The organism is Rhizobium sp. CSW-27, from assembly GCF_018760785.1.
Lineage (GTDB): Bacteria > Pseudomonadota > Alphaproteobacteria > Rhizobiales > Rhizobiaceae > Neorhizobium.
The window spans coordinates 509,917-565,362 of record NZ_JAHHZO010000002.1 but is presented as its reverse complement, the minus strand read 5'-3'; the positions used below and the strand labels follow the sequence as shown (position 1 = coordinate 565,362).

The window sequence follows — 55,446 nt, the reverse complement described above, 5'->3', positions numbered from 1 at the left end:
GACCTGCTCTTGATGGACGAACCCTTCGGCGCACTGGACGAAATCGTCCGCGACCACCTGAACGAACAGCTTCTGAAGCTGTGGGACAAGACCAACAAGACGATCTGCTTCGTCACCCACTCGATCCCCGAGGCGGTCTACCTATCCACCCGCATCGTGGTGATGAGCCCGCGGCCCGGCCGGGTGACCGACGTGATCGAATCCACCCTTCCCCGCGAACGGCCGCTGGAGATCCGCGACACGCCGGAATTCCTGGAAATCGCCCACCGCGTCCGCGAGGGCCTGAAGGCGGGGCATAGTTATGAGGAGTAGGCTTCAGCAAAAGACCCCTCCCCAAGCCCTCCCCACAAGGGGGAGGGGCTTCAATGCCACAAGCACCCGCCTCACCAGGACGAGATCTCGTTCGCGTTCAGCTCGAACGTTTGAAGTTGAGATTGAGGCACTGAGCCCGCCCCGCGCGGTCTCCCCCCTTGTGGGGGAGATGGCCGGCAGGCCAGAGGGGGTTTTGGCAGCGATGACGACCTTGAGAAAGGAGTGCCCGATGCCGCATTCCAATATCGATGCCAAGACGCGCCGCCGCGCCAAGACCCTGCGTCGCGAACTGACGAAGGCCGAGCGGGAAATGTGGGATCTGCTGCGAGACCTTCGCTCCCGCGGCGCTTGCTTCCATCGGGAAACGCCGATCGGGCCTTACATCGCCGACTTTGCGTGGCTTTCGGCGCGCATCATCGTGGAGGTCGATGGCGATAGCCACGAGACGGACCATGGACGACGACATGACCATCGACGCGATGCGTTTCTGACGGCGGAAGGCTTTAAGGTCCTGCGCTTCGACAATGCGGACGTGATCGGCTGCCCGGACGCGATCTTCACGATGCTGGAGACGGAAGTGGCGCCCTTTCTACGGGAGACGGACACCCCATGACCGCCTCCCTCCTCCGCGACCGCATCCTCCCGGTCCTCACCGTCATCGCGGCGATCCTCGTCATCTGGCATGTCTTCGTCATCTATCTCAACGCCCCCTTCGTGCGCGATCAGGCGGCACGGGCAGGCACCACCGTCACCCTCGGAGAGCTTATTCCGCAGACCTTCAGCCAGGAACGACCGATCCTGCCGGCGCCGCATCAGATCATTGCCGAACTCTGGGATACGACGGTCGCAAAGCCCGTCACCTCCAAGCGCAGCCTCGTCTACCATGCCTGGATCACGCTTTCGGCGACGCTGATGGGGTTTGGCATGGGCACCGTGCTCGGCATCGCGCTCGCCGTCGGCATCGTGCACAACCGGGCGATGGACAAGTCGCTGATGCCCTGGGTGATCGCCAGCCAGACGATCCCGATCCTGGCGGTTGCGCCGATGATCATCGTCGTGCTGAACTCGATCGGCATCTCAGGTCTTTTGCCGAAGGCGCTGATCTCAACCTATCTGTCCTTCTTCCCGGTCGTCGTCGGCATGGTCAAGGGCCTGCGCAGCCCGGATACCCTGCTGATCGACCTGATGCACACCTATAATGCCAGTTCCACCCAGACCTTCTGGAAACTGCGCTGGCCCGCGGCCATGCCCTATCTCTTCACCTCGCTGAAGGTGGCGATCGCGATTTCGCTGGTCGGGGCGATCGTCGGCGAGCTGCCGACGGGCGCTGTGGCGGGGCTCGGCGCGCGGCTTCTCTCGGGTTCCTATTACGGTCAGACGATCCAGATCTGGGCGGCGCTGTTCATGGCGGCCGCGCTGGCCGCCGTTCTGGTCTCCATCGTCGGGGCAGCCCACGGCCTCGTCCTGAAGCGCATGGGGGTGAAGCCATGAACGCCTATCTGTTTGCCGCGCTCCTCGTCTGGCTCTGCGCCTGGGCGCTCAACGAATGGCTGGTACGGCTGAAGCCCGCCGCACCAGCCGCCCAGCGTGCCATCGGCATCGCCGTGCCGCTGATCTTCGGCATCACTCTCATCGTCATCTGGGAATGCGTGGTGCTGGGCTTTTCCATTCCCCCGATCCTGCTTCCCGCACCGACGGCAATCTGGGCAAAGCTCGCCGGATCGGTTCCGGTTCTGTGGGCCGATTTCCAGCAGACCTTCCTCAAATCGGTGATCACCGGTTATGTCGCCGGCTGCGGGCTTGGTTTTCTCGTCGCAATCCTCATCGACCGTTCGCCCTTCCTGCAGAAGGGCCTGCTGCCGATCGGCAATTTCGTCTCGGCGCTGCCGGTCGTCGGCGTGGCACCGATCATGGTCATGTGGTTCGGCTTCGACTGGCCCTCGAAGGTCGCCGTCGTCGTCATCATGACCTTTTTCCCGATGCTGGTGAACACGGTGCAGGGACTTGCTGCCGCCAGCCACATGGAACGCGACCTGATGTGCACCTATGCCGCCTCCTGGTGGCAGACACTGGTGAAGCTTCGCCTGCCAGCGGCCTGGCCCTTCATCTTCAACGCGCTGAAAATCAACTCCACGTTGGCCCTGATCGGCGCTATCGTGGCGGAATTCTTCGGCACGCCCATCGTCGGCATGGGCTTTCGCATCTCCACCGAGGTGGGGCGTGCGAACATCGACATGGTCTGGGCCGAAATCGCGGTCGCCGCGGTGGCGGGCTCGGTCTTCTACGGTCTGGTGGCGCTCAGCGAAAGGGCCGTCACCTTCTGGCATCCATCCGTCCGCGGTGGGCGGAGGTAACAATGAAAAAGAGGGAACTGAAACAATGAAAGCCAAGATTGCATCGCTGATGCTGGCCGCTGCCGTCTCCCTGACGGCCATGTCGGCTGCCGCCGCCGACAAGGTGACGCTGCAGCTGAAATGGGTGACCCAGGCCCAGTTCGCCGGCTATTACGTTGCCAAGGACAAGGGCTTCTACAAGGAGGAAGGCCTCGACGTCGATATCAAGCCGGGCGGCCCGGATATCGCGCCCCCACAGGTGCTCGCCGGCGGCGGTGCCGACGTGATCGTCGACTGGATGCCCTCGGCACTCGCCACCCGCGAAAAGGGTGTGCCGCTCGTCAACATCGCCCAGCCGTTCAAGAAGTCGGGAATGATGCTGACCTGCCTCAAGGAAACCGGCATTACCAAGCCCGCCGATTTCAAGGGCAAGACGCTCGGCGTCTGGTTCTTCGGCAACGAATACCCGTTCCTGTCCTGGATGGCGACGCTCGGCATCAAGACGGACGGTTCGGCCGATGGCGTGAAGGTGCTGAAGCAGGGCTTCAACGTCGATCCGCTCCTGCAGAAGCAGGCCGCCTGCATCTCCACCATGACCTATAACGAATACTGGCAGGTGATCGATGCCGGCATCAAGCCGGACCAGCTCGTCACCTTCAAGTACGAGGACGAGGGCGTCGCCACGCTCGAAGACGGTCTCTACGTGCTGGAAGACAAGCTGAAGGACCCGGCCTTCAAGGAAAAGATGGTCAAGTTCGTCCGCGCCTCGATGAAGGGCTGGAAATATGCCGAGAAGAACCCGGATGAAGCAGCCGGCATCGTGCTCGACAACGATGCCTCCGGCGCCCAGACCGAAAAGCATCAGAAGCGTATGATGGGCGAAATCGCCAAGCTGACCGCCGGCTCGAACGGCGCGCTCGATGTGGCCGACTACGAGCGCACCGTCAAGACGCTGCTCGGCGGCGGCTCGGACCCGGTCATCACCAAGGCCCCCACAGGCGCCTATACGCTTGACGTCACCAATGCAGCGCTGAAGTAAAACGCTGCGGCATCGCCGAAAGTCTGCAGCGCGCAGCCGCCGAAGCTTGTCCCGGGAAGGTGAAACCTGTCTTTTCGACAGGAACAACCTGGAAAGACAGGCGCCGGGCTGCGCGTTTTGCGTTACACCTTCCGAAGGAAAGCATAGGCTTCGCTCTCTGCGGTTGATCCATCCGCCGGCCACCGCTAGTCTTGATCACGTTTTCTTGTCCGGTGACCTTGTGCAGGCTGACCTGCGTAACCACCTGACAGCAGGTTGAACGGAGGAGCGGGAGCCCGGTCCGCCGAGCGCATGGCAAACATGCAGCATCGGTCGCCGGATGGTGGAGGATTTCCGACCCCGCCTCTTCAACGTCAATGAGCATGAATGAAGCAATCGGGTCGGACGCAATGATGATGTCGCGCATAACAATGACTGCCGTTTTCGCCGCGGGGCTAGCCGGCAGCCTGCTTGCCGGACCGCTCGCGGCACAGGAGCCCGCAGCACAGCCGCAAGCCGCGGAGATCCGCCTTCCCGCCATTGTCGTCACCAAGGCTGCCGAGCGTCCGATGGTCGACAGCGTTGTGGCCAGCGGCACGATCCGCCCGGTACAGGAAGTCTATGTGCAGCCGCTGGTCGATGGGCTGTCGATCAGGACTCTGAGCGCCGATGTCGGCGACCGGGTGAAGGCGGGCGCCGTCATGGCGACGCTGAACAGCGACACGCTGATCCTGCAGAAGAGCCAGCTCGAAGCCAGCAGGGCCAAGGCGGCCGCCGCGCTTGCCCAGTATCGCGCCCAGGTCATCGAGGCCGACGCCAATGCCAAGGACGCCATCCGCCAGCGCGACCGCGCCATTACGCTGAGCCGCAACGGCACGGTGTCCACCTCGCAGGTCGAGCAGCTGACCGCCAGCGCCGATGCGGCCGAGGCACGGCTGAATGCCGCCCGACAGGCCGTGAGCGTCGGTGAGGCCGACATCCGGGTGGTCGACACGCAGATCGACGACATCGACCTGAAGCTGGCGCGCACCGATGTGAAAGCCCCTGTTGACGGGGTGGTTTCGGCACGCGATGCGAAGGTCGGCGCCATCGCCACCGGCGCCGGCACGCCTCTCTTCACCATGATCCGCAGCGGCGAGATCGAGCTGGTGGCCGATGTTCCCGAAAGCGAGATCGGCCGGATCAAGCCGGGCCAGACGGCACGGGTGACCGTGGCCGGCACACGCAATGTGCTGGAGGGCAAGGTGCGCCTCGTCTCGCCGGTGGTCGACCAGACGACGCGGCTCGGTGCCGTGCATGTCATCGTGGATGGCAATGCCGGCGCCAAGGCCGGCATGTATGCAAGCGCCGAGATCATCATCAGCGAGGTAAGCGCGCTGGCGCTGCCGCAATCGGCGGTGACCACGGAACGCAGCGGCTCGATCGCCCGCATGGTTGAGGACAATGTGGTAAAGCAGGTCTCGATCGAGACCGGCATCCAGGACAAGGGCTATGTCCAGATCCTCAGCGGTCTGCAGCCCGGCGATGTGGTGGTGGCCAAGGCCGGCGCCTTCGTGCGTGACGGGGACCGGATCGCCCCGGTCTTCGCGGATTCTGTCGCAGCGAACTGACGGGGACACGAGACCATGAACTTTTCCGCCTGGTCGATCCGAAATCCGATCGCACCGCTGCTGGCCTTTGCGCTGCTGGTGTTTCTCGGCATTGGCGCCTTCAACAAACTGCCGATCACCCGCTTTCCCAATATCGACGTGCCGGTGGTCTCCATCAGCGTCACGCAGAGCGGCGCCTCGCCCTCCGAACTGGAGATGCAGGTGACGAAGGAGGTGGAGGATGCCGTCGCCTCCATCAGCGGCGTCGACGAAATCACCTCCACCGTCACCGACGGACAGTCCAGCACGGCGGTTCTCTTCCGCATTGAAAAGCCGACCGAAGAGGCCGTGCAGGACGTCAAGGACGCCATCGACCGCATTCGCGGCGATCTTCCCGCCTCGGTGGACGAGCCGATCGTCTCCAAGGTGGATGTCGAGGGCCAGGCGATCCAGACCTTCGCCGTCTCCTCCCCCAACATGACGCTGGAGGAGCTTTCCTGGTTCGTTGACGATACCATCAAGCGCGCCCTGCAGGGACAGCCCGGCATCGGCCGCATCGACCGTTACGGCGGCGCCGACCGGGAAATCCGCGTCGCGCTCGATCCGGACAAGCTGAATTCCTATGGCATCACCGCGCCGGACGTGAACGCGCAGCTGCGCGCCGTCAATGTCGATCTCGGCTCCGGTCGCGGTCAGGTGGGCGGCAACGAACAGAGCATCCGCACGCTGGGCGATGCCCGCAACGTCGCCGATCTCGCCAATACCACGATTGCCCTGTCCAGCGACCGCTTCGTGAAGCTGTCCGACCTCGGCACGGTGACGGATACCTATGAGGAACCGAAGAGCTTCTCCCGCTTCAACGGCGAGCCGACGGTGACCTTCGCCGTGTTCCGCGCCAAGGGCGCGAGCGAGGTCTCGGTGGCTGAAACGGTCGCCACCCAGCTCGATCAGATTCGCAGCGCGCATCCGAATGTCAGCATCCAGATGGTCGACGATTCGGTCTACTTCACCTACGGCAATTACGAGGCGGCGATCCACACGCTGATCGAGGGCGCCATCCTGGCCGTGGTCGTCGTGCTGCTCTTCCTGCGCAACTGGCGCGCCACGCTGATTTCCGCCGTGGCGCTGCCGTTGTCGGCCATTCCCACCTTCTGGGTGATGGACCTGCTCGGCTTTTCGCTGAACCTCGTCAGCTTCCTGGCGCTGACACTCGCCACCGGCATTCTCGTCGACGATGCCATCGTGGAAGTGGAAAACATCGCCCGTCATATCAAGATGGGCAAGACGCCCTACCGCGCCGCCCTCGATGCTGCCGACGAAATCGGCCTGGCGGTGATTGCGACGAGCTTCACCATCATCGCGGTCTTCGTGCCGGTCTCGTTCATGCCGGGCATTCCGGGCCAGTACTTCATCCAGTTCGGCCTGACGGTGGCAATCTCCGTCTTCTTCTCGCTTCTCGTGGCGCGTCTCATCACACCCCTGATGGCCGCTTATCTGATGCGCGCCGAAGACGCGATGGACGACCATCACGACAATGACGGTCGCCTGATGAAGGCCTATACCCGCCTCGTCACCGGCACGACGAAACGCTGGTACATGCGCTATGCGACGCTGGCCGGCGCGATCGCCTTCCTGATCGGCTCGATGATGCTGCTGGCACAGGTGCCGGGCAGCTTCCTGCCGCCCGAAGACCGATCGCGCATCACGCTTTCGGTGGAACTGCCGCCGAACGCGACGCTGGAGGAGACATCGGCCACCACCGACGCGCTCTATGACATCATCCGGCCGATGGAGGGAGTCGACAGCGTCTTCATTCTCGGCGGCGCCTCGCCGAAGGGCGATCTGGAACTGCGCCGGGCGACGATCAACGTCATCCTCGGCAATATCGAGCATTCACTGCTGAAGACGCTGGTCAACAAGGGACTGGGCGGGTTGCCGATCGTCGGCCAGTATGTGCCGAAGATGAAGGTTGAAGGTCGCACACGGCCGCAGTGGGAGATCGAGGAGGAAATCTTCTCCAAGGTTCGCGCCGTTGCGGATGTGCGCATCACCAAGCTGAACGATCGCGGCGAGCGCGAACTGTCCTTCAACTTCCTCGCCAGCAGCAGCGAGGAACTGGACGAGGCCGTGGCCCGGCTTGAAAGCCGGCTGCGCGCCTCGCCGATTCTCGCCAACGTCTCCTCAGAAGGCGCGCTGCCGCGTCCGGAGCTGCAGATCCGTCCGCGCAAGGACGAGGCCGCCCGCCTCGGGATCACGCCGCAGCAGATCTCAGAGACCGTGCGCGTGGCGACCATCGGCGACGTGGACGCGGCGCTGCCGAAGATCTCGCTCGATGACCGCCTGATCCCGATCCGGTCGCAGGCCTCGCTCGACGTGCGCCGCGACCTGCAGGCGATCCGCAACCTCAAGATCAAGACGGCGAGCGGCGCCACCGTTCCGCTGTCGAGCGTGGCCGACATCGACTATTCGGAAGGCCCGAGCTCGATCAAGCGCAACAACCGCAACCGCGTCGTCTCGATCGGCTCGGACATCCCGCAGGGCACCGCGCTCGATACGGCAACCGCCGAATTCAAGCGGATCGTGGAGGAGACCGAGCTGCCGCCGAGCGTGCGGCTGGCGGAAAGCGGCGATGCCAAGATCCAGGCGGAAATGGTGCAGGGCTTCGGCAATGCCATGCTGCTCGGCCTGCTTCTGGTTCTGGTGGTGCTGATCCTGCTGTTCAAGGACGTGATCCAGCCCTTCACCATCCTGTTCTCGCTGCCGCTCGCCATCGGCGGCGTGGCGGTAGGCCTGATCGTCACCAACAATGCGCTCTCGATGCCGGTGCTGATCGGCATCCTGATGCTGATGGGCATCGTGACGAAGAACGCCATCCTGCTCGTCGACTTCGCGATCGAAATGCGTCGTCACGGCATGGAACGGGTGGCGGCCATGGTGGAAGCGGGCCGCAAGCGCGCCCGCCCGATCATCATGACCTCGATTGCCATGTCGGCCGGCATGCTGCCATCAGCGCTCGGCGTCGGCGAAGGCGGTTCCTTCCGCGCGCCGATGGCTATCGCCGTCATCGGCGGCATCATCGTCTCCACGGTGCTGAGCCTTGTGGTGGTGCCCGCCTTCTTCCTGATCATGGACGATCTGTCGCGACTGCTCGGCCGCATCTTCAGCCGCTTCATCGGCAAGAAGGAGGAGGAAGAGCCGGTACTGAGCGAGGAGGAACTGAGCCGGACGGCGCGCGACAACGAACGCCGCATCGCCGAACTGCAGCAGCGGCTCGATGCCCTGCAGGGCAAGACCGGCGAGACCGGGCGCCCCACAACCTCCGCAGGCAACAATGTTCTGCGTCTGCCGCCGCTGGCCGCGGAATAGGCGCTGAAAACAAGCAGACAGTCCACAGTCTCTGCAAGGCCCGGTTTGATCGACGTCAAATCGGGCCTTGTTCATGAGTGCTAATCTTCTCCCCGGTTCGCAGTCCGAAGGGCGATGCAGTGCAAGGGGAGCGACGCAAGATGCTGGACAGAAATCACAGGGCCAATCAACGGGAACGCGGCCAGCTGGCCAAGACGGCGTTCATGCGGGCGCTTTCACCCAATGCGCTTGCCCGCCTGCTGGATGGAGCGCACATTACGTCGCTTCCCGCGCGCGCGACGATCTTCCGCGAAGGAGAGCCGGCGCTGGCCTTCTACGCGCTGCTCAGCGGCTATGTGCGCCTCTACCGCGTCAGCCGCGACGGGCGGCAGGCCGATATCCGCATCTGCGGGCCGGGCGACATCTTCGCCGAATGCCTGATCTATGGCGGCGATACCTATCGCTTCCATGCCCAGGCGGCGGAAAATGTCAGCCTGGCGCGCTTCGACATGCAGGATGTGCGCGAACTCGCCGAACAGGACCCGACGGTCTCCAAGGCCATCATGGCGACGCTTTCGGACCACCTGCTCTCCACCATGGACTGCGTGGTCAACGACCGGCTGCACACCGCCCCGCAGCGGGTGGCCGATTACCTGCTGACCCGTTGCCCGAGCGACAACGGCCCGGCCTCGATCCGCCTGCCCTATCAGAAAAGCCTGCTGGCCGGCATGCTGGGGCTTGCCCCGGAAGCGCTGTCACGCGCATTCTCGTCGCTGCGCCGCACCGGCGTGACCGTGCGCGGCCGGGTGATCCAGATCGGCGACGTGGAGGCCCTGAAGGAAATCTGAGTTCTACCGGGCGCGGCCCGACTTGCCCGATCAAAATCAGGCCGGGGCGAGACGCCAGACTTCACCGGCAGGTTCGACACGCACAAAGCCGGAAACGTGGCCGCCGGAGGCCGTCCAGCCTTCCCGGCTTGCCCGTGCGAAGATCGACCGGCGGCTGCGGGCGCCCTGAGCGGCATCGGCATCATAGATGAAGCAGAAATCCGGATCATCGAGTTGAAGTGCCGGCGCGTGCACCAGATCACCCCACAGGACGAGCCGATCCGTCGCCTCACCGATCAGATAACCGAAATGGCCGGGTGTGTGGCCCGGCATGGCGATCGCCTCGATCTCCGGCAAGACGGGGCCTTCTTCCACCGGTCTCACCCGCTTGCCGTAGGTTGCCAGCAACCGTGCGGCAATATCAAAGCCACCGCGCCGGTAAGTCGGCACCGTCTCCTTCAGGGCAGAATTGCCGAAGAAGTCCAGGTCGGCTTTCGGCGCAATGATCTCCGCCTTCGGAAAATAGACGCCGTCATCGGCAAACAGCCCAAGCGCATGATCGCCGTGCAGATGGGTGACAAGCACGCGCACCACATCCTCCGGCTGAACGCCCGCTTCGGCGAGTGCCGCGCGGCCAAGACCGAGCTGCGGCCCCCAGAACGGCCCCGTTCCCGCATCGACCAGCGTCACGCCGTCAGGTCCCTTAAGAAGGAACAGGTTGACATCCATGTCCACCGTCGGCGCGCCCCAGGCGGTAACCGCCGCATCGCGGACCGCTTCGCTGCTGGCATGGGCAAGATGCTCGATCGGTGCCTTGTAAACGCCGTCGATCAACACACTCACATCATAGGAACCGAACCGCTTCGTCTCAGGCATGCTGCAGCCCGCCATGCGTTTCGAGGAAACGCACGATATGATCGACCCCCTCGCCGCGCTTCAGATCGGTAAAAACAAAGGGCATGCCGCCGCGCTGCTTGCTGGCATCCCGGTCCATCACGTCGAGATCGGCCCCGACATAAGGCGCGAGATCCTTCTTGTTGATGACGAGCAGGTCCGAACGGGTGATGCCCGGCCCGCCCTTGCGCGGGATTTCCTCGCCCTGGCAGGTGGAAATCACATAGATGGTGATATCGGCGAGATCCGGCGAAAAGGTCGCCGCGAGATTATCCCCGCCGGATTCGATGAAGACCACGTCGAGATCGGGAAACCGTTCATTGAGTTCGGCGATCGCCTGCAGATTGATCGTCGCATCCTCGCGAATGGCGGTGTGCGGGCAGCCGCCGGTTTCCACGCCGACGATCCGGTCCGAGGAGAGCGCCTGCATCCGCACCAGCGCCTCGGCATCCTCCTTGGTGTAGATGTCATTGGTGACGACCGCGACCGAATAGGTCTCGCGCATCGCCTTGCAGAGCTTTTCGGTCAGCGCCGTCTTGCCGGAGCCGACCGGGCCGCCGATGCCGACGCGAAGAGGTCCGTTTGCCGATGTCATGTCCATGCCTTTCCAGAAAATCATGGCGGCAGCATAACGCCGCCGCTGCGCCGCACAAGGCGACAAAACGTTGAACGGTCGTCAGGACCGGAACAGGCGCGAAACCTGCGTCTCGTGCCGGAGCGAGGCGATATCCGCCTGGACGGTCGCCGTGCCGAGGTCATCGAGGCTGGCGCGGGCTGCCCGCTCGGCGGTCTCTGCCATCAGCGGTTCCAGCCGGGCGAGGATCTCCACCCCCTGCTGCTGACCACAGACACCGAGCCGGATGCCGGCAGACACACCTTGAGACAGGCCGGCATGCAGGAAGGCGGCGAGCGCCTGCACCGCGTCGATGCCATGCGCGGCGGCGACCGCACCGACAGCGACCGGATAGGGACAATCCTTCGGCAGCGCCGCAAACACCGAATGCGGCCAGGCGGTTGCGGCGGAAAGAAAGGCCTTGCCCAAGGACAGCGTTTCCAGATGCCGCTCGGCGGAACCCGCCAGGGCCAGACCCAGTTCGGCGACTTCCGCAAGCACCTCGCTCTCCCCCTTTGCCGCCGCGGAGGCGGAGAGGAGAACCGCATCGTTCCACAGCGTGCCATGGCGCAGCAGCGTCGAAAACCAGGCCTCCAACCCGACGGCATCCGTCACCAGACGATCGTGTACCGCCCGCTCCAGCCCGCCGGAATAGGCAAAACCGCCGACCGGAAAGGCCGGCGACAGCCAGGCCATAAGCCGCAGCAGGGCCTGCATCTCAGAGGAACCGCTCATCGGGTCTCAATCGTGGTGATGATGATCGTGCCCGTGTGCATGGGAATGATCGTGGCCATGGTCGTGCTTGTGCCCGTGATCATGGGCATGACCATGCGAACCATGGCTGTGATAGGCGCCGCGGGCGGGCTGGAAGGCTTCCTCGACCTCCGCGACGCTCGCACCCAGACCTTCCAGCATCGAGCGGATCACGTGATCGCGCAGGATCAGGATACGTCCCTCCTCGATCTGTGCCGAGAGATGCCGGTTGCCGAGATGCCAGGCGAGTTCGATGAGATGCAGCGTGTTGCGCGCCTTCACCTCGAACAGTTTTTCCGCCGCCGCCTTCACTTCCACCGTATCGCCATTGTCGAGCACCAGCCGGTCACCGTCATGGAACAGCACGGCCTCTTTCAGGTCCAGCATCACCATGTCGCCATTGGAAAGATGCAGGAGTTTGCGGCGCAGGTGGCGAAGGTCATGCGGGAGCGTGACGGTATCGACGGGCGGATCGCTGATCTCGCCAGCCGGGCGGTAGGAATGGACATGCTGCATGGGATTTCTGTTCCTGTGACTTCGCCGCCATCATTGCGAAGCCCGTCCCGCATGACAAGCAGGATTTTGCGATGCACGAGATGAGGGGCCGGCGCAGGAAAAGAGCCCGCCCCTCCCAAAACTCAGGCAGCTTCCTTGCGGCGCAGGGTTTCCAGGATGTTCTGCGGCGAGGAAACCCCATAAGGGTCGGTTTCGCAGTTGTCGGAAAAGCCCTCTTCCTCGAACCACTGCTCGACGATGCCGTTGTTGATGACGGCGGCATAACGCCAGGAGCGCAGGCCGAAGCCGAGATTGTCCTTGGCGACCAGCATGCCCATCTTGCGGGTGAACTCGCCGGAACCATCCGGAATAAGCTTGACGTTTTCGAGCCCCTGCGACTTGCCCCAGGCATTCATCACGAAGGCATCGTTGACGGAGATGCAGTAGATCTCATCAATGCCTTCCGCCTGGAACTCCGGATAGAGCTTTTCAAAATCCGGCAGCTGATAGGTGGAGCAGGTGGGCGTGAAGGCGCCCGGCAGCGAGAACAGCACGACGCGCTTGCCGCCAAAATAGTCGGCGGAGGTGACATCCTGCCAGCGGAAGGGATTGGGGCCGCCGATCGATTCATCACGAACGCGCGTGCGGAAGGTCACATCAGGCACTTTGCGGCCAATCAACATGGATCGTCTCCTGTAAAAACACATAGGCGCCCCGACGCCTCACGGACGCCAGTCGGCGAAAACACAGGAGGGATTTTACCCGGTCTTTGCGTGCAGTGCAGCATGGAAGGGTGATTTCAAGAGCAATGCATAGCGGTTATGCGCCAGGGTAATAGCAAAGGTGCCACACGATCGTTTGTCAATCAGTGATGTCGAGCCGCCGCCCGATCCGGTGGATCTTGTCGGTGAGACGATCCAGCCGCAGCCCCATTTCCGCAACGCCTTCTGCATCAGTTCCCTGATCTCGGCGAAGAACGGCGAGCCCCAATTCGATCCGGGTCAGGCGACTGCCCTGCTCACGCAGGATCTCCCGCATGTCGCGGATGTCCCCGCGGACAGCGCGCAGGTGTTCAAGCACAAGATTGTTGATGTCTTCAGCCATGGCCCACCCTGACGTGACGGGACCCAAATCTACCACCAAACGCCGGCACTTGCCATCACAGCGGCTTGCGGAAATAGACGACCCGCTGGGTCTCTCCAAAACCCCAGGCCGCATGCGCCTCGTGCGATGCATGGTTTTCAAGTCCTGCATCCGAACACAGTTCGACATGTCCTTCGGCCCTCAGATCGGAGGTGATGCGGGAGAGAAGAGACGCACCCACACCCGACCGTCGCGCCTCCGGGTCCACCCAGATCCCCTCCAGAAATGGCACCGGGGTCTGTGTGCAGCCATTGGCGTAATCGCGGATCGACACCTCGGCAAAGCCACAGGCTTCTCCTTTCAGCCCAACAGCAAGATAGGCGCGATGGCGACCATTGCCGACCATCGTGGTGATCTCCGCACGATGGCCGTCGAGATCGAGGCTGTCCCACAGGCAGGCGCGCATGCGGGACCAAACGTCAAGATCCGCCGCAGTCATTCTTCGGACTTCAATGGTCATCGTCGTACCGGTCAACAAAAGGAACAAAGGTGAGCGACGAATGGAAGAAGCATGCGGTCCGGCGCCTTAGTCTCTGCTTTCCCGCCCGTGCCAGACCCGGACCACGATCAGAGTGTCCCGTGCCTCGTCCAGTCTATAGCGAAGGACGTATGCACTATTGCCGAAGGGGATGAAGAGCTGCCGGTCTCCGGCGCTTTCTCGCATCACTGCGCCGATGTGGGGATTTTCCTGAAGGCGGTCGATAGCATTGTCGATCGCCAACATAGCCTTCCGCGCTGCTGATGAATTCCGTCCCGCCAGAAAGCTGTAGAGCCGGTCAATATCCTGATCGGCTTCGGGCAGGAAACGTACCTTCACGCTGATATTGCCTTGCGCCCCGCTTCATCGGCAAGCGCTTGCAATTTTGCCTTCATATCCTCACCAGAAATAGACTCGCCCGTCTCAAGATATCGCGCCCATCGGCGATCATCCTCGGCAAACTCGGCCTCCTGGCGTTCAACATCCTCCGCATGAAGCCGCAAAACGCCTTCTGCCAGTTCGGACACGGTCGAGCCTTCGCGTTCCGCGATGACAGCGAGACGCTTTTTCAAATCACCGTCGATGCTGACAGTCTCCTTGGTGCTCATGGCAACATCCTATCACAGAGCATCAGCCTGCCAAAGGGCTCATCAGAACAGGAAATACCGCTGCGCCATCGGCAGCACGGTTGCCGGTTCGCAGGTCAGGAGTTCGCCGTCGGCGCGCACCTCGTAGGTTTCCGGGTCCACCTCGATATGCGGGGTCAGGTCGTTGAGGATCATCGACTTCTTGGAAATGCCGCCGCGGGTGTTCTTTACCGCCACCAGTTGCTTGGCAACGCCGAGCCTGCCGGCCAACCCGGCATCGAGCGAGGCCTGAGAGACAAAGGTGACGGAGGAGTTCGTGCGTGCCTTGCCATAGGCGCCGAACATCGGGCGGTAATGCACCGGCTGTGGCGTCGGGATGGAGGCGTTCGGATCGCCCATCGGGGCAGCAGCAATCACGCCGCCCATCAGCACCATGTCGGGCTTCACGCCAAAGAAGGCCGGGTTCCAGATCACGAGGTCGGCGCGTTTGCCGATCTCGACGGAGCCGATCTCGTGGCTGACGCCATGCGCGATCGCCGGGTTGATCGTGTATTTCGCCACGTAACGGCGCACACGCAGATTGTCGTTGTCGCCAGTCTCGCCGGGCAGGCTGCCGCGCTGGCGCTTCATCTTGTCAGCCGTCTGCCAGGTGCGGATGATCACTTCGCCGACGCGGCCCATGGCCTGGCTGTCCGACGAGATGATCGAAAAGGCGCCGATATCGTGGAGAATATCTTCCGCCGCAATCGTTTCCTTGCGGATACGGCTTTCGGCGAAGGCGATGTCTTCCGGGATCGATGGCGACAGGTGATGGCAGACCATCAGCATGTCGAGATGTTCGGCGAGCGTATTGACCGTGTAGGGCCGCGTCGGATTGGTCGACGACGGAATGACATTCGGCTGGCCGCAGATCTTGATGATGTCCGGCGCATGGCCGCCGCCAGCGCCTTCCGTGTGGAAGGCATGGATGGTGCGGCCCCTGATGGCGCCGACCGTATCCTCAACAAAACCACTTTCGTTCAGCGTATCGGTGTGGATCATCACCTGCACGTCATACTCGTCGGCAACCGACAGGCAGCAGTCGATGGCGCCGGGTGTCGTACCCCAGTCCTCGTGCAGTTTCAGCGAGGTGGCACCGCCGAGCACCATTTCTTCGAGCGCGCCGGGCAGCGAGGCATTGCCCTTGCCGGCAAAGGCAAGGTTCATCGGGAAGGCATCCGCCGCCTCGATCATGCGGGCGATGTGCCAGGGGCCGGGCGTGCAGGTGGTGGCAAGCGTGCCATGCGCGGGGCCGGTGCCGCCGCCCAGCATGCAGGTAAGGCCGCTCATCAGCGCCTCTTCGATCTGCTGCGGGCAGATGAAATGGATATGGGCGTCCATGCCACCGGCGGTGACAATCTTGCCCTCGCCGGCAATCGCTTCCGTGCCCGGCCCGACGATGATGTTGACGCCCGGCTGCGTATCCGGATTGCCAGCCTTGCCGATCGCGACGATGCGCCCGTCCTTCAACCCGATATCCGCCTTCACGATGCCGGTGTGATCGACGATCACCGCATTGGTGATGACGGTATCGACCGCACCATTGGCGCGCGTCACCTGGCTCTGGCCCATGCCATCGCGGATCACCTTGCCGCCGCCGAACTTCACCTCTTCGCCATAGGTGGTGAAATCCTTTTCCACCTCGATGAAGAGCTCGGTATCGGCCAGTCGCACCTTGTCGCCGATGGTCGGGCCGAACATGCTGGCATAGGCCGCGCGGGAAATCTTGTAGGGCATGGGCTTGCTCGCTCCAGTCTCGCAGTCGGGCTGCCGGCGCCCCTCGCGCCGGGCAAGCCCCGGTCATTGTTGGCCGATCGTCTCGGCAAGTTGTTTCAGTTCGTCGGTTCGCACTTCGCTGAGTTCCGCCTTGCAGGCGACCACCAGCATGGGCTCCATCGTGCCGCCACGGGCGGCAAAGCCTTCCGCCGTGCACTGGCCGTCGCGATAGGCGATCCAGGCCCGCTGCGCCGCAAGAAGCGCCTGCTCGCCGCCGCGCTGGTCGGCAGCGAGACCCGCATCACGGTCTGCCATCGCCTTGCGGGTCAGCAGCCACTGGGCGTTGAGGCCCGCGTCGGCCTTCTCGAAATCCTTCCGCGCACAGGCGGTCATGTCCGCCTGGGTCACGGCCTTGTCGCAGGCAACTGTCGGCTCCTCGGCGGAACTCGGTCCGTCCACCAGCAGCACACAGCCGCACAGCATGGAGAGAAGGGCCAGTTTCATGCGCAGCGCACCCTTTCGAAGTCTCTAGAGCTTGCCCATCACCTGCTGGCGGAAGCCATAGACCTCGCGCTTGCCGGATAGCGGAATGAGGGTCACCTCCCGCGTCTGCCCCGGCTCGAAACGCACGGCGGTACCGGCCGGAATATCGAGCCGCATGCCCCGCGCCCTGTCGCGCTCGAAGGAGAGACCGGCATTGGTCTCGAAGAAATGATAGTGGCTGCCCACCTGCACAGGACGGTCGCCGGTGTTCGACACGGCCAGCGTCACCGTCGGCTGGCCGGCATTCAGTTCGATCTCGCCCTTGGCGGATATGATTTCACCGGGGATCATCGGCGTTTTCCTCAAGCCTGTCAGCGGATCGGTTCGTGAACGGTCACCAGCTTGGTGCCATCCGGAAAGGTTGCTTCCACCTGCACGTCGTGGATCATCTCGGCGACGCCTTCCATCACTTGGTCGCGGGTGATGACATGGGCGCCGGCTTCCATCAGGTCGGAGACGGCGCGGCCATCGCGTGCGCCTTCCACGACGAAATCGGTGATCAGCGCAATGGCTTCCGGATAGTTCAGCTTCACGCCGCGCTCCAGCCGCCGGCGGGCAACGATCGCCGCCATCGAAATCAGAAGCTTGTCTTTTTCTCTCGGGCTGAGGTTCATGGGTTCCCCAAAATTTTCTGCTTTACGTGTTCCAGACTTTCGGCACTGGCGCGCCGTTTCGCAAGAGCGAAATGACGGGCACAAGAATTTTTCTCAAGGAGAATCCGTCGGCGGCGGCAAGCCGCACGATCAGCTTGTCCTGCCAATGGCTTGCACCGGCATAGCCGGCTTCGAGCAGCGGCCTCAGGCGCGGCAGGAAGGCCTCGCAGGCAGGGCCGGAATAGAACACCGTGGCAAAGGCCACCTTGCCGGAAAGCGCGGCCGGCTGAAGGCCGAGCGTGGCAATCTCCCCCTCAAGCCGCACCTCCTCGGCATGGATCAGGCGCCCTGCCCGGCGGATGCGCCAGCGATCCCGGAACAGGCCGGTTTCGGCGCGCTCCCCCATGGCGGTGCGGCCGAGGATGATGGCTTCGACGGCGAGAAACTCGGCGCTCGGCGCCAGATCGACGGTAAGTTCGCGCGTCAGCGAGGCGCGGTCGAACAGGATGCTTTCCTGCGGCAGCCAAGCCACCTTCGCCCCCTCGCCCACATCGACACGGCTGGAGAGAAGCGCCGTATCGGCAGCCGCCTTGTAGATCTTCTCGTTCGCCTGGGTGGTGACGGTAACATCGGTGCCCGGCCCCGCCCGAAGGCTCCATTCCAGCCGATCGCCGCCGGTCAGCCCGCCGGAACTGTTGATGAGGATCGCCTCCAGAGAGGCATCGAATGTGTCGGGCAGGCGGATCTTGCCGCAGCCCTCCTGGAAAAGCTCGGCAAGCCGCGTGCGGCCCGCCAGTTGCTTGGTTACAAGGCGTCCTTTGCCCCGAGCCCGCTGCGGCGCGGCTCCGCCGGCTTGCTGTTGCTGCACGTCATCCCCTCGGCACTCTGGCCCTCGGCATTCTGGTCTATGGTTGCCGCCTCGCCGCAACCCGCCACCACCTTCAGAGCCGGCTGGGGCGAATTGGCGGTGGCGACCACATTCGGCTGGTCGGCCCGGCGGAAGAAGTCCCACATCCGCGCGGCCGGATCAATGTTTGGATCGAAGCCCGGCTTGCGCGTGGCCGAGACCTGCACGACGCCGGCCGTGTCGGTCCTGCTGGCAGCCGCCATCACGCCGGCATTCGGCTGGGGGCGCGGCCAGTCATGCGTGCCTTCGGCAAATTCGAAGGCGGCGATGCGCGCACCCTTGCCACAGGCATCGTAGAGGCTGAAGGTGACGCCGCCGGCCGTTTCGGCAACCGCCTTGCCCTTGCAGCCATCCAGTTCCGTCCAGCGCTGCAGCGCGGCACGAAAGCCATATTGCCAGTAGGCCTTGCCGCCACCGGCATAAGGATTGGCTTCGTCCTTGACGCCGTGAAAGGCCATGATGGACACCGGACGTGCCGGTTTGCAACTGGTGGCATCGGGCATCCAGCGTCCGTCACGCCGCTCGGCCGGAAGGCCGGCACGCAGCGAATTGACGAAACCCGCCCCGGCGAAATCCTCCGTGCCGGCACAGAGATAGGCCGAGAGCATGCGCCCGCCGCCGGAATAGCCCGAGGCATAGATACGCTCCGGATCGACGCAATAGTCCTCCTTCACCCGCTCGACGGCCGCCTTGATGAAGGCCACCTCATCCAGCCCGCCCTCGCGAAAGGTCACGCCCGGCACATTCCAGGCAAAGGTGCCGGCAGCCGAACCGGAGAGGCTGCCCTGCGGAGCAAACACGATGAAGCCCTCGCGCTCGGCCACCTTGTCCCAGGAACTGCGCTGCATCTGGGCGCGCGGGAAGCTGTTGCTGCCGTGGAAATCGAAGACCACCGCCATCTTCTTCTGGCCGGTATAGCCGGAGGGAAGATAGGCAACACCCTGGCGCATGGCACCGTCGACCTGCAGCGTGACATCGCGGTAGCCGGTCTGCTGCGGCACGCCGCAACCGGCCGATGCCGCAACTGCGCCGCCGAAGAGAAGGCTCCCGGTAACAACCAGCCGGGCGAAAGCCCGCCGCGGGAACTGTCCCAAGCGAAATCCATATGCCATCAAGCGCCTCGTGACGGGAAAGGGCGTAAAAGCCGACTGCCTGTTGGATTAAACCGCGCTCGGGTTACCATATTAGAAACTTCTATTGAACAGCCCTCGGAAAGAAGGCTGCCATGCGATAAAATTGCATCACACCGTCAGGTGCCGCCTTGCCTCCGCCGTATCCAGCGTCTCGGCCGGTCCCTCATGCACGATTTCCCCACGATCCATGATGTAGACGTGATCCGCAAGCTCCCGGCAGAAATCAAGGTACTGTTCCACAAGCAGGATGGCCATGCCGGTGGAATCGCGCAGATATTTGATCGCCCGGCCGATATCCTTGATGATCGAGGGCTGGATGCCCTCCGTCGGTTCGTCCAGCACCAGGATCTTCGGGCGCGTGACCATGGCACGGCCGATCGCCAGCTGCTGCTGCTGACCGCCGGACAGATCGCCGCCGCGGCGCGACAGCATGGAATTCAGCACCGGAAACAGCGCGAAGATGTCGTCGGGAATGAAGCGCTCCTTGCGTGGCAGCGGCGCGAAGCCGGTTTCAAGGTTTTCCCTGACGGTGAGCAGCGGAAAGATCTCGCGGCCCTGCGGCACATAGCCGATGCCGTGTTTGGCGCGCGCATAGGGTGCCAGCCCGTTCAGCGTCTCGCCGTTGAAGCTGATCGTGCCGGCGCTCACCCCATGCTGGCCGGTGATGGCGCGCAAAAGCGACGACTTGCCGACCCCGTTGCGACCGAGCACGCAGGTGATCTTGCCCATGGGCGCTGTGATCGACACGCCGCGCAGCGCCTGTGCCGCGCCATAGTGAAGATTGATGTTGTTGACTGTCAGCATGGAGTGCCTCCTGTAATCCGCCGGGTTCCGGGGGCACCCCCCTCTGCCCTGCCGGGCACCTCTGCAACGATGTGAGGCACGGGATTGGGTAAAAAGCCCCCTCCCCAATCCCTCCCCACAAGGGGAAGGGGCTCACCCTGCCTCATCGCCTGCGCCCCGATTGGGCCAAGGCGGTACCGCGAAAGGTCTCCCCCTTTGTGGGGAAGATGGCGGCAGCCAGAGGGGGTTAAAGGCAACAAATTCCGCATCGCCCTCACCGCCCCAGATAGTTTTCGATGACCTTCGGATCGTTCGACACGAAATCGATCGAGCCTTCCGCCAGCACCGAACCTTCGGCGAGACACGTCACCTTCACGCCGAGATCGCGGATGAAGCCCATGTCGTGCTCGACCACCACCACCGAGCGGCTCTTGGCGATTTCCTTGAGCAGAATGGCGGTTTCGGCGGTTTCGGCATCGGTCATGCCGGCCACGGGTTCATCGACCAAGAGCAGTTTCGGCTCCTGCGCCAGAAGCATGCCGATCTCCAGCCACTGCTTCTGGCCATGGCTGAGGCTTGCCGCCAGGTCGTCGCGGCGATGGGTCAGGCGGATGGTGGCGAGGATCTCCTCGATACGGTCGCGATCCTCCCCGGAAAGCCGGTAGAACAGCGTGGCAAACACGCCGCGCTTGCGGTTCAGCGCCAGTTCCAGATTGTCCCAGACCGTATGGCTTTCGAACACCGTCGGCTTCTGGAACTTCCGGCCGATGCCGAGCTGGGCGATATCGGCCTCGTCCTTCCTGGTCAGGTCGATCATGTCCTCGAACACCACCTGGCCGCTGTCGGGCCGGGTCTTGCCGGTGATGATGTCCATCATCGTCGTCTTGCCGGCGCCGTTCGGGCCGATGATCGCCCGCAACTCGCCGGGCTCCACAACGAAGGAGAGCGAGTTCAACGCCTTGAAGCCATCGAAGGAGACGGAGACGCCATCGAGATAGAGAAGCGATTTCGGTCGGGTTTCGCTTTTGACGAGGTTCATCGCGTCTACTCCGCAGCCTGGACCTGGGACGGCGCCCGGTCGTCGTTTCCACTCGCCTCGGCCCGCGCCGCCGCCTTCATCGCACGGCGTGCGGCAAGGCCGGACTGCACCGTGCCGACAATGCCCTTCGGCAGGAACAGCGTCACGCCGATGAAGAGCGCACCCAGCGCATAGAGCCAGAGTTCCGGAAAGGCGCCGGTGAAGAAGCTCTTGCCGCCATTGACCAGCACCGCGCCGATGATCGGGCCGATCAGCGTGCCGCGCCCGCCGACCGCCGTCCACACCACCACCTCGATGGAATTGGCCGGCGCGAATTCACCGGGATTGATGATGCCAACCTGCGGCACGAACAGTGCACCGGCAATGCCCGCCATCATGGCCGAGACGACGAAGGTGAAGAGCTTTATGTTTTCCACCCGGAAGCCCAGGAAGCGGACCCGGCTTTCGGCATCGCGCACGCCGACCAGAACCTTGCCGAATTTGGAGCGGGTAATCGCAGAGGCAAGCACCAGGCAGAGCGCCAGCATCAGCGCGGACAGCGCAAACAGCACGGCGCGCGTGCCATCCGCCTGCACGGAGAAGCCGAGGATATCCTTGTAGTCGGTCAGGCCGTTATTGCCGCCGAAGCCCATATCGTTGCGGAAGAAGGCCAGCATCAGCGCATAGGTCATCGCCTGGGTGATGATCGAGAGATAGACGCCGTTGACGCGGGAGCGAAAGGCGAACCAGCCGAACACGAAGGCAAGCAGGCCCGGCACCAGCAGCACCATCAGCATGGCGAACCAGAACATGTCGAAGCCATGCCAGAACCAGGGCAGTTCCTTCCAGTTGAGGAAGACCATGAAATCGGGCAGAACCGGATTGCCGTAGACACCGCGCGAGCCGATCTGGCGCATCAGATACATGCCCATGGCATAGCCGCCGAGGGCAAAAAAGGCGCCGTGGCCGAGCGAAAGAATGCCGCAATAGCCCCAGACCAGATCAAGCGCCAGCGCCAGCAGCGCATAGCACAGATACTTGCCCATCAGCGACACCGCATAGGTTGGGACATGCAGGGCGCTGTCGGGCGAAAGGAGCAGATTGCTGGCCGGGACGGCCAGGGCCACGGCCGCCAGAACGGCAACCGCCATGACGATGCGACCTTCCAGTGCGCGCAACACGAAGCTGGTGATCATGCTTCCACCGCCCTTCCCTTCAGCGCGAACAGGCCGCGCGGTCTCTTCTGGATGAAGAGGATGATCAGAACGAGCACGAGGATCTTGCCGAGCACGGCGCCGGTCCACGGCTCGAGGAACTTGTTGAGGACGCCGAGCGACAGCGCGCCGACCAGCGTGCCCCACAGATTGCCGACGCCGCCGAACACCACGACCATGAAGCTGTCGATGATGTAGGACTGGCCGAGATTCGGCGAGACGTTGTCGATCTGGGAGAGGGCCACCCCGGCGATGCCGGCAATGCCGGAGCCGAGCGCGAAGGTGAAGGCATCGACCCAGGGCGTGCGGATGCCCATGGAAGAGGCCATGCGGCGGTTCTGGGTGACGGCGCGCATCTGAAGGCCGAAGGCGGAGCGCTTCATCAGCACCAGAAGGCCGATGAAGATCGACAGCGAGAAGGCGACGATCCACAGCCGGTTCCAGGTGATCTGCATCTGGCCGAGCTGGAAGGCGCCGGACATCCAGGACGGATTGCCGACCTCCTGGTTCGTCGGGCCGAAAATGGAGCGGACCAGTTGCTGCAGGATCAGCGACACGCCCCAGGTGGCCAGCAGGGTTTCCAGCGGACGACCATAGAGGAAGCGGATGACGCCGCGCTCGATCACGAGGCCGACCGCAGCCGTCACCAGGAAAGCGACCGGCAGGGCAATCGCCAGCGACCAGTCGAAAAGATTGGGCGCCGAAGTGCGGATCACCTCCTGCACCACATAGGTGGAATAGGCGCCGAGCATGACCATCTCGCCATGCGCCATGTTGATGATGCCCATCACGCCGAAGGTGATCGCAAGGCCGATGGCGGCCAGCAGCAGGACGGAACCGAGCGACAGGCCGTACCAGACATTCTGTCCCATGTCCCAGAAGGCCTGGGTGGTTTCGATCCTGGCAATGGCGGCGTCCACATCCGGCTTCAGCGCTGCATCGAGCGACGGGGCAGCCGACATCAGGATGCTGATCGCGCCGCGTCCGCCGAGACTGGCGACCGTCTCGATGGCCGCCCGCTTCTGATCGACGGGGCGCTCGGAAATCAGGATGGAGACGGCACGCGCCTCCTGCATGCGCGCCCTCACTTCGCCATCGGTTTCCTTTGAAAGAGCGGCCTCGACCAGTTCGAGATTTTCCGCCGAGGGCGAACGCAGAACGGCATCGGCGGCCTGCAGGCGCACCGCGCGGTCAGGGCTCAGCAGCGTCAGGCCGCCCGTCGCCGAACGGATCACGCGGCGCAGATTGTTGTTGATCCTGAGCTTCACCATGGAGCCCTTCGGCGCCTCGCCGGCACTTTCCCCGGAGAGCGGATCGATCAGCGTGAAATCGGCGCCCGCCGCCTTGGTAATGAAAACGGCCCCATCAGACTTGCGGGCATAAAGGTCACCCTCGGCAAAGGCATTCAGCGCCGGCACGACCCGCGGGTCCCCCGTCGCGGCGATCTGGCCGATCAGCTCTTCCGCCTGCTTGAAATCCGCCTTGCCGAGCTGGTCGATCAACGCCTTCGGATCGGACTGGGCAAGCGAGGATGTGGCGATGGAAAGAAGGAACAAAACGAGTGTGATGAAACGGATAAGCATTTTCTTGTCCCCGGTTGGCGGGCGGCTGTGTCTGAGGCCCCCTCAGCCGCCTGCCAGCACCTTTTCCTGACGGAACCGGCGTTACGATGAGGCAGACAAAGCACTACCCCCTCTGGCCTGCCGGCCATCTCCCCCACAAGGGGGGAGACACTTTGCGGCACCCGCCTAGGCTTCAATCGGCTTCGGTGGGTCGGCTGGGTTAAAGCCCTCCCCCTTGTGGGGAGGGTTGGGAGGGGTCTTGGACCCGACCGAGCGATCAGCTGCCCTTGCCGCCGCACTTGCCGGTGGCAACGTTGAAGTTGCCGCAGGACATCGGCTTGCGCCAGTCGGAGATCAGGTCCTTCGAATCAGGCAGGTAGTCGGACCATTCGTCGCCGACAACGGCGGGGGTCTGCTGGACGATTTCGAACTGGCCGTCGGCCTGGATTTCGCCGATCAGCACCGGCTTGGTGATGTGGTGGTTCGGCATGACGGTGGAGTAGCCGCCCGAGAGATTCGGGACCGAGACGCCGATGATCGAATCCAGCACCTTGTCGGTGTCGGTGGTGCCGGCGGCCTCGACGGCCTTTACCCAGGCGTTGAAGCCGATATAGGCAGCTTCCATCGGGTCATTGGTCACGCGCTTGTCGTTCTTGGTGAACGCATGCCATTCCTTGATGAATTCGGCATTGACCGGCGTATCGACGGACTGGAAGTAGTTCCAGGCGGCCAGATGGCCGACAAGCGGGCCGGTATCGAGGCCGGCCAGTTCCTCTTCGCCGACGGAGAAGGCGACGACCGGAATGTCTTCCGCCTTGATGCCCTGGTTGGCCAGTTCCTTGTAGAAGGGAACGTTGGCATCGCCGTTGATGGTGGAGACCACGGCGGTCTTCTTGCCGGCCGAGCCGAAGGCCTTGATCTTGGAGACTTCCGTCTGCCAGTCGGAGAAGCCGAACGGCGTGTAGTTGACCATGATGTCCTCGGCCTTGATGCCCTTCGACATCAGATAGGCCTTGAGAATCTTGTTGGTGGTCTGCGGATAGACGTAGTCGGTGCCTTCCAGAACGAAGCGCTCGACGCCTTCGGTGTTCATCAGGTAGTCGACGGCCGGGATGGCCTGCTGGTTCGGGGCCGCACCGGTGTAGATGATGTTGCGCGAGGATTCTTCGCCTTCATACTGGACGGGATAGAAGAGGATCGAGTTCAGTTCCTCGAAGACCGGCAGGACCGACTTGCGCGACGAGGAGGTCCAGCAACCGAAGACGGCGGCGACCTTGTCCTGGCTGATCAGCTGGCGGGCCTTTTCGGCAAACAGCGGCCAGTCGGAGGCCGGATCGACCACGACGGCCTCGAGCTTCTTGCCGAGAACGCCGCCCTTCTTGTTCTGCTCGTCGATGAGCATCAGCATGGCGTCCTTCAGCGTCGTTTCCGAAATGGCCATGGTGCCGGAAAGCGAGTGCAGGACGCCGATCTTGATCGTGTCGTCGGCGGCAAAGGCGCCGTGGAATGCCGTCGTGGACATGATGGCGGCGAGCATGGCGCCGCCGAGCCTGGCCTTGAAATTCATGGTGCGAACCCCTCTTCTCGTTCGTTCCGCAACGGGCCTGTGTTCGGCCGTTAACCGTTGCTTCACGAACTATCGGCTGCTGCACCGCAAAACGGCATACGTAAAATGACGTACACGAGGGGGCGAAAGGGGAAGCGCACGCAGCCGTCGGTGCCGGGCCTGCGCGGAGCAAGGCGGAACTTGCCGCGACTCGCCGCCGGTGCTCTACCTGTCTGATGACCGATGCACCCGCCACCCGCCACCCTTCCAGCGAGCCCCTCGGCCGCCGATACCTGGCGCTCCTCACCGCCAGCGGCATTTCCAACCTCGGGGATGGCATCGGCACCGTTGCATGGCCCTGGGTCGCCTCGCTTCTGACGCGCGATCCGGTGTCGATCGCGCTGGTGGGCATCGCACTGCGCCTGCCCTGGCTGCTGTTCTCCCTGCCTGCCGGCGTGATCATCGACCGGTTCGACAGGCGCCGGCTGGTGCTGGCCATGGACGTGCTGCGTTTCGGCCTGCTGAACGGGCTCGGGCTTGCTGTGTGGGCCGCAATGCCGCTCGCGCTCGATGACACGGCCGGCTTTCCCGCAAGCCCCATCTACTGGCTGCTGATTGCCACGGCCTTCGTCTATGGCTGCGCGGAAGTTCTGCGCGACAACTGCGCCCAGACCCTGATGCCGGCCATCGTGCCGGCCTCGCGCCTGCAGGCGGCCAATGGCCGCTTGTGGAGTGTGGAACTTGTCGGCAATTCGCTCCTCGGCCCGCCGCTTGCCGGCCTGATCATCGCGGTCGCCCTGCCGCTCGCCTTCATCGCCAACGGCTTCGGCTTCGCATTCGCGGCGCTGTGCATCTATTCCATCAAGGGCCCGTTTCGCGCCAACGGCCAGGGCGAACGTCGCCACTGGATTGCCGAGGTACGCGAAGGGGCGAGCTTTCTGTGGCGCAACACGCTGCTGCGGGATCTGGCACTGGCCCTGGCGGCGCTGAATGCCATGACGTTTTTGATGCTGGTTGCGCTGGTGCTGTTTGCGCAGGACGTGCTCGGCATGTCGTCGGCCGAATATGGCCTGCTGCTGACAGCCGCCGCAGCCGGCGGTATCATCGGCGGCCTCATGGCGGATGCCCTGGTCAGGCGGCTCGGGCCGGGCAATGCGTTGCGCCTGACCCTGCTGGCCATCACGGTTCAACTGGCGGTGATCGCCCTTTCCAGCCATGCCGCGCCGGTCTGGTGCGCGCTGGTGCTGGCGGAATTCTTCGGGATGGTGTGGAACACGATCACCGTCAGCATGCGCCAGAGTCTGGTTCCGCAGCACATCCTCGGTCGCGTCAACAGCGTCTACCGCTTCTTTGCCTGGGGATCGATCCCGCTCGGGCTTCTGCTGTCGGGTCTCATCGTCAGGCTGGCGGAAGGCCTGACGAACCACGAGACGGCACTCGCTACACCCTTTGCCTTTGGCGCGGTGGTCATGGCGCTGACCACCGCACTGTTCTGGAAGCGGTTTTCCAATGCGCGCCTGTCAGCCGCGCATTTTGCGTGAGGAAAGCCGCGGCAACCTTCAGTTCTGCCGGTTTCTCAGCTTTTCCGCCTCGGCATAGAATTTCTTTTCCCACTCGTTGTGGTTATCCAGCCCTTCGCGGATGAAGGGCGTGAAGATGGCGAGGTTCATCAGGCACCAGTTGACCAGGCGGGCCGGGAACTTCAGCGGCTTGACGAAATCCACGAACAGCACCACGCGGGTCTGGTCGGAATGGTTCCAGGCCTCATGCTCATAGGCATCGTCGAAGATCAGCACCTTGCCCTCCTCCCAGTGGCAGATCTGGTCCTTGACGCGAATGGCGATCTTGTCTCTCTGCGGCGGCACGATCATGCCGAGATGCAGGCGCAGCACGCCGTTATAGGGGCCGCGATGGGCGGGCAGATGCTTGCCGGGCTCGAAGATCGAGAACATCACCGTGGTCAGCCCCGGGATCTTCTGCATCGCCTTCCAGGTTTCCGGGCAGGCCTTGATGTTCTGCTCCGACTTCAGGCCGAAACCCAGCAGGAAGAAGGTCTTCCAGTTGTTGTCGGTGGAAATGGTCTTCACATCGGTGGAAATGTCCTGGAAGCTCGGCAGCTCGTCCTTGCGCTTCAGGATCTGGTCCAGTTCCGCACGAATGGCGGGATAGGCCTTCTCGATCTCCGCGGCCCAGGGGAACGTCGCGTTGTCATAGACCGGGGGATTGCCCAGCCTGGCATATTTCAGATTGAGACCTTCCGCCCAGGCGACGATCGCCATGAAGAAGCGGGTGATGCGGCTCGGGCGGTCCATGGGCGCGATGCCCTGGGTGCCAAAAGTCTGTTCATTCGGAGAAACGCTGGCTGAAGAGGGTTTCACGGGAGGCCACACAAGAATGAAAGTTGACGGGACCCGAGGAACCTGAGGGAGACAAGACCCCGGGCGTTCTGCTACGCCTTCTGAAATGGTGAGCACCCCAGCACTTGCAAGAGCCTGTGTCACAGTTGTGGCAAACGGGAATCCGGCTTGCAAATCCGCAGCAAACCCCTGAAACTGCCCAAACCATCATCATGCACAAATGGACGGCAAGGCACGCATGGCAGCGCGGCAACGCATCATTCCGGTCCGGCGCGACTATAACCGCTGGGTCGCGAACCAGACGCTGGAAGACTATGCGCTGCGCTTCACCGCCAAGAGCGCCCGGCGCTTTTCCTCCAGCCGCATCTCGCAGACCGCCATCGGCGCCATTTCCTTCCTCGCGCTGGAGGCGATCGGCGGAGCGATCACGCTGTCCTATGGCACCACCAATGCCTTCTTCGCCATCCTGGCTGCAGCCATCGCCATGCTCGTCGTCGGCCTGCCGATCAGCCGCTATGCGATCCGCCACGGCGTCGACATCGATCTTCTGACGCGGGGCGCAAGTTTTGGCTATATCGGCTCCACCATCACCTCGCTGATCTATGCCAGTTTCACCTTCATGCTGTTTGCCATCGAGGCCTCGATCATGACGGCGGCGCTGAAGATGGCCTTCGGCATTCCGCCCTGGATCGGCTACATCATCAGCGCCGCCGTGGTCATTCCGCTGGTCATCTATGGCGTGCAGCTGATCTCGCGCTTCCAGCTGGCCACGCAGCCGTTCTGGATCATCCTCAACATCCTGCCCTTCCTGTTCATCGCCTTTTCCGACTGGGAAAAGTTCGACCTTTGGCGCAGCTTCGCCGGCATCAACCATTCGAACGCGGTAGTGGGCAGCCCGGCGCCGTTCAATCTGGTGGAGTTCGGCGCCGCCTCGGCGGTCATTCTGGCTCTGATGCCGCAGATCGGCGAGCAGGTGGATTTCCTGCGCTTCCTGCCGGCGGAGGGGCAGCGCAAGTGGCGCCATAGGCTCGCCGTGTTCCTGGCCGGCCCCGGCTGGGTGGTGGTCGGCGTGCCGAAACTGCTGGCCGGCTCGTTTCTGGCAGTGCTGACGCTGTCGACCGGCGTGCCGGCGCTCGAAGCGGGCGATCCGGCCCACATGTATCTGACCGCCTTCGGCTACATGATCCCCAACGATACGGCGGCCCTTCTGCTGATGGCGGCCTTCGTCGTGGTCTCGCAGCTGAAGATCAACGTGATGAATGCCTATGCCGGATCGCTGGCCTGGTCGAATTTCTTCTCGCGCCTCACCCACAGCCATCCGGGCCGCGTCGTCTGGCTGATATTCAACGTGGCGATCGCGCTGCTTCTGATGGAAATCGGCATCTACCGGCTGCTGGAAGCGACGCTCGGCATCTTCTCGATCATTGCCATGGCCTGGCTCTGCACCATCTCGGCCGATCTCTTCATCAACAAGCCGCTGGGGCTGTCGCCGCCCGGCATCGAGTTCAAGCGCGCCCATCTCTACGACCTGAACCCGGTCGGGCTCGGCGCCATGCTGGGCTCCACGGCGATTGCGCTGTCGGCGCATTTCGGGCTGTTCGGCATGCTCGCCGCCTCGCTCTCCACCTATCTGACGCTGACCGCCTTCCTCATCTCGCCGCTGATCGCCTGGGGCACCAATGGTCGTTTCTACCTGGCGCGCAAGCCGCGCCACGCCTGGAAAAACCTGACGGCCATCACCTGCTCCATCTGCGAACATCCGTTCGAGCCGGAAGACATGGCCTGGTGCCCCGCCTATGCCGCGCCGATCTGCTCGCTCTGCTGTTCGCTCGACAGCCGCTGCCACGACATGTGCAAGCCGAAGGCGCAGATGAAGGCGCAGATCGGCAGCGTCGCCCGCTCCTTCCTCTCCGACCAGGTGGTGGAGCGGTTGATGACCCGACTCGGCCGCTATGCGATGACGGCGATCCTGTCGATCTCGCTGATCGGCGGCATCATGGCGATGATCGCCTATCAAGTCAGCGACAGCATGCCGGCCAATGCCGATGTGATCTATGGCACGATCCTGATCGTGTTCTTCGTATTTGCCATCATTGCCGGCATCGTCTCGTGGTTCTTCGTGCTGGCGCATGACAGCCGGGTGGTGGCGGAGGAGGAATCCTCACGCCAGACCACCTTGCTTCTCAAGGAAATCGCCGCACACAAGAAAACGGATGCCGCGCTGCAAAAGGCCAAGGAAACGGCGGAAGCTGCCAACCGCGCCAAGAGCCGCTATGTCGTGGGCCTCAGCCACGAGCTGCGCACGCCGCTGAATGCGGTTCTCGGCTATGCACAGATCCTCGAACGCGACGAGAGCATTCCGCAGCCGCGCCAGTCGGCGATCAGGGTGATCAAGCGTTCGGCCGACCATCTCTCCGGCCTGATCGACGGGCTGCTCGACATTTCCAAGATCGAGGCCGGCAAGCTGCAGGTCTATTCCAACGAGATCAACATCCAGGATTTTCTCGACCAGATCGTGGAGATGGTGCGCCCGCAGGCCCAGGCCAAGGGGCTGGATTTCATCCACGAGCGGGCACGCAGCCTGCCGCATTACGTGCGCAGCGACGAGAAGCGCCTGCGCCAGATCCTCGTCAACCTGCTCTCCAATGCCATCAAGTTCACCGAAGCCGGCAGCGTGCGCTTCAAAGTGGATTATCGCAGCCAGGTGGCAACCTTCACCATCACCGATACCGGCTGCGGCATTGCGGAAAAGGATCTCGGCCGCATCTACGAACCCTTCCAGCGCGGCGAGGCAGACAATGTGCGGCCGATGCCGGGCCTCGGCCTCGGGCTCACCATCACGCGACTGCTCACCAACACCATGGGCGGGGAAATCTCCGTCGTCAGCCGCAAGGGTGAAGGCTCCACCTTCCGCGTGCGGCTGATGCTGTCGGCCGTCGATCGCCCCAGCACCATGCCGGCGGCTGCGCGGCGGATCGTCTCCCATACCGGACCGCGGCGCACCATCGTGGTGGTGGACGACAACGAGGACCATCGCGACCTGATGCGCGAGGTGCTGACGCCGATGGATTTCGTGGTGCTGACGGCAAAGGACGGGCCGGACTGCCTGACGCTGATCGAGGGGGTGAAGCCCGACCTTTTCCTGGTCGACATCCTGATGCCCGGCATGACCGGATGGCAGCTGGTGGCGCGGCTGCGCGAAGGCGGCCAGACGGCACCGATCCTGATGCTGTCGGCCAATATCGGCGACGGCGCCTCGGTGCGCCGCGAAGGCGACGGCCACAACGATACGCTCGCCAAGCCCGTCGACATCCGCCAGCTCTCCGACAAGCTGGCGCTGCATCTGGGACTGACCTGGATCTATGACGACGAGGTTGCGCCGTCCGCCGTCCCCGCCGCCTCCCGGCTTGCGGAACCGAAAAGCCCAGGCCGCCGCCATGTGGAGGACCTGATCCAGTTGGGCGAGATCGGCTATATCCGTGGCATCGAGGCCAAGCTCGCGGAGCTTGCCCGCCTGCCGGAAAACCTTGCCTTCACCGAGGCCCTCGCGTCCTATGTTCAAGCCTTCGACCTCTCGGGCTATAGGACCTTCCTCAACCGATTCACCGAGGAAAGAGTTGCCGACGATGTCTGACATGGCCCTGCCCCGCGATATCGTGCTGCTGGTGGACGACAGTCCCGAAGCGCTCGGCTTTCTGACCGAGGCGCTGGAGGCCTCCGGCTTTTCCGTGCTGATCGCCACCTCCGGCCAGTCGGCGCTCAACATCGTCGACCGCATCACGCCGGACCTGATCCTGCTCGACGCAGTGATGCCCGGCATGGACGGCTTTGCCGCCTGCCGCAGGCTGAAGGCCAATCCGGCCATTTCGCAGGTGCCGGTGATCTTCATGACCGGGCTCACCGAGACCGAACATGTGGTGCACGCGCTGGAGAGCGGCGGCGTCGACTATCTGACCAAGCCGATCAATATCGACGAATTGCGCGCCCGCATCCGCGTCCACCTGTCCAACGCCCGCTCGGCGCAGAGCGCCCGCGTCGCGCTCGATGCCGCCGGCCGCCATCTGCTGGCGGTGCGCGGCAATGGCGCCCTGCACTGGTCCACCCCGCAGGCCACCCGGCTGATCAATGCCGCCACCGGGAGCGATGACGGCCTCGACAATGCGGTGCGCCAGATTGCTGGCTGGATGGCCGGCCGCGACCGCCCGGGCTTCTCCCGCGAGGCGACCTTCGCCTTCGCGGAACGCGCCGATGCCAGCCTGCACTTCGTCTTCCTCGGCGCAATCGGCGCCGACGAATACCTGTTCCGCGTCACCGGCAGCAGCACACGCGCCGACGATGCGGTGCTGCGCGCGCATTTTTCCCTGACACTCAGGGAATCCGAAGTGCTGCTGTGGATCGCCAAGGGCAAGTCGAACAAGGATATCGGCGACATCCTCGGCCTGTCGTCGCGCACGGTAAACAAGCACCTCGAACAGATCTATGTGAAGCTTGGCGTGGAAAACCGCGCTTCGGCGGCCGTCAAGGCCGCGACCGTGCTGCACAGCGTGTGATCGCCGTCATAGCTTGCGCCACACTAGATCCTGTCCACGCAACGACGCCCGCCGGCGCCCGGTCACCGCCTTGGCGCCTATCGGGGGCAGACGGCGCCAGCGTTCGCGTTTTCACCTGACCTGGAGGAGAACCATGAACCGCTTCGTCATCCTGTCCGGCTGCTCCGGCGGCGGAAAATCCACGCTGCTGGCCGAACTCTCCCGCCTCGGCCATGCAATCATCGAAGAGCCCGGCCGACGGATCGTGGCAGAGGAACAGGCATCGGGCGGCAGCGCGCTGCCATGGCTCGACATGCCGGCCTTCGCCCGCTGGGCAATCGACATGGCTCTCAGCGATCGCAAAAGGGCCCGGCATGCCGAGGGATGGGTGTTCTTCGACCGCAGCCTGATCGATGCCGCAGCAGCGCTTGCCCATGCCAGCGGCGAGGAGACGGTTCTCGATCTTTGCCGGCAGCACCCTTATCACGAGACCGTCTTTCTCACGCCGCCCTGGCCCGAACTCTATGCACCGGATGCCGAACGCCGCCACGGGCTGGAGGCGGCGATTGCCGAGTACCAGCGCCTTGCCGCACTCTTTCCAAGGCTCGGCTATCAGACCGTCCTCCTGCCGAAGGTCAGTGTCAAGGAAAGAGCCGCGATGATTCTGGCCCGGCTCGGCAGGGCCCCCTGAGGGCGCGGCTCCAACCTCTCCGCCGGGCAAAGGCGCCAGTGGTGCTTAGAACCGTTGACCTGCAGGCCGTTCCCGCCTGCAGTCGATGAGCGTCCTGCAGGAAAGACGCAAAAAGCCCGGCGCGAAGCCGGGCTTTCCGAAGAGAGGCGAAGGTCAGAAACCTTCGGCCCGATCTTACATCTGGAAGTAGCTGTACTTGCCGTCCGGACCCTTCTTCCACTCGTACATGACATAGTCCGGACGGGTGATGTCGCCCTTGGCGTCGAAGCCGATGTCGCCGATGGCGGTCTTGAACGGACCCTTGGCCTTCATGGCTTCTGCGACCTTGGTCGGGTCGTTGCTCTTGGCAGCCTTGGCGGCGTCAGCAAAGATCTGCATGGCGGCGTAGGAGTAGAGCGTATAGGCTTCCGGCTCGAAACCAGCCTTGCGGAACTTCTCGACGAGGTCCTTGGCGTTCGGGTTCTGGCGCGGATCCGGCGGGAAGGTCATCAGCGTGCCGTTGACGGCGTCGCCGGCAATCGAGGCCAGTTCGTTGGAGGTGATGCCGTCGCCGGACATCAGCGGAGCCTTGACGCCCTGGTCGGCCATCTGGCGCATCAGCAGGCCGGCTTCGGTGTGCAGACCGCCGAAATAGACGATGCCGACGCCGGCATTCTTCATCTTGGAGATCAGCGCCGAGAAGTCCTTGTCGCCGACGGTGATGCCTTCGTAGATGACTTCCTTGACGCCGAGCTTGTTCATCGCCTTCTTGGTTTCGTCAGCGAGGCCCTGGCCGTAGGTGGTCTTGTCGTGAACGACGGCAACCGGAACGCCCTTGAACTTTTCGGCGATGTACTGGCCGGCAACCGCGCCCTGCTGGTCGTCACGGCCGCAGGTGCGGAAGGTGTTCCACAGGCCGCGATCGGTGAACTTCGGGTTGGTCGAGGCCGGCGTGATCTGCACGATGCCGTTTTCGGCATAGACATCCGAAGCCGGGATCGAAACCGACGAGTTGAAGTGACCGACGACAAACTTCACGCCATCAGCCACGAACTTGTTGGCCACGGAAACGCCCTGCTTCGGGTCCGACACGTCGTCGCCGAGCACGATCTTGATCTTTTCACCGTTGATGCCACCAGCCGCGTTGATGTCCGCTGCCGCCTGTTCCGCACCCTTCTGGAGCTGTGCGCCGAAGGCTGCGTTCGGGCCTGTCAGCGGGCCGGCAACGCCGACGAGGATATCGGCCCAGGCAGAACCGCCGAAGGCCACGACGGCCGTCAGCGCCACTGCCGAGAGAAGAGACTTCTTCATAATGTTACTCCCAGTTTTTTGAGCGGGTCGGTGTAAGAACCGTGCGCAAGACCCACCACCCCTGCGCCGGTAACTGGTTCCCTTTTCACAACAATCTGAGGCCGAAAGCCTCAGCCTGTCAATTCTTCTTCTTCCACGAGAAGGTGCCGCTGCGCTCGTAGAGCCAGTAGTAGTTCTCCACCATCTGGCTCGTGCGCCGATGCCGGAAGCCGGCCATGGCGAACAGGAGAAGCAGCACCACATCGAGGAGATAATAGCCGGGGGCGAGGAACGGCCCCTGGAACAGCGAAAAGTGCAGGAAGCGCAGCAGCACACCCAGCAGCAGCACATAGGCGAAGACGAGCGGCGGTTCCTTCCAGCCCTCCGCAACGGCGCGACCGGTGCGCCATGCAGTCCAGAAGCCGAGCAGCAGCACGATGAAGCGCAGCACGTAACGCGCGCCCGTATCGCTTTCAAAGAAAAGACCTTGCATATCCAATCTCCCCGATGCGCCTCAGTGGCGCCCGCCTTCCAGATAGGCGGCGCGCACTTCAGGATTGGCCAGGAGTTCCCTGCCGGACCCGCTCATGGTCACCTTGCCGTTCACCATCACATAGGCGCGATGCGACAGCTTCAGCGCCGCAAATGCGTTCTGTTCAACGAGGAAGACGGTCAGCCCCTCCTTCTCGTTCAAGACCTTGATGGCTTCGAAGATCTGCTTGACGATCAGCGGCGCCAGACCGAGCGATGGCTCGTCCAGCAGCAGCAGTTTGGGACGGGCCATCAGCGCGCGACCGATGGACAGCATCTGCTGCTCGCCGCCGGAGAGCGTTCCGCCGCGCTGGCTCTGGCGCTCCTTCAGGCGCGGGAAGAGCGTAAAGATCTTCTCCACGTCCTCGTCGAAATATTTCAGGTTGTCGAGACCGGCGCCCATCTGCAGGTTTTCGTAGACCGTCATGCGCGGAAAGATGCGGCGACCTTCCGGAGACTGGGCGATGCGGCGGCGCGCGATCAGATGCGTCGGCATCCTGGTGATGTCGGTGCCGTCGAAGACGACGGAACCATGGCGGGCCTGCGGGCTGCCGCAGATCGTCATCATCAGCGTCGACTTGCCGGCGCCGTTGGCGCCGATCAGGCTGACGATCTCGCCCCGGTTGACATGCACGTCAACACCGGCAAGCGCGCGGATGCTGCCGTAATAGGTCTCGACGCCGCTGACCTTCAGAAGAGGCTCGACATTGGAATTAGCGTTGGCGGACATCAGTGCGAGCCCCCGTCGAGTTCTTCATGTATCACGTCTTCCAGCTCGTCGTCATCGACACCGAGATAGGCGGCAATGACCTTCGGATCGTTCTTCACATGGTCCGGCGTGCCATCGGAAATCTTCTGGCCGTATTCCAGAACGACGACATGGTCGGAGATCTCCATGACCACGGACATGTCGTGCTCGATCAGCAGGATCGAGGTGCCGGTCTCGTCACGAATGCTGTTGAGCAGCGTGTTGAGGGCAAGCGATTCCTTGGGGTTGAGGCCGGCGGCCGGCTCGTCGAGGCACAGAAGCTCCGGCCCCGTGCACATGGCGCGGGCGATCTCCAGACGGCGCTGCGCGCCATAGGGCAGATCGCCGGCCGGATCGTCGGCGCGATCGATGAGATCGGCCTTTTCCAGCCACTGGCGGGCAAGCTCGATCGAGCCTTCCGCCTCCCGCTTGTAGGAACCGAGACCGAGCAGGCCCATGATCGTGTAGCCGGAGGCCTTCATCAGCTTGTTGTGTTGCGCCACCAGCAGATTTTCCAGCACCGTGAGGCCGGAGAAGAGCCGGATATTCTGGAACGTACGGGCAACCTTGGCCTTCTTGGTGATCTCGAAATCCGAGAGGCGTTCGAGAAGGTGCTGCTCGCCGTTGCGCCGGTTCATGGTGATCATGCCCATGGTCGGCTTGTAGAAACCGGTGATGCAGTTGAACACGGTCGTCTTGCCGGCGCCGTTCGGACCGATCAGCGCGGTGATCTCGCCACGCCTGGCTTCAAGCGACAGGTCGTTGATCGCCATCAGCCCGCCGAAGCGCATCGACAGATGCTCGACCTTGAGAATGGTATCGCGTGTCATGGTCGTATTTCCGGAGGTCATCAGCCGTGACCCTCCTTGGTGAAGCTTCCGGAGACGGCCTTGCGTTCCTTGAGGAAGGCCGTCGGTTCACGCGAGCCGACGAAACCGCGCGGCTTGAACAGCATGACCGCTACCATGGCCAGACCGAAGAGCAGCATGCGGTAGAGTTCCGGCGTGAAATCCTCGCCAAACACGTGCTTGAGGAATTCCATCTCGCGCAGAAGCTCGGTGCCGCCGATCATGACGACGGCCGCGATCGCGATGCCCGTCAGCGACCCCATGCCGCCGAGCACGACAATGGCAAGGATGACTGCGGATTCGAGGAAGACGAAGCTTTCCGGCGAGACGAAGCCCTGGCGGGCGGCGAAGAACGAACCGGCAAAGCCCCCGAACATGGCGCCGATGGCAAAGGCCGTCAGCTTGGTCTTGACAGTGTCGATGCCGAGCGAACGGCAGGCGATCTCGTCCTCGCGCAAGGCTTCCCAGGCACGACCGATCGGCATGCTGCGCAGCTTGATCGTCACATAGGCGGTGATCAGGCACAGCGCCAGGATCACGTAGAACAGGAAGATCTTGTAGTAGGCGGACGACATCGGCAGGCCGAATACCTTGGCGAAATTGTTGTCCGCCCCGACATCGAAGGACCAGATGCCGAAGATGGAGGCCTTTGCGACGCCGGAGATGCCGGCCGTGCCACCCGTTACCTCGGTCCAGTTCATCAACACGAGGCGGATGATCTCGCCGAAGGCAAGCGTGACGATGGCCAGGTAGTCGCCGCGCAGCCGCAGCACCGGAAAGCCGAGGATGATGCCCCAGAAGGCGGCCAGGATGCCGGCCAGCGGCAGAAGCAGCCAGAAGGACAGCCCGAACGTATCCGACAGCAGCGCGTAGGAATAGGCGCCGACCGCATAGAAGGCCACGTAGCCGAGATCGAGCAGGCCGGCGAGGCCCACGACGACGTTCAGACCCCAGGCAAGCATCACGTAGATGAGGATCTGGATGCCGAAATTGTCGACATATTTCAACGATCCCTGCACGCCGTTCAGGCTGACGATGATCGGCGGATAGAGCACGAGGAAGATCAGCGCGATCTTGAGGAAGTGCCTGTGGAAGAACCCCTTCTCGTCCGACACCTCGGGAATGCCGGCCTTGGCCTTGGCCAGCTTGCGCCGGTCGATATGCGGCTTGACGAAGCCGACGACCAGGAAGCGGCCGATGGCGGCGATCGCCACGAAAATGGCGAGCAGGCCCCAGCGCATGCGCCAGACCAGCGCATTGTCGATGTTCTGATAGGTCTCGACCCCGACATAGAGCAGGAACATGCCGAAGGCCAGAACGCCGGCAAGGAGACCTTCCTTAACGGCCTGGGCCATCACGCCCGGTGCCGTTTCCTTGGCAGTGGAATTTGTGTTCGGCATGGATTACACCTTCTCCACTTCGGGACGTCCCAGGATGCCGGTCGGCTTGAAGATCAGCACGAAGGCGAGGATGGCGAAGGTCGCCACGTCCTTGTAGGCAATGGAGAAATAAGCGGACCAGAGGGATTCGATGAGGCCGATCAGCAACCCGCCCAGAACGGCGCCCGGCAGAGAGCCGATGCCGCCGAGAACGGCTGCGGTGAAGGCCTTTACGCCCGGAATGAAGCCATCGGCAAACGAAGCGACCCCGTAATACATCAGGTACATCGTACCGGCGACAGCGGCGAGCGAGGCGCCCATGATGAAGGTGATCGAGATCGTCCGGTCGACGTCGACGCCGAGCAGCGCGGCCATTTTCCGGTCCTGTTCGGTGGCGCGCTGGGCGCGGCCGAGCGGCGTCTTGTTGACGATGTACCAGAAAATGGTGAGCAGCACCGCCGTGACCAGCACGATTACCAGCTGCTTCAGCGACACCGTCACTTCACCGAAGTGGAAGACATCGTTGACAAGCGGCGGGATCGGCTTGTTGCGCGGGCCCTGCGTCACCTGGATGAAGTTCGACAGGACGATCGACATGCCGATCGCGGTGATCAGCGGCGCCAGACGGAAGGAGCCGCGCAGCGGCCGGTAGGCGACGCGTTCGATCGTCCAGTTCCACAGGCTGGTCACCAGCATCGCGACAACCATCATGATCAGAAGCGCAAGCGCCACGGGAACGCCGGCGATGAAGGATGTCAGGACCAGGAAGACGATCAGGGCGGCGAAGCCGCCGAGCATGAAGATGTCACCATGGGCAAAATTGATCATGCCGATGATGCCATAAACCATCGTATAGCCAATTGCGACCAAGCCATAGATGGATCCAAGAGTCAGCCCGTTCAGGAGCTGCTGGATGAAATACTCCATTAATTTTCCCCCGGACGCGGTCCACGAAAACGACAGCCGCGTCTCTTGTATGTGTGGCCCTTACGGGTTCTTGAGTGTTGGAAATTTCATACCGCTTTCCCTCAAAAAGGGAAGTCAAAATGATGTATCCCCGGCAATTACCCCCAGGCGGCCCGGACTTCTGGCGCGAAACAGCCCAGAAAACCCAGAAAATCGGCACTAATTGATCAAAATGCCGGCTTTTCATCCATGACGCATGTGTGATCCATCGGCATCGAAGAGGGGAACGGGTTGCAGAGTCGCCTCGAGCATTTCGCCGAGCAACTCGATCTGCCAGCCGTCGCGAACCGCCGCATGCGCCTTCGGCACATAGCCCATTGCCACCGAGCACCCCGCCGCATGGGCATAGCCGCCGGAGGTGACCCAGCCGACGACCTCCCCGTTCAGCGAGATCGGTTCGTCACCCAGCACATCGGCATCGCGCGCCTTGACCGTGAAGGTGACGAGCCTGAGTGCGCCGCCCGACAGTTTTTCCTCAATGGCGGCCATCTTGCCGATGAAGTTTGCCTCCTTCTTCAGCGCCACGAAGCGGCCAAGGCCGGCTTCCAGCGGCCCGTAGAGCGGGCGATATTCGCGCGACCAGCTGCCATAGGATTTCTCCAGCCGGAGCGCGTTCAGAGCTCTGAGGCCGAACAGGCGGATGCCGAAGGGCTTGCCTGCCTCCATGAGCGTTTCGAAGACATGGCGCTGGTATTCCGGCCGCATCCAGATCTCGTAACCGAGATCGCCGGTATAGCTGACGCGGCCGATCAGCACCGGCGCCATGCCGAGATCCATCTCGCGGATGGCCATGAAGGGGAAGGCTTCGGACGAGAGATCGAGATGCGTCAGACTCTGCAGCACCGCGCGCGCCTTCGGCCCGGCAATCGCCAGCCCGACAAGGCTGAGGCCGAGCGCGTCGATTTCCACCGACCCGTCATCCGGCAGATGGCTCTCGAACCAGCGCATGTGGTAATCCTCGGCAATGCCGGAGCCGATCAGCAGGAAATCCTCGTCATCGAGATTGGCGAGCGTGAAGTCACCGATCAGTTTGCCGGCCTCGTTCAGCATCGGGCAGAGTGCCATTCTGCCGACCGGCGGCACCTTGCCGGCCAGCATGTGATCGAGCCAGGCCGCCGCCCCCTCGCCGCTGACGGAATATTTGGCAAAGCCCGAGGTTTCCATCAGGCCAACGCTCTGGCGCACCGCCCGCGCCTCGGTGCCGACATGGTCGAAATCGGTGGAGCGACGCCAGGAAAAGCGGTCCTCCACCCCCTCCGGCGCGAACCACAGCGGCGTTTCCAGACCGTAGGACGCGCCGAACACCGCCCCTTCCGCCTTCAACCGGTCATAGATCGGCGTCGTCAGCAGCGGGCGCGCCGCCGGCAGTTCCTCGTTGGGATAGCGGATCGAGAAGCGGCGCGAGTAATTCTCGCGCACCTTGGCATTGGTATAGGCCAGCGTCGCATAGTCGCCGTAACGGCAGACATCCATGGCAAAGACATCGAAGCCCGGATCGCCCTCGATGATCCAGTTGGCAAGCGCCAGCCCCACGCCGCCGCCCTGGCTGAAGCCGGCCATGACGGCGCAGGCGGACCAGAAATTCGTCATGCCGCGCACCGGTCCGACCAGCGGATTGCCATCCGGCGAGAAGGTGAAGGGGCCGTTGATGATCTTCCTGATGCCGGCATTGTTGAAGGCGGGGAAGTGGCGGAAGCCGACTTCCAGTTCGCCCGTGATGCGCTCCAGATCTTCCGCCAGAAGTTCATGCCCAAAACTCCAGGGCGTTTCGATCGGCGACCAGGGACGACAATCCTTCTCATAGGTGCCCATCAGCATGCCGTTGCGCTCCTGGCGGATATAGATCTCGCCGTCGAAATCCACGCAATGCATCAGCTCCCTGCCGGTCGTGCGGTTGAAGTCGATCACCTCCGGCATATCCTCGGTGATCAGGTACATGTGCTCCATGGCCAGCACCGGCAGTTCCAGCCCCACCATGCGCCCCACCTCGCGCGCCCAGAGGCCGGCGGCATTGACCACATGCTCGGCGCGGATCTCACCCTTGTCGGTGATCACCCGCCAGGTGCCATCCGGCATCTGCAGCAGTTCCTCCACCTTGGTATGGAGATAGATTTCGGCACCGTTCTTCTTCGCGGATTTCGCATAGGCATGGGTCGTGCCGTAAGGGTCGAGATGGCCCTCGTGCGGATCGAAGACGGCGCCGACGAACTGCCTGGGATCGAGCAGCGGCATCATCTCGTAGGCTTCCTCGGCAGAAATCAGCCGCGCCTCGCCGCCGGCATATTTGCCCTTGGCGAGCAGTGACTTCATCCAGTCGAAGCGCTCCGGCGTCGCCGCCAGCATCAGGCCGGAGGTCATGTGCAGGCCGATGTCCTGACCGGAATACTCCTCTATCTCCTTGTAGAGTTCGACCGTGTATTTCTGCAGCTTGGCGACATTGGGATCGCCGTTGATGGTATGCATGCCGCCCGCCGCATGCCAGGTGGAGCCGGAGGTGAGCTCCGAGCGTTCGAGAAGCACCACATCCGTCCAGCCGAACTTGGTCAGGTGATAAAGCACCGAACAGCCGACGACCCCACCGCCGATGACGACAACCCTGGCATGATTCTTCATTGCGGACACTCCCCTTGGCCAAGACGGTTGAGCGGGAGCCTAGAGGCAGGCGGTGACAGGCAATAGTCGTTTTCGCGAAACAAATTGTGCCGTTTGCGGCATGGTGCGGGCGCGCACTAAAGGTCCTCGAAACCGAGCGACCGCCCGCCATGGGCAATCCGCAAGAGGACGACACTGTTTTCTTCGACGACGAAAGCTATGCTGGCGCGACGCTCGAATCCGATGATCCGCAAGCCGGGCCGAACCTCGCTGCGCAGACTGCCGCGCTCGGGAAACGTCTCGAAGGACGATAGAAAGCGCAGGATGCGTTCCAAATATCCGGAGGCGACCTCCTCGGAGCTGGAGAGGTCCCGAATGGACAGAAAAATGTCGAGAAGATCGGCTTCCGCTTCCGGCATCAGGCGGACGCTATGGCGTTTCACCGTCCTTCATTCCAGCGTTCTGCGATGCGCCCCCTCAGACGAAGCATGGCATCATCGAGTGAAACGGTGACCGCCGGATCGGCCTTGTAGCGGTCATAAGCGGGGCCGACCTGATCGCGCAGCCAGTCGTCCAAAGATGCGTCACGCACCGCAAGCGACCGTAATCCTTCATTGATGACATCGCTCTCGCTGGCATATTCGCCGGACTCCACCTTGGACCTTACCATCTCGGCCAGATCCTCAGGAAGCGTGATATGCAATGATCGCCGAGCCAGCATGACAGCACCCTCGTTCTCAGTCGCGCAAGAATAACACACGGCAAGCCGCAGGCCCACACTCCGCTTCGCCCTTCCCCCTCACCTCGCAGGGGTGTATCACATCGCGCTTCACCAACCAGCGGAGTTTAACAGCCTTGAGCGTAGCCTTCACCAAGGAAGACAGTGCGGAAACCGCCGCGGAAACCATTCTGCCGGAACGGGTCATTTCGCCTCATCCCAATCTGGTGACGCAGACCGGACTTGAAGCGCTGGAACGGGAACTGGCCGACGCACGGGCCGCCCATGACGCCGCGAATGCCATCGAGGACGTCAACGAGCGCCGCCGCCAGACGGCGGGACCGGCGCGCGACATCCGCTATCTCGCGGAGCGTCTGCGCACTGCCGATGTCCGGCCCGACCCCGCATCGCATGACGTCGTTGCCTTCGGCAGCACGGTGCGGTTCGAGCGCGAGGACGGACGCGTGCAGACCTATCGCATCGTCGGCGAAGACGAGGCGGACCCCAAGGCCGGCACCATCTCCTATGTCTCGCCGGTGGCCCGTGCGCTGATCGGAAAGGCAGTCGGCGATGCGGTCAGTCTCGGCGGACAGGAGTTGGAGATCCTCGCCATTTCCTAGGTGCCGCCCCTTGCCCGCTTCAGTCGGTGCGCACGAAGATCCGGGCGATCATGTCCGTGGCAAAGGCGATGCGCGCGGCCAATTCGGCCTCAAGCTCCGCCTTGCGCATGTTCAGCATCAGGGCTCGCAGATGGACGGTGCCCAGCACGGTGGACACGAACATGTCTGCAACGATGCGCGGATCGACCCCGTCAGGCAGCTGAAGCGCAGCATCCTGGGTCAGCGCCTGCGTGACATGTCCGAGTGTCTTTTCCACGCAGTCGCGGTGAAACCGCCGCGCCAGCTCCGGATATTTGATCGACTCGGCAATGACCAGGCGCGTCAGAGTGATCTGTCGCGGCGACAGGATGAGGGTCGCCAGTTCCTGCAGCATGCGGGTCAGCCTGTCGCGCGGATCGCCGAGCGGAGAAGGCGAGCGGACCTCGCTCAGCGCAATGTCGTCATGGCTCTCCACAAGCGCGCCGAACAGCGAAGCCTTGTCCGGATAGAACTTGTAAACCGTCTTCTTAGCCATGCCGCAGGCGCGTGCCACCTCTTCCATGGTTGCATCGCCATAGCCGAACTGTTCGAACACCGTTTCAGCAGCCTGCAATATCAAGGACTTGCGCTCCTCATCCGACAGGCTGGGCGGCCGCCCGATCGATCCCGGCACAAAAGCCATCGCTGAATCCTCCCCGATACCCGTTGACAATAAGAAACGATTGCGTTTCCTTGCATCCAGAGGAAACGAATACGTTTCCAAATGTGCCGACACCTCCTTGCGCTACGGAAACACCCTCATGCAAGAAAAAAACACGCCACTTGCCATCTCGCTGGGCGCCATCTGCGCGCTCGGCCCCTTCGCAACCGACATGTATGTGGCAGCCATGCCGCGCATGGCCCAGGATCTGGCCTCCAGCGACGCCCACATCCAGCTCAGCATGATGACCTATTTCGTGGGCTTCACCATCGGCCAGTTGTTCTACGGTCCGGTTTCGGACCGCACCGGGCGCAAGCCGATGATCTATCTGGCACTGGCGATCTTCGTCATCGCCTCCCTGGGTTGTCTGTTCAGCGCAACCGCGGGACAGTTGCTCGGCTTCCGCTTCCTGCAGGGAATTGGTGGCTCGATCGGCATGGTGATTGCCACCGCCTCGATCCGTGACGTCCACACCGGACAGGCGGCGGCTAAGCTGATGTCTGCGGTCGTGCTGGTGCTCAGCATCGCGCCGGTGCTCGCGCCGCTCGTCGGCGGCGTCATCCTGCAATGGGCAAGCTGGCGCCTCATCTTCGCGGCGCTTGCCGGTCTCGGCGTGCTGGTGGCCTTCCTCACGGCCGCCATGCTGCCGGAAACACGTGCGCCGGCGCTGCGCGCCACCAGCCGGCCCACCGCTGCCGTCCGCTGGTACGCGCGCCTGCTCTTCACGCGCAGCTTCATTCCCTATGCCGGGGTCCTTGCCCTCGCGCAGGGCGGCTTCTTTGCCTATATCGCCGGCTCGTCCTTCGTGCTGATCAATGTCTACGGCCTGTCGCCGATCACCTATGCGGTGATCTTCAGCCTGAACGCGATCGGCATCGGCATCGGCACGCAGATCGCCGCGAAGCTCGCCTCGCATATCGGCATCCGGGCCATGGTAAAGGTGAGCACCAGTGTCTATGCCGCGGCAGGACTGATCCTGCTGACGATGCAGCTTCTCGGCATTGCCGGGCTGGCGTCGGTCTGTGTCCTGCTGTTCGTGATGGTGATGACGATCGGCGGCATCATGCCGACGTGCAATGTGCTGGCCATGGAGGCGCATGGCGCCATTTCCGGCACCGCCGCCGCGCTGATGGGCGCCCTCGGCTTCGGCGCGGGCGCGCTCGGCAGCTTCGCCATCGGCATTCTTGACGATGGCACGGCGCTGCCGCTGATCCTGGTGATGACCGTCTGCGCGGTGGCCAGCGCCCTGGTTGCGCTTCTGACCTTTGGCCCTTCGCGGCAGCCGCGGGAAGTTGCGGCCTGATCAGTCTTCAGAAAACCCGGCGGTCAGGGCAAACTCGCGCCCCATCTCCTTGACCTCCTCGAACACCGTGCCGGCATAGGAGCGCGGCACGATGATCTCGAAGGCATCCTCGCCGATCCGGGCGAGGTTGCCGGCGACATGGGCGATGAGGATGTTGGCCGAGGCGCCGGGCGCAAAGCTGTCGCGGTGCAGGTCGACGGCCAGGCACTTGGCGAGGATACTGCGCACGTTCGGCCCGGCAATCCGCATCAGAACGCGGCCATCGCTGTGATCGAAGGCGGAGACGCCCTCGATCTCCCGCACCAGCCGCAGAAGCGCCTCCGGACCTACCGAATGGGACACCACCAGCCATTCCGCCGGTCCGCAGATGCGAACGCAGACGCCCTCCAGCGCATGAAGCGCGGCCTTGACGCCGCCCTCGAAACCGGCATGGGCGAGCACGCAGAGGATGGTAGGGCGGCGCACGACCGCCAGGTGATGCGGGTTCGGCCTGGTCTCGAAGCCGACGATATGATCTTCCAGAACGTGACGATGCGCGAAGGAAAGGGTCATGGGCAGCGTCACCTCACACATGCAGGTTCTTGTTGTCCGGATCGACGAAGACCGGCGGGCAGACCTCCGCCAGCACCTCGCTGGTGCGCAGCGCATCCCACACCACGATCTTTTCACCATAGCGCTCGCGGCCGGATTTCAGCATGGCGAGCGCGATGAAGGAGTTCAGCGTCGGCGAATAGCAGGCCGAGGAGACGAAGCCCTGGTCGTTGACCATCGAGGGCTTGGCATTCTCCTTGAGCAGATGCGCGCCCGCCTTGATCTCGGCATCCGCCTCCACGGGCTTCAGGCCCACCATCTGCAGCCGGTCGGCGGCGGTGAGACCGAAGCGGGTTGCCAGATGCTTGCCGATGAAATCAGGCTTCTGCATCGCCATCATCCGGCCAAGACCGACATCGTCAGCGGTGGTGCGGCCGTCGAGTTCGTTGTGGGTCACATGTCCCTTCTCGATGCGCAGCACGTTGAGCGCCTCCACGCCATAGGCGCAGATGCCCTCCTCATAGCCCGCCTCCATGATGGCATCCGCCACCGCCTCGCCATAGCCGGCGGGCACGGCCAGTTCATAGGCAAGCTCCCCGGAAAACGAGATACGGAACAGACGTGCGGCAAGCCCGCCCTTGAGCAGCACCGTGCGGGCCGAAAGGAAGGGAAAGGCTGCGTCGGACAGATCGTCCTCCACCACCCGCTGCAGGATGATGCGCGCCTTCGGGCCAGCAAGCGACATCTGCGCCCACTGGTCGGAGGACGAGGCAAAACGCACGTCGAGATGCGGCCACAGCGCCTGCGCGGCAAATTCCAGATGCGCCATCACCTCCGTTGCATAGGCCGTGGTGGTGGTCAGCACGTAGTGGTTTTCCGAGAGCCGGCTGGTGGTGCCGTCGTCATAAACGATGCCGTCCTCGCGCAGCATCAGGCCATAGCGGGCCTTGCCGACGGGAAGTTTCAGGAAGGCATTGCTGTAGACACGGTTGAGGAATTCCGCAGCGCCAGGCCCAAAAATCTCGATCTTGCCGAGCGTCGAGACATCGCACAGGCCGGCGCTGGCGCGCACCGTGCGCACTTCGCGATCGACCGCCTCGCGCCAGGTCTTTTCGCCTTCGCGCGGGAACCAGGAGGAGCGATACCAGGGGCCCGCCTCGACGAAGATTGCACCGTTGCGGGCCGCCCAGCCATGCAGCGGCGAGCGGCGCACGGGCCGCGAATGCTCGCCCCGCGCCGTCCCCGCCATCGCCCCGAAGGAGACCGGCGTGTAGAACGGCCGGAAGGTGGTGGTGCCGATCTCGGCCGGGGAAACGCCGCGCATCCCGGCCACGATGCCGATGGTGTTGACGTTGCCGAGCTTGCCCTGATCGGTCGCCATGCCGCCGGTGGTATAGCGCTTGGTCATTTCCACATGCGAATAGGCCTCGCGCTGCGAAAGCCCGAGATCGGCCACCGTCACGTCGTTCTGGAAATCGACGAAGGCCTTGCCCTTCGAGCCGGGCACATACCAGAGCGGCGCGAAATCCGGATCATAATCTCCGGCGACATCTGGGATTTCGGCCTCGTAGGCCGCAAAGCCGAGATCGCGGGCAAGCACCGTCGCCTTGTCGGCCCCGTCGCGCAGGCAGGCGGAGAGACGATCAAGCCCCGCCGCACTGCCGGCCGCCACGAAGGCAGCCCCGACATCCGGTGCGAGAAAGGCCTGGCGCTCGTCGGACCAGACAGGCTTGGCGCCACGCTGGCACATCAGATGCACGACCGGCGACCAGCCGCCGGACATGGCGAGCGCATCGCAGGCAAGGTCCTCCTCAAAGCCGGAGCGATCGGCAATGATGCCCTTCAGGGCGCGCGTTCCTCTGGTCGACGTCACCGCGCCGCCGCGGATCAGCCGCACGCCGTCCGGCACCGCATCGCCGCTTTCCTTGCGGGCATCGATCAGCGCCGTCACCTCGACACCGCTCGCGGCAAGGTCGCGCGCCAGCGCATAGCCGGAGCCGCCATTGGTGAAGATCGCCACGCGCTGGCCGATCGCCACGCCGTAGCGGTTGAGATAGGTGCGCGCCGCACCCGCCGTCATGACGCCCGGACGGTCATTACCGCCGAACACCAGCGGTCGCTCCTCGGCACCGGAGGCCAGGATCGCCCGCTTCGCCGCGATGCGCCACAGCCGCTCCACCGGCAGGTCCGGCGTCGGCAGGGCCACGTGCTTCTGGACCTTTTCCACCGCGCCGAACACCATGTCGTCATACCATCCGAACACGGTGGTGCGCGGCATCAGGGTGACGTTCGGGAGTGTCGCCAGTTCCGCCAGCATCTGGCCGGCGAATTCCGCAGCGGGAAGTCCACCGACCGCGGAACTTTCCGACAGAAGCGAGCCGCCGAGGCGAAAACCTTCGTCGGCGAGGATGACGCGGGCACCGGCGCGACCGGCGGCAAGGGCCGCCATCAGGCCGGCGGGACCGGAACCGATCACCAGCAGGTCGCAATGCGCCCAAGCCTTCTCGTAGCGGTCCGGATCGGCCTCCGTGACGAGACGGCCAAGCCCCGCAGCACGGCGGATCAGCGGTTCGTAGACCTTCTCCCAGAAGGAGGCCGGCCACATGAAGGTCTTGTAGTAGAAGCCTGCCGACAGGAAGGGCGACAGCAGGCTGTTGACGGCACCGATATCGAAGGCCAGCGACGGCCAGCGGTTCTGGCTTGCCGCGGACAGCCCGTCATAGAGTTCGGCCACCGTCGCCCGTGTATTGGGCTCGGAGCGCGCGCCGGTGCCGACCGTGACCAGCGCATTCGGCTCGGCGGAGCCTGCCGTCACGATGCCGCGCGGGCGGTGATACTTGAAGCTGCGGCCGACCAGCAGTTCGCCATTGGCCAGCAGCGCGGAGGCCAGCGTATCACCCTGCAGACCGCGATAGGTCTTGCCGTCGAAGGTGAAGGACAAGGCATTGCCGCGGTTGACGAGGCCGCCGGCAGCGAGGCGATGGGACACCATCAGGCCGCCTCCCCACTGCCGCTGCGTGCGACATCGGCCGCATCGCGAACGGAAAACACCTCATGGGTGACATTGTCGCGCTCCACCACCAGCCAGCGGCGGCAGCCGGCCGCATGGTGCCAGTATTCCTGGATGCGGCCCTTCGGATTGTCCCGCACATAGACATAAGCATACCACGCCTCGGCACCCGCATTCGGCGCGGGACGCACCGGCACGGCATCGCCGCGGATCGAAAACTCTTCCTTCGGGCGCACCCCGCAATGGGGACAGGTGATCAGGCTTGCCATGGGTTCTTCGTCTCGTCAGTGCCGTCTCGTCGGAAAAGCTTCGGCTAGTGCAGGTTCGGCTGCGGGCCCTTGCCGCCTTCATCCACCACGAAACCGCGCTGGAATCGATCGAGACGCAGCAGGCGGGCCGTGTAATGCGGCTCGTCCTTCGCGATCAGATGGGCAAAGCAGAAGCCGGAGGCCGGCGTTGCCTTGAAGCCGCCATAGCACCAGCCGCAGTTGAGATAGAGATTGTCGATCGGCGTCCTGTCGATGATCGGCGAGCCGTCCATCGACATATCCATCACGCCGCCCCAGGCGCGCAGCACGCGGGCGCGCGACAGGCCGGGAATGAGCGACACGCCTTCCTCGATGGTGTGTTCCACCGTCGCCAGATTGCCGCGCTGCGCATAGGAGGAATAGTAGTCGATGTCGGCACCGAAGACCAGGCCGCCCTTGTCGGACTGCGAGATGTAGAAGTGGCCGGCGCCATAGGTGATGACATTGTGGATAACCGGCTTCAGCCCCTCGGAGACAAAGGCCTGCAGCACATGCGTCTCGATCGGCAGGTCCAGCCCCGCCATCTTGCCCGTGACCGAGGTGTGGCCGGCGGTGGCGAGCGCCAGCTTGCTGCAGCCGATGAAACCCTTCGAGGTCTCGACGCCGAGAACGCGACCGGTCTCGTCGCGGCGGATGCCGGTCACCTCGCATTGCTGGATCAGATCGACGCCACGGCTGTCGGCGCCGCGCGCATAGCCCCAGGCCACCGCGTCGTGGCGCGCCGTGCCGGCCCGCTTCTGGTAGAGCCCGCCGAGGATCGGGAAGCGGGCATGATCGAAGTTGAGGTAGGGCATCATCTTGCGCACGCCGTCGCGGTCGAGAAGCTCGGCATCGACGCCATGCATCTTCATGGCATTGCCGCGTCTGGCATAGGCATCGCGCTGGCCATCGGAATGGAAGAGGTTGACGATGCCGCGCTGCGAGACCATCGCATTGTAGTTGAAGTCCTGCTCCAGCCCTTCCCAAAGCCTCATGGAAAACTCGTAGAAGGGCTCGTTGCCCTCCAGAAGATAGTTGGAGCGGATGATGGTGGTGTTACGTCCCACATTGCCGGAGCCGAGATAGCCCTTTTCGAGCACTGCAACATTGCTGATGCCGAATTCCTTGGCGAGGTAGTAGGCGGTGGAAAGCCCGTGCCCGCCTCCCCCGACGATGATCACGTCGTAATGCGGCTTCGGTTGCGGCTCCCGCCAGGCCGGCTTCCAGTGCCGGTTGCCGGAAAAGGCCTGTTTGATGATCTCGAAAGCGGAATAGCGCATGCGGGTATCCTGGAACAATCGCCTCACCTTCGCATATGCAATGCAAAGAACAAGGGCCATCCGCATCGTCCTCTGTCTCTTTTGATGGCGGCGCCCACGAAAAGGGCAGGCGTGGCTTGACGGCCACGCCTGCCCGGCCGCCACGAGCGAAAGCCGTGCGGCGCTGCGCGGACAAGAGGAGCCCGCGCCTCCATGATTTCAGGCACTTGCCCCCCTTTTCATCCCCACCCGCCGCAGCGCGTCTAGACTGGCGCGACACGCAAGCGGAGAAAAGTCATGGCCGATACGACGCCCAATCTGGCACTGCCCTATATCCTGCCCTCGCAGGCCCAGAAACACGTGACCCACAACGAGGCGCTGCTGCGCCTCGACCAGCTCGTCCAGCTGACGATCGAGGCGGAAACGACAAGCCCGCCGGCCGCGCCGGAAGAGGCAAGCCGCTTTGCGGTGGCGACCGGCGCCACCGGCGCCTGGGCCGGGCGCGCCGGCACGATCGCAATCTGGCAGGATGGCGGCTGGAGCTTTCTTGCCCCGCGCCCGGGCTTCCTCGCCTGGTTCCGGTCGACGAACCGGATCATGGCCTATGGCGGCAGCAGCTGGGTGGAGCCCGGCCTTCCGGACATGCTGACCCCTGCCCTTCTCGGCATCGGCGCGACGCCGGACGCCAGCAACCGGCTGGCGGTCTCCTCGCCCTCCACGCTGCTCAACCATGCAGGCGCCGGCCATCAGCTGAAGATCAACAAGGCGGGCGCCGCCGAGACCGCCTCGCTGCTGTTTCAGAGCAACTGGTCCGGCCGCGCCGAGATGGGCCTTGCCGGCAACGACGCGTTTTCGGTGAAGGTAAGCGCCGATGGCGCCACCTGGCGCACCGGCCTCAGCATCGACGGCCAGGGGCGCGTGACGCTGCCGGCACGGCCGATGGCGCGCGCCCATCGCGCCGCCGGCACATCGAGCCCGGCGGCAGGCGCCTCCACCGGCTTTTCCACGCTGGCGCTGGAACAGGGCGGGGTTACGCTCGGCGCGGCCCAGGCCGGTGGCGGCAATGCACTGGTGGTGCCGGCAACCGGCCTCTATGCGCTCGGCCTTACGGTGTCGGCCACCGCATCCTCCGGCCATACGGTGAGCCTGCGCCGCAATGGCAGCAGCACCCTGCTTGGCCTGTCCCTTCCCTCCGCCGCCCCTCTCACCGTCAGCGGCACCACGCTTGCCAGCCTCACGCAGGGCGACACGCTCAGCCTCCTGCATGCCGGCACGGCGGTGCTGGACGAGGGCGCGGGGCGGACGGAACTCTGGCTGATGCTGGTCTAGAAACGCCGGCAGGCACGACTGCCGGTCAGGGCGCTTTGCTCGCACAAGGCGCCTTCAAACCTTGAACAAGAACATTCTAATCTTGCGAAAGACAAAACAGCCGCACGGATCTACGAAAAAATGTGGGGCAAAATGTGTTTCGTCAGCGATTTCCGACAAAACCGGGTTCCCATTTAGCCAAATGTTAAAATCTGCGTGAGTACGGTCACTGCCGTGGTCTTGTGTAGTGTAGAGAGTCCAATGACCGAAATGATCCGTCCACGAGTGAAATATGTCATCGGTCCCGATGGCAGCCCCCTGACCATTGCGGACCTTCCGCCGGCCAATACGCGCCGCTGGGTGATCCGCCGCAAGGCAGAGGTGGTTGCGGCGGTGCGCGGTGGCCTGTTGAGCCTCGAGGAAGCCTGCGAACGCTATACGCTGACGGTGGAAGAATTCCTGTCCTGGCAGTCGTCGATCAATGACCATGGCCTTCCGGGCCTCAGAACGACGCGCATCCAGCAGTATCGCCACTAGACGGCAGCGTTCGAGCGGAACATGGCCGACCCCCGGGGCAGACGTCCAGGGGCTCGTCGGCGTTGGGCTTCGTTGCCCCCTCCCCCCGATGCATCGACGGCAGGCAGAATGACGGGGCAATGTGCGCCCCGCCGCCATGAGGACAGGCAAGGCTGAGCGAGGACCACCGCCAGCCGCAAGCCCCCCACCGCCGAGCGGCAGACCGCGGGATCGTGCAAGACTTGCACGCCGCATCAGGACCTTCCTTTCCCGCCGCCGCGCGCTAGTTCCGCAGGCTGAGGCCAAGGAAAGGACGATGTTCGATGCAGATTCACGAAGAAAACGGCGCCTCCGGCGGGCGCTATCACGCGACGATCGACGGGACGACCGCCGAGATGACCTTCTCGCGCGCCTCGCCCAGCCTCATCATCATCGACCACACGCTGGTGCCTGATGCGCTGCGCGGCCAGGGTGTCGGCCAGACGCTGGCGCTGCACGCCGTCGAGGCCGCCCGTGCCGGCGGATGGAAGATCATCCCGCTCTGCCCCTTCTTCAAGGCGCAACTCGACCGGCATCCGGACTGGCAGGATATCCTGAAGACCTGAGCCCGTTCCGAAGCTGGTGATCGGCCACGGGCGAGCTGTACAAACGGCAGGAAGCGCGCACGCCCCCTCGCGTGCACGCCTCAAAAACCGGTCACGATGACGGCGTCAGGCGCGGGCGCGCTGATGCCCGTCGCGTTCTTCCAGGGCCGTTGCCTTGGCAAGCTCCGCCTGGGCCTCTTCCAGCGCCAGTTCGGCGCTTTCCTGCTGCACGCGCAATTCGCGAATCGACACCTGCAGATTGTCGGCCCGCTGACGCGCCGCCTTTGCGAAGGTGGGATAGGCGAAGTGATTCGGGTCCGTGATGCCCGACTTCTTCTCTTCCAGCGAAATCTGGTGCTCCAGTTCTTTCGCCATTCGTTCGAATTCCGCCATCATCAGCTGCAATTGCTGCAGTTGGCGGCGCTTTTCATTCACCTGAAATTCTTTCAGGCGCACAAGGCTGTCACGCGTCTTCATACGCAATACTCCCGTGGATAGCGAGACCCCGGCTCCTTTTCCAATTCCCCCTGAGTCCGAGCTGCAACACTTCGGACTGAAAAATTGCCGCGGCGTTAATGAAAACCCCGTCCGCGGTAACCTTTCATTTACGGGCATCGTTAATGATAGGGACGATCGTTTAAGGGTCCGTAAATGCCATGGCCGATTTCGGCAGACGACAATGATGAGTCGTCTGAATCACTTACGAGGAATTCCTCACAAGCAGATTCAGGTATGGCGCTGGCAGATTCACAAGAGAAATCAGGCGAATACCAAGTTTGTTTAACGAATTCCTGTGCCTTGCCAAAGGGAGTCAGAGTTTGTTAACCAATTGGTGTCAGCTTCCAAATCAGGCAACGTCTGGATCCGTCTCGCGTAGGGGGCCATTCATACCTTCGCGGCGGTAAAGGGGAAAATTATGCGGGTTCTACTCATCGAAGATGACAGCGCGACTGCCCAGAGCATCGAGTTGATGCTGAAGTCCGAGAGCTTCAACGTCTACACGACGGATCTCGGGGAAGAAGGCGTCGACCTCGGCAAGCTGTACGACTACGATATCATTCTGCTGGATCTCAACCTGCCGGACATGTCCGGTTACGAGGTTCTGCGCACGCTGCGTCTGTCCAAGGTCAAGACGCCGATCCTCATTCTCTCCGGCATGGCCGGCATCGAGGACAAGGTTCGCGGCCTCGGCTTCGGCGCCGACGACTACATGACCAAGCCGTTCCACAAGGACGAGCTTGTTGCACGCATCCACGCCATCGTCCGCCGTTCGAAGGGTCATGCCCAGTCGATCATCGTGACCGGCGAACTGGTCGTGAACCTGGATGCCAAGACCGTCGAAGTCGGCGGCCAGCGGGTTCACCTGACCGGCAAGGAATACCAGATGCTGGAGCTTCTGTCGCTGCGCAAGGGCACGACGCTCACCAAGGAAATGTTCCTCAACCATCTCTACGGCGGGATGGACGAGCCGGAACTGAAGATCATCGACGTGTTCATCTGCAAGCTTCGCAAGAAGCTGGCAAACGCCGCAGGCGGCGCGAACTACATCGAGACCGTCTGGGGCCGCGGCTACGTGCTGCGCGAACCGGATGGCGGCGAATACGCCGAAACAGCCTGACCCCCCTTAAAGAGACCCGCGATCCGTCGAGCGCCCGGAGCTTTCTCCGGGCGTTTTGCGTTTCAGCCGGATCCCGAAGGCTGCAAGCCCTGCCCCGATCGACAGGCAGACGGGAACGACGCCCCGGCCGGTGCGGTAGCATTGCGTGAAGGAAAGGGGCGGCTGCGCCTCAGGCGGCAACCGCATAGGCGCCAAACACGGCAGAAAGAATCTTGCGGTCAAACGGCTTCAGCAGGAAATCGTCGGCGCCGGCCCGCTTGCCGAGCATCATCTTCTTTAGATCGGCCTCGATGACGCAGTAATAGATGCGCACCCGGCCGCCTTCGGGCAGCGCCTTGACGCGGGAGATCAGTTCCAGCGCGCCTTCAAGCCCCGCATCCACGATGAGGATGGCCGGCAGTTCCGCCTGGCAGCGCATCAGTGCCTCGCGGTCACTGCCCGCCTCCGCCACCAGGAAGCCCATTTCCGACAGGATGCGCTTGGCAACCGTGCGCACGATCTCGGATGCGTCGGCAATCATCAGGCGCTGCATGGTCTACCCTCCAAGCCGGAACGAAATGCGGCCCTGTCTGTGCAAGGCTCGCATTTCAGGATAATTCGCCCCGGCTAATGAAGCGTTACCGCAGGGCGCAGCACCTCACGCGCCCATCTCGGCGATGAACAGGATGCGGTCGTCTTCCACCACATGGCGCAACTGCATGCCGCATTCCTCGGCCAGCAGCACCGTGTAATAGGGCTGGATGGTGTGGGCATCGGCCAGTTCTTCCGCCGTGCCGTTGCACAGTTCGACGAATTTCGGCGGCAGGCGCAGCATGCGGCCCTTGACGGTCAGGGTGAAGCGGGCCTCGGTTTCCGGGTTTTCCAGCGCCACGTCGATCGAACCGCCGCGCGGAATGGCGCTGTAGGCCACCATGAACAGGTTGAGCAGCAGCTTGACGCGGTTCTTCGGGATGATGGCGCGCGGGCCGCTCCAGCTGACCTCGGTCTTCTTTTCCGCAGCGGCAAAGTCCTTGGCCGCCTTCTCCGCCTCGCCGGTGTCGATCGAGGCCCCGACGGAGCCGGAGGCGCCGAAGGCAAGACGCGCGAATTTGAGCCGCACCGACGCGTTGAGCGCCGAGGTGCGGATGAGATCCAGCGCATCGGCATCGGCACCGCCCTCGTCCAGGAGTTCGAGGCCGTTGTTGATGGCGCCGACCGGCGAGATAACGTCATGGCAGACGCGGCTGCACAGAAGCGCTGCCAGATCGGGACCGCTGAGGGTAAGGTTCGGATTCTTCGGCATCGGTGGTTTCCTGATCCTGCGTCTGAAGATGGAGCGTTCTGTCTCACGACAATGTTGCGTGAAGTTGGCAAGGCGAAACGAACCGCCTGCCTTTCCGCCATAATGACACCATTTTTGGTAAACCGGTTGTTAACAGGATGGTCGCAAGATGGTTAAGCCGCGATCGCAGGCATCAATGGATCAATAAAAACGGACAGGCCAATGCGTTTCGAGAGATTTTTCGCCCTCGCCCGATTGTTCGCCGTGCCGATGATGGCGCTTCTTGCCGTCATGCCGGTCTCGCCGGCAAAGGCGCAGCAGCAATCCGGCGAACAATATTCGGTGCAGGAAATCGTCGATGCCGGGCACAGCTTCTTCGGCAATACCAGCGGTGCGCTGGC

General features: G+C 63.3%; 58 protein-coding genes (2 of these 58 cut by a window edge). 19 read left to right on the top strand and 39 right to left on the bottom strand.

Annotation, left to right across the window (positions count from 1 at the left end; genetic code table 11):
* The 5 genes from KLP42_RS06255 to KLP42_RS06235 form a co-directional block, all read left to right on the top strand.
* Positions 1-312, top strand: the end of a protein-coding gene (locus KLP42_RS06255) for an ABC transporter ATP-binding protein (RefSeq protein WP_215565310.1). 477 nt of this gene lie to the left of the window's left edge; the window shows 312 of its 789 coding nt (coding positions 478-789); its start codon lies off the left edge, out of view; it ends in the stop codon at positions 310-312.
* 229 nt (positions 313-541) lie between these two features.
* Positions 542-925 carry an endonuclease domain-containing protein gene (locus tag KLP42_RS06250; protein WP_215565309.1) on the top strand — a complete coding sequence of 128 codons (384 nt, stop codon included), beginning with the start codon at positions 542-544 and terminating at the stop codon, positions 923-925.
* On the top strand, positions 922-1,803 hold the full coding sequence (locus KLP42_RS06245; protein ID WP_215565308.1) for an ABC transporter permease: 882 nt from the start codon (positions 922-924) through the stop codon (positions 1,801-1,803). The genes KLP42_RS06250 and KLP42_RS06245 overlap by 4 nt, the downstream gene beginning before the upstream one ends.
* Positions 1,800-2,666, top strand: a complete 867-nt coding sequence (locus tag KLP42_RS06240) for an ABC transporter permease (RefSeq protein WP_215565307.1) — start codon at positions 1,800-1,802, stop codon at positions 2,664-2,666. The genes KLP42_RS06245 and KLP42_RS06240 overlap by 4 nt, the downstream gene beginning before the upstream one ends.
* Before the next feature lie 25 nt (positions 2,667-2,691).
* Positions 2,692-3,684 (top strand): ABC transporter substrate-binding protein, encoded by a 993-nt coding sequence (locus KLP42_RS06235; protein ID WP_215565306.1) that lies wholly within the window; start codon positions 2,692-2,694, stop codon positions 3,682-3,684.
* Here the strand turns inward: KLP42_RS06235 and KLP42_RS06230 are convergent.
* Complete coding sequence (locus KLP42_RS06230; protein WP_215565305.1) at positions 3,662-4,090, bottom strand: hypothetical protein; 429 nt, start codon at positions 4,088-4,090, stop codon at positions 3,662-3,664. The two genes, KLP42_RS06235 and KLP42_RS06230, sit on opposite strands and share 23 nt — an antisense overlap.
* A gap of 4 nt (positions 4,091-4,094) precedes the next feature.
* Between KLP42_RS06230 and KLP42_RS06225 the strand changes: the two genes are divergently transcribed.
* From KLP42_RS06225 to KLP42_RS06215, 3 genes are all read left to right on the top strand, one after another.
* Positions 4,095-5,273, top strand: a complete 1,179-nt coding sequence (locus KLP42_RS06225) for an efflux RND transporter periplasmic adaptor subunit (RefSeq protein WP_252192778.1) — start codon at positions 4,095-4,097, stop codon at positions 5,271-5,273.
* Between the two features lie 15 nt (positions 5,274-5,288).
* The gene (locus KLP42_RS06220; protein WP_215565304.1) at positions 5,289-8,618 is read left to right on the top strand and encodes an efflux RND transporter permease subunit; all 3,330 of its coding nucleotides are present in this window, start codon (positions 5,289-5,291) and stop codon (positions 8,616-8,618) included.
* 140 nt (positions 8,619-8,758) lie between these two features.
* Positions 8,759-9,445: a Crp/Fnr family transcriptional regulator gene (locus tag KLP42_RS06215; RefSeq protein ID WP_252192777.1), complete on the top strand. Its 687-nt coding sequence runs from the start codon at positions 8,759-8,761 to the stop codon at positions 9,443-9,445.
* A gap of 36 nt (positions 9,446-9,481) precedes the next feature.
* Here KLP42_RS06215 and aidB read toward each other — a convergent pair whose 3' ends face one another.
* The 20 genes from aidB to urtA form a co-directional block, all read right to left on the bottom strand.
* On the bottom strand, positions 9,482-10,300 hold the full coding sequence (gene aidB / locus KLP42_RS06210) for an AidB family quorum-quenching N-acyl homoserine lactonase (RefSeq protein WP_215565303.1): 819 nt from the start codon (positions 10,298-10,300) through the stop codon (positions 9,482-9,484).
* The gene (gene ureG / locus KLP42_RS06205; RefSeq protein ID WP_215565302.1) at positions 10,293-10,913 is read right to left on the bottom strand and encodes an urease accessory protein UreG; all 621 of its coding nucleotides are present in this window, start codon (positions 10,911-10,913) and stop codon (positions 10,293-10,295) included. Before ureG ends, aidB begins: the two co-directional genes overlap by 8 nt.
* Before the next feature lie 81 nt (positions 10,914-10,994).
* On the bottom strand, positions 10,995-11,666 hold the full coding sequence (locus tag KLP42_RS06200) for an urease accessory protein UreF (RefSeq protein WP_215565301.1): 672 nt from the start codon (positions 11,664-11,666) through the stop codon (positions 10,995-10,997).
* Between the two features lie 6 nt (positions 11,667-11,672).
* Positions 11,673-12,200 (bottom strand): urease accessory protein UreE, encoded by a 528-nt coding sequence (ureE, locus tag KLP42_RS06195; RefSeq protein WP_215565300.1) that lies wholly within the window; start codon positions 12,198-12,200, stop codon positions 11,673-11,675.
* 122 nt (positions 12,201-12,322) lie between these two features.
* Positions 12,323-12,859, bottom strand: coding sequence for a peroxiredoxin (locus KLP42_RS06190; protein ID WP_215565445.1), 537 nt, complete (start codon positions 12,857-12,859; stop codon positions 12,323-12,325).
* Positions 12,860-13,040: 181 nt separating this feature from the next.
* A complete protein-coding gene (locus KLP42_RS06185; protein ID WP_215565299.1) occupies positions 13,041-13,283 on the bottom strand; it encodes a hypothetical protein in 243 nt (80 codons plus the stop codon).
* Between the two features lie 55 nt (positions 13,284-13,338).
* Positions 13,339-13,761: a GNAT family N-acetyltransferase gene (locus tag KLP42_RS06180; RefSeq protein WP_252192776.1), complete on the bottom strand. Its 423-nt coding sequence runs from the start codon at positions 13,759-13,761 to the stop codon at positions 13,339-13,341.
* A gap of 87 nt (positions 13,762-13,848) precedes the next feature.
* Positions 13,849-14,139 carry a type II toxin-antitoxin system RelE/ParE family toxin gene (locus KLP42_RS06175; protein ID WP_215565297.1) on the bottom strand — a complete coding sequence of 97 codons (291 nt, stop codon included), beginning with the start codon at positions 14,137-14,139 and terminating at the stop codon, positions 13,849-13,851.
* Positions 14,136-14,408: a hypothetical protein gene (locus KLP42_RS06170; RefSeq protein ID WP_215565296.1), complete on the bottom strand. Its 273-nt coding sequence runs from the start codon at positions 14,406-14,408 to the stop codon at positions 14,136-14,138. The genes KLP42_RS06175 and KLP42_RS06170 overlap by 4 nt, the downstream gene beginning before the upstream one ends.
* A 42-nt stretch (positions 14,409-14,450) precedes the next feature.
* Positions 14,451-16,163 (bottom strand): urease subunit alpha, encoded by a 1,713-nt coding sequence (gene ureC, locus KLP42_RS06165; protein WP_215565295.1) that lies wholly within the window; start codon positions 16,161-16,163, stop codon positions 14,451-14,453.
* A 63-nt stretch (positions 16,164-16,226) separates the two neighbouring features.
* The gene (locus KLP42_RS06160) at positions 16,227-16,646 is read right to left on the bottom strand and encodes a lysozyme inhibitor LprI family protein (RefSeq protein WP_215565294.1); all 420 of its coding nucleotides are present in this window, start codon (positions 16,644-16,646) and stop codon (positions 16,227-16,229) included.
* A gap of 24 nt (positions 16,647-16,670) precedes the next feature.
* Entirely contained in the window at positions 16,671-16,976 is a 306-nt protein-coding gene (locus tag KLP42_RS06155) for an urease subunit beta (protein ID WP_215565293.1), read from the bottom strand.
* A gap of 20 nt (positions 16,977-16,996) precedes the next feature.
* Complete coding sequence (locus KLP42_RS06150) at positions 16,997-17,299, bottom strand: urease subunit gamma (RefSeq protein ID WP_215565292.1); 303 nt, start codon at positions 17,297-17,299, stop codon at positions 16,997-16,999.
* 22 nt (positions 17,300-17,321) lie between these two features.
* Positions 17,322-18,146, bottom strand: a complete 825-nt coding sequence (locus KLP42_RS06145; protein WP_215565291.1) for an urease accessory protein UreD — start codon at positions 18,144-18,146, stop codon at positions 17,322-17,324.
* Entirely contained in the window at positions 18,083-19,297 is a 1,215-nt protein-coding gene (locus KLP42_RS06140) for a CE1 family esterase (protein WP_215565290.1), read from the bottom strand. Before KLP42_RS06140 ends, KLP42_RS06145 begins: the two co-directional genes overlap by 64 nt.
* 129 nt (positions 19,298-19,426) lie before the next feature.
* On the bottom strand, positions 19,427-20,122 hold the full coding sequence (gene urtE / locus KLP42_RS06135) for an urea ABC transporter ATP-binding subunit UrtE (protein ID WP_215565289.1): 696 nt from the start codon (positions 20,120-20,122) through the stop codon (positions 19,427-19,429).
* 253 nt (positions 20,123-20,375) lie between these two features.
* A complete protein-coding gene (gene urtD, locus KLP42_RS06130; protein ID WP_215565288.1) occupies positions 20,376-21,140 on the bottom strand; it encodes an urea ABC transporter ATP-binding protein UrtD in 765 nt (254 codons plus the stop codon).
* Positions 21,141-21,145: 5 nt separating this feature from the next.
* A complete protein-coding gene (gene urtC, locus KLP42_RS06125; protein WP_215565287.1) occupies positions 21,146-22,315 on the bottom strand; it encodes an urea ABC transporter permease subunit UrtC in 1,170 nt (389 codons plus the stop codon).
* On the bottom strand, positions 22,312-23,916 hold the full coding sequence (gene urtB, locus KLP42_RS06120) for an urea ABC transporter permease subunit UrtB (protein WP_215565286.1): 1,605 nt from the start codon (positions 23,914-23,916) through the stop codon (positions 22,312-22,314). The genes urtC and urtB overlap by 4 nt, the downstream gene beginning before the upstream one ends.
* A gap of 256 nt (positions 23,917-24,172) precedes the next feature.
* Positions 24,173-25,462 (bottom strand): urea ABC transporter substrate-binding protein, encoded by a 1,290-nt coding sequence (gene urtA, locus KLP42_RS06115; RefSeq protein ID WP_215565285.1) that lies wholly within the window; start codon positions 25,460-25,462, stop codon positions 24,173-24,175.
* A 215-nt stretch (positions 25,463-25,677) separates the two neighbouring features.
* On the opposite strand from urtA, the gene KLP42_RS06110 reads away from it, so the two are divergent.
* Positions 25,678-26,982, top strand: coding sequence for an MFS transporter (locus KLP42_RS06110; protein WP_215565284.1), 1,305 nt, complete (start codon positions 25,678-25,680; stop codon positions 26,980-26,982).
* A gap of 18 nt (positions 26,983-27,000) precedes the next feature.
* Here KLP42_RS06110 and olsC read toward each other — a convergent pair whose 3' ends face one another.
* Positions 27,001-27,831, bottom strand: coding sequence for an ornithine lipid ester-linked acyl 2-hydroxylase OlsC (gene olsC, locus KLP42_RS06105; protein ID WP_353844820.1), 831 nt, complete (start codon positions 27,829-27,831; stop codon positions 27,001-27,003).
* Positions 27,832-28,036: 205 nt separating this feature from the next.
* Here olsC and KLP42_RS06100 point away from each other — a divergent pair, with 205 nt between their 5' ends.
* The 3 genes from KLP42_RS06100 (at position 28,037) to KLP42_RS06090 (ending at position 33,018) form a co-directional block, all read left to right on the top strand.
* Positions 28,037-31,432 carry a hybrid sensor histidine kinase/response regulator gene (locus tag KLP42_RS06100; protein ID WP_215565282.1) on the top strand — a complete coding sequence of 1,132 codons (3,396 nt, stop codon included), beginning with the start codon at positions 28,037-28,039 and terminating at the stop codon, positions 31,430-31,432.
* Positions 31,425-32,348, top strand: coding sequence for a response regulator transcription factor (locus KLP42_RS06095; RefSeq protein ID WP_215565281.1), 924 nt, complete (start codon positions 31,425-31,427; stop codon positions 32,346-32,348). The genes KLP42_RS06100 and KLP42_RS06095 overlap by 8 nt, the downstream gene beginning before the upstream one ends.
* A 133-nt stretch (positions 32,349-32,481) precedes the next feature.
* Positions 32,482-33,018: an AAA family ATPase gene (locus KLP42_RS06090; protein WP_215565280.1), complete on the top strand. Its 537-nt coding sequence runs from the start codon at positions 32,482-32,484 to the stop codon at positions 33,016-33,018.
* Positions 33,019-33,192: 174 nt separating this feature from the next.
* Here KLP42_RS06090 and KLP42_RS06085 read toward each other — a convergent pair whose 3' ends face one another.
* The 9 genes from KLP42_RS06085 to KLP42_RS06045 form a co-directional block, all read right to left on the bottom strand.
* Positions 33,193-34,308, bottom strand: coding sequence for a branched-chain amino acid ABC transporter substrate-binding protein (locus tag KLP42_RS06085; RefSeq protein ID WP_215565279.1), 1,116 nt, complete (start codon positions 34,306-34,308; stop codon positions 33,193-33,195).
* A 118-nt stretch (positions 34,309-34,426) separates the two neighbouring features.
* Positions 34,427-34,780, bottom strand: coding sequence for a DUF6867 family protein (locus KLP42_RS06080; protein ID WP_215565278.1), 354 nt, complete (start codon positions 34,778-34,780; stop codon positions 34,427-34,429).
* Positions 34,781-34,801: 21 nt separating this feature from the next.
* Complete coding sequence (locus KLP42_RS06075; RefSeq protein WP_215565277.1) at positions 34,802-35,548, bottom strand: ABC transporter ATP-binding protein; 747 nt, start codon at positions 35,546-35,548, stop codon at positions 34,802-34,804.
* Entirely contained in the window at positions 35,548-36,417 is an 870-nt protein-coding gene (locus KLP42_RS06070) for an ABC transporter ATP-binding protein (protein ID WP_215565276.1), read from the bottom strand. The genes KLP42_RS06075 and KLP42_RS06070 overlap by 1 nt, the downstream gene beginning before the upstream one ends.
* On the bottom strand, positions 36,417-37,769 hold the full coding sequence (gene livM / locus KLP42_RS06065; protein WP_502941275.1) for a high-affinity branched-chain amino acid ABC transporter permease LivM: 1,353 nt from the start codon (positions 37,767-37,769) through the stop codon (positions 36,417-36,419). The genes KLP42_RS06070 and livM overlap by 1 nt, the downstream gene beginning before the upstream one ends.
* 48 nt (positions 37,770-37,817) lie before the next feature.
* The gene (locus KLP42_RS06060; RefSeq protein WP_215565274.1) at positions 37,818-38,720 is read right to left on the bottom strand and encodes a branched-chain amino acid ABC transporter permease; all 903 of its coding nucleotides are present in this window, start codon (positions 38,718-38,720) and stop codon (positions 37,818-37,820) included.
* 222 nt (positions 38,721-38,942) lie between these two features.
* Positions 38,943-41,372, bottom strand: a complete 2,430-nt coding sequence (locus KLP42_RS06055; protein ID WP_215565273.1) for a GcvT family protein — start codon at positions 41,370-41,372, stop codon at positions 38,943-38,945.
* Between the two features lie 116 nt (positions 41,373-41,488).
* Positions 41,489-41,770: a type II toxin-antitoxin system RelE/ParE family toxin gene (locus tag KLP42_RS06050; RefSeq protein WP_252192774.1), complete on the bottom strand. Its 282-nt coding sequence runs from the start codon at positions 41,768-41,770 to the stop codon at positions 41,489-41,491.
* Between the two features lie 20 nt (positions 41,771-41,790).
* The gene (locus tag KLP42_RS06045; RefSeq protein ID WP_215565271.1) at positions 41,791-42,072 is read right to left on the bottom strand and encodes a ribbon-helix-helix domain-containing protein; all 282 of its coding nucleotides are present in this window, start codon (positions 42,070-42,072) and stop codon (positions 41,791-41,793) included.
* Positions 42,073-42,206: 134 nt separating this feature from the next.
* Here KLP42_RS06045 and greA point away from each other — a divergent pair, with 134 nt between their 5' ends.
* Positions 42,207-42,689, top strand: coding sequence for a transcription elongation factor GreA (greA, locus tag KLP42_RS06040; protein ID WP_215565270.1), 483 nt, complete (start codon positions 42,207-42,209; stop codon positions 42,687-42,689).
* A 19-nt stretch (positions 42,690-42,708) separates the two neighbouring features.
* Here the strand turns inward: greA and KLP42_RS06035 are convergent, their stop codons facing one another.
* Complete coding sequence (locus KLP42_RS06035) at positions 42,709-43,350, bottom strand: TetR/AcrR family transcriptional regulator (RefSeq protein ID WP_215565269.1); 642 nt, start codon at positions 43,348-43,350, stop codon at positions 42,709-42,711.
* A gap of 118 nt (positions 43,351-43,468) precedes the next feature.
* On the opposite strand from KLP42_RS06035, the gene KLP42_RS06030 reads away from it, so the two are divergent.
* Positions 43,469-44,671, top strand: a complete 1,203-nt coding sequence (locus tag KLP42_RS06030) for a multidrug effflux MFS transporter (RefSeq protein WP_215565268.1) — start codon at positions 43,469-43,471, stop codon at positions 44,669-44,671.
* Here KLP42_RS06030 and KLP42_RS06025 read toward each other — a convergent pair whose 3' ends face one another.
* Genes KLP42_RS06025 through KLP42_RS06010 form a run of 4 tightly spaced genes read right to left on the bottom strand, consistent with a single transcriptional unit; the run spans position 44,672 to position 49,779 of the window.
* Positions 44,672-45,223: a sarcosine oxidase subunit gamma gene (locus KLP42_RS06025; RefSeq protein WP_215565267.1), complete on the bottom strand. Its 552-nt coding sequence runs from the start codon at positions 45,221-45,223 to the stop codon at positions 44,672-44,674.
* 13 nt (positions 45,224-45,236) lie between these two features.
* The gene (locus tag KLP42_RS06020; RefSeq protein WP_215565266.1) at positions 45,237-48,194 is read right to left on the bottom strand and encodes a sarcosine oxidase subunit alpha family protein; all 2,958 of its coding nucleotides are present in this window, start codon (positions 48,192-48,194) and stop codon (positions 45,237-45,239) included.
* On the bottom strand, positions 48,194-48,481 hold the full coding sequence (locus KLP42_RS06015) for a sarcosine oxidase subunit delta (protein WP_215565265.1): 288 nt from the start codon (positions 48,479-48,481) through the stop codon (positions 48,194-48,196). The genes KLP42_RS06020 and KLP42_RS06015 overlap by 1 nt, the downstream gene beginning before the upstream one ends.
* A gap of 44 nt (positions 48,482-48,525) precedes the next feature.
* A complete protein-coding gene (locus KLP42_RS06010) occupies positions 48,526-49,779 on the bottom strand; it encodes a sarcosine oxidase subunit beta family protein (RefSeq protein ID WP_215565264.1) in 1,254 nt (417 codons plus the stop codon).
* A 276-nt stretch (positions 49,780-50,055) separates the two neighbouring features.
* Between KLP42_RS06010 and KLP42_RS06005 the strand changes: the two genes are divergently transcribed.
* From KLP42_RS06005 to KLP42_RS05995, 3 genes are all read left to right on the top strand, one after another.
* A complete protein-coding gene (locus KLP42_RS06005; protein WP_215565263.1) occupies positions 50,056-51,087 on the top strand; it encodes a DUF2793 domain-containing protein in 1,032 nt (343 codons plus the stop codon).
* Positions 51,088-51,327: 240 nt separating this feature from the next.
* Complete coding sequence (gene sciP / locus KLP42_RS06000; protein ID WP_006725852.1) at positions 51,328-51,603, top strand: CtrA inhibitor SciP; 276 nt, start codon at positions 51,328-51,330, stop codon at positions 51,601-51,603.
* 302 nt (positions 51,604-51,905) lie between these two features.
* Complete coding sequence (locus KLP42_RS05995; protein ID WP_215565262.1) at positions 51,906-52,187, top strand: GNAT family N-acetyltransferase; 282 nt, start codon at positions 51,906-51,908, stop codon at positions 52,185-52,187.
* Between the two features lie 105 nt (positions 52,188-52,292).
* Here the strand turns inward: KLP42_RS05995 and KLP42_RS05990 are convergent, their stop codons facing one another.
* On the bottom strand, positions 52,293-52,643 hold the full coding sequence (locus KLP42_RS05990; RefSeq protein ID WP_143126742.1) for a flagellar export protein FliJ: 351 nt from the start codon (positions 52,641-52,643) through the stop codon (positions 52,293-52,295).
* A 439-nt stretch (positions 52,644-53,082) separates the two neighbouring features.
* On the opposite strand from KLP42_RS05990, the gene ctrA reads away from it, so the two are divergent.
* Positions 53,083-53,784, top strand: a complete 702-nt coding sequence (gene ctrA / locus KLP42_RS05985) for a response regulator transcription factor CtrA (RefSeq protein ID WP_143126741.1) — start codon at positions 53,083-53,085, stop codon at positions 53,782-53,784.
* A 169-nt stretch (positions 53,785-53,953) separates the two neighbouring features.
* Here ctrA and KLP42_RS05980 read toward each other — a convergent pair whose 3' ends face one another.
* Entirely contained in the window at positions 53,954-54,316 is a 363-nt protein-coding gene (locus KLP42_RS05980; protein WP_215565261.1) for a response regulator, read from the bottom strand.
* Between the two features lie 105 nt (positions 54,317-54,421).
* Complete coding sequence (chpT, locus tag KLP42_RS05975; protein WP_215565260.1) at positions 54,422-55,066, bottom strand: histidine phosphotransferase ChpT; 645 nt, start codon at positions 55,064-55,066, stop codon at positions 54,422-54,424.
* Between the two features lie 201 nt (positions 55,067-55,267).
* Here chpT and KLP42_RS05970 point away from each other — a divergent pair, with 201 nt between their 5' ends.
* Positions 55,268-55,446 carry the 5' end (the start) of a DUF1134 domain-containing protein gene (locus KLP42_RS05970; protein ID WP_215565259.1) on the top strand. 412 nt of this gene lie beyond the right edge of the window, so only the first 179 of its 591 coding nucleotides appear in the window; the start codon lies at positions 55,268-55,270; the stop codon falls past the right edge of the window.

Bases quoted from the DNA above. Each gene is read 5' to 3' on its own strand.
- KLP42_RS06250 (WP_215565309.1), top strand. From the start codon at position 542: ATGCCGCATTCCAATATCGATGCCAAGACGCGCCGCCGCGCCAAGACC.
- KLP42_RS06245 (WP_215565308.1), top strand. From the start codon at position 922: ATGACCGCCTCCCTCCTCCGCGACCGCATCCTCCCGGTCCTCACCGTC.
- KLP42_RS06240 (WP_215565307.1), top strand. From the start codon at position 1,800: ATGAACGCCTATCTGTTTGCCGCGCTCCTCGTCTGGCTCTGCGCCTGG.
- KLP42_RS06235 (WP_215565306.1), top strand. From the start codon at position 2,692: ATGAAAGCCAAGATTGCATCGCTGATGCTGGCCGCTGCCGTCTCCCTG.
- KLP42_RS06230 (WP_215565305.1), bottom strand. From the start codon at position 4,090: ATGCGCGACATCATCATTGCGTCCGACCCGATTGCTTCATTCATGCTC.
- KLP42_RS06225 (WP_252192778.1), top strand. From the start codon at position 4,095: ATGACTGCCGTTTTCGCCGCGGGGCTAGCCGGCAGCCTGCTTGCCGGA.
- KLP42_RS06220 (WP_215565304.1), top strand. From the start codon at position 5,289: ATGAACTTTTCCGCCTGGTCGATCCGAAATCCGATCGCACCGCTGCTG.
- KLP42_RS06215 (WP_252192777.1), top strand. From the start codon at position 8,759: ATGCTGGACAGAAATCACAGGGCCAATCAACGGGAACGCGGCCAGCTG.
- aidB (WP_215565303.1), bottom strand. From the start codon at position 10,300: ATGCCTGAGACGAAGCGGTTCGGTTCCTATGATGTGAGTGTGTTGATC.
- ureG (WP_215565302.1), bottom strand. From the start codon at position 10,913: ATGACATCGGCAAACGGACCTCTTCGCGTCGGCATCGGCGGCCCGGTC.
- KLP42_RS06200 (WP_215565301.1), bottom strand. From the start codon at position 11,666: ATGAGCGGTTCCTCTGAGATGCAGGCCCTGCTGCGGCTTATGGCCTGG.
- ureE (WP_215565300.1), bottom strand. From the start codon at position 12,200: ATGCAGCATGTCCATTCCTACCGCCCGGCTGGCGAGATCAGCGATCCG.
- KLP42_RS06185 (WP_215565299.1), bottom strand. From the start codon at position 13,283: ATGGCTGAAGACATCAACAATCTTGTGCTTGAACACCTGCGCGCTGTC.
- KLP42_RS06180 (WP_252192776.1), bottom strand. From the start codon at position 13,761: ATGACTGCGGCGGATCTTGACGTTTGGTCCCGCATGCGCGCCTGCCTG.
- KLP42_RS06170 (WP_215565296.1), bottom strand. From the start codon at position 14,408: ATGAGCACCAAGGAGACTGTCAGCATCGACGGTGATTTGAAAAAGCGT.
- ureC (WP_215565295.1), bottom strand. From the start codon at position 16,163: ATGCCCTACAAGATTTCCCGCGCGGCCTATGCCAGCATGTTCGGCCCG.
- KLP42_RS06160 (WP_215565294.1), bottom strand. From the start codon at position 16,646: ATGAAACTGGCCCTTCTCTCCATGCTGTGCGGCTGTGTGCTGCTGGTG.
- KLP42_RS06155 (WP_215565293.1), bottom strand. From the start codon at position 16,976: ATGATCCCCGGTGAAATCATATCCGCCAAGGGCGAGATCGAACTGAAT.
- KLP42_RS06150 (WP_215565292.1), bottom strand. From the start codon at position 17,299: ATGAACCTCAGCCCGAGAGAAAAAGACAAGCTTCTGATTTCGATGGCG.
- KLP42_RS06140 (WP_215565290.1), bottom strand. From the start codon at position 19,297: ATGGCATATGGATTTCGCTTGGGACAGTTCCCGCGGCGGGCTTTCGCC.
- urtE (WP_215565289.1), bottom strand. From the start codon at position 20,122: ATGCTGACAGTCAACAACATCAATCTTCACTATGGCGCGGCACAGGCG.
- urtD (WP_215565288.1), bottom strand. From the start codon at position 21,140: ATGAACCTCGTCAAAAGCGAAACCCGACCGAAATCGCTTCTCTATCTC.
- urtC (WP_215565287.1), bottom strand. From the start codon at position 22,315: ATGATCACCAGCTTCGTGTTGCGCGCACTGGAAGGTCGCATCGTCATG.
- urtB (WP_215565286.1), bottom strand. From the start codon at position 23,916: ATGCTTATCCGTTTCATCACACTCGTTTTGTTCCTTCTTTCCATCGCC.
- urtA (WP_215565285.1), bottom strand. From the start codon at position 25,462: ATGAATTTCAAGGCCAGGCTCGGCGGCGCCATGCTCGCCGCCATCATG.
- KLP42_RS06110 (WP_215565284.1), top strand. From the start codon at position 25,678: ATGACCGATGCACCCGCCACCCGCCACCCTTCCAGCGAGCCCCTCGGC.
- KLP42_RS06100 (WP_215565282.1), top strand. From the start codon at position 28,037: ATGGCAGCGCGGCAACGCATCATTCCGGTCCGGCGCGACTATAACCGC.
- KLP42_RS06095 (WP_215565281.1), top strand. From the start codon at position 31,425: ATGTCTGACATGGCCCTGCCCCGCGATATCGTGCTGCTGGTGGACGAC.
- KLP42_RS06090 (WP_215565280.1), top strand. From the start codon at position 32,482: ATGAACCGCTTCGTCATCCTGTCCGGCTGCTCCGGCGGCGGAAAATCC.
- KLP42_RS06085 (WP_215565279.1), bottom strand. From the start codon at position 34,308: ATGAAGAAGTCTCTTCTCTCGGCAGTGGCGCTGACGGCCGTCGTGGCC.
- KLP42_RS06080 (WP_215565278.1), bottom strand. From the start codon at position 34,780: ATGCAAGGTCTTTTCTTTGAAAGCGATACGGGCGCGCGTTACGTGCTG.
- KLP42_RS06075 (WP_215565277.1), bottom strand. From the start codon at position 35,548: ATGTCCGCCAACGCTAATTCCAATGTCGAGCCTCTTCTGAAGGTCAGC.
- KLP42_RS06070 (WP_215565276.1), bottom strand. From the start codon at position 36,417: ATGACCTCCGGAAATACGACCATGACACGCGATACCATTCTCAAGGTC.
- livM (WP_502941275.1), bottom strand. From the start codon at position 37,769: ATGGCCCAGGCCGTTAAGGAAGGTCTCCTTGCCGGCGTTCTGGCCTTC.
- KLP42_RS06060 (WP_215565274.1), bottom strand. From the start codon at position 38,720: ATGGAGTATTTCATCCAGCAGCTCCTGAACGGGCTGACTCTTGGATCC.
- KLP42_RS06055 (WP_215565273.1), bottom strand. From the start codon at position 41,372: ATGAAGAATCATGCCAGGGTTGTCGTCATCGGCGGTGGGGTCGTCGGC.
- KLP42_RS06050 (WP_252192774.1), bottom strand. From the start codon at position 41,770: ATGCCGGAAGCGGAAGCCGATCTTCTCGACATTTTTCTGTCCATTCGG.
- KLP42_RS06045 (WP_215565271.1), bottom strand. From the start codon at position 42,072: ATGCTGGCTCGGCGATCATTGCATATCACGCTTCCTGAGGATCTGGCC.
- KLP42_RS06035 (WP_215565269.1), bottom strand. From the start codon at position 43,350: ATGGCTTTTGTGCCGGGATCGATCGGGCGGCCGCCCAGCCTGTCGGAT.
- KLP42_RS06030 (WP_215565268.1), top strand. From the start codon at position 43,469: ATGCAAGAAAAAAACACGCCACTTGCCATCTCGCTGGGCGCCATCTGC.
- KLP42_RS06025 (WP_215565267.1), bottom strand. From the start codon at position 45,223: ATGACCCTTTCCTTCGCGCATCGTCACGTTCTGGAAGATCATATCGTC.
- KLP42_RS06020 (WP_215565266.1), bottom strand. From the start codon at position 48,194: ATGGTGTCCCATCGCCTCGCTGCCGGCGGCCTCGTCAACCGCGGCAAT.
- KLP42_RS06015 (WP_215565265.1), bottom strand. From the start codon at position 48,481: ATGGCAAGCCTGATCACCTGTCCCCATTGCGGGGTGCGCCCGAAGGAA.
- KLP42_RS06010 (WP_215565264.1), bottom strand. From the start codon at position 49,779: ATGCGCTATTCCGCTTTCGAGATCATCAAACAGGCCTTTTCCGGCAAC.
- KLP42_RS06005 (WP_215565263.1), top strand. From the start codon at position 50,056: ATGGCCGATACGACGCCCAATCTGGCACTGCCCTATATCCTGCCCTCG.
- sciP (WP_006725852.1), top strand. From the start codon at position 51,328: ATGACCGAAATGATCCGTCCACGAGTGAAATATGTCATCGGTCCCGAT.
- KLP42_RS05995 (WP_215565262.1), top strand. From the start codon at position 51,906: ATGCAGATTCACGAAGAAAACGGCGCCTCCGGCGGGCGCTATCACGCG.
- KLP42_RS05990 (WP_143126742.1), bottom strand. From the start codon at position 52,643: ATGAAGACGCGTGACAGCCTTGTGCGCCTGAAAGAATTTCAGGTGAAT.
- ctrA (WP_143126741.1), top strand. From the start codon at position 53,083: ATGCGGGTTCTACTCATCGAAGATGACAGCGCGACTGCCCAGAGCATC.
- KLP42_RS05980 (WP_215565261.1), bottom strand. From the start codon at position 54,316: ATGCAGCGCCTGATGATTGCCGACGCATCCGAGATCGTGCGCACGGTT.
- chpT (WP_215565260.1), bottom strand. From the start codon at position 55,066: ATGCCGAAGAATCCGAACCTTACCCTCAGCGGTCCCGATCTGGCAGCG.